At 56.2% G+C, this 57,671-nt stretch carries 52 protein-coding genes, 1 other RNA gene, 1 pseudogene and 1 riboswitch (1 of these 55 running past the window's edge); of the genes and pseudogenes, 20 read left to right on the top strand and 34 right to left on the bottom strand.

Features of this window, described 5'->3' with window-relative positions:
- From murC to AB4Y96_RS10005, 16 genes are all read right to left on the bottom strand, one after another.
- Window positions 1-1,269 carry the 5' portion of a UDP-N-acetylmuramate--L-alanine ligase gene (gene murC / locus AB4Y96_RS10080; RefSeq protein ID WP_441917079.1) on the bottom strand. The gene continues 132 nt to the left of window position 1, outside the view, so the window shows 1,269 of its 1,401 coding nt (coding positions 1-1,269); the start codon lies at window positions 1,267-1,269; the stop codon falls past the left edge of the window.
- Entirely contained in the window at window positions 1,266-2,393 is a 1,128-nt protein-coding gene (gene murG / locus AB4Y96_RS10075) for an undecaprenyldiphospho-muramoylpentapeptide beta-N-acetylglucosaminyltransferase (RefSeq protein ID WP_441917078.1), read from the bottom strand. The genes murC and murG overlap by 4 nt, the downstream gene beginning before the upstream one ends.
- Window positions 2,394-2,400: 7 nt before the next feature.
- Entirely contained in the window at window positions 2,401-3,558 is a 1,158-nt protein-coding gene (gene ftsW / locus AB4Y96_RS10070; protein WP_441917076.1) for a putative lipid II flippase FtsW, read from the bottom strand.
- Window positions 3,558-4,958: a UDP-N-acetylmuramoyl-L-alanine--D-glutamate ligase gene (murD, locus tag AB4Y96_RS10065; RefSeq protein WP_441917074.1), complete on the bottom strand. Its 1,401-nt coding sequence runs from the start codon at window positions 4,956-4,958 to the stop codon at window positions 3,558-3,560. Before murD ends, ftsW begins: the two co-directional genes overlap by 1 nt.
- A gap of 10 nt (window positions 4,959-4,968) precedes the next feature.
- Window positions 4,969-6,051 (bottom strand): phospho-N-acetylmuramoyl-pentapeptide-transferase, encoded by a 1,083-nt coding sequence (mraY, locus tag AB4Y96_RS10060; RefSeq protein ID WP_091877845.1) that lies wholly within the window; start codon window positions 6,049-6,051, stop codon window positions 4,969-4,971.
- A gap of 25 nt (window positions 6,052-6,076) precedes the next feature.
- Window positions 6,077-7,510, bottom strand: a complete 1,434-nt coding sequence (locus tag AB4Y96_RS10055) for a UDP-N-acetylmuramoylalanyl-D-glutamyl-2,6-diaminopimelate--D-alanyl-D-alanine ligase (protein WP_441917072.1) — start codon at window positions 7,508-7,510, stop codon at window positions 6,077-6,079.
- Window positions 7,507-8,976 (bottom strand): UDP-N-acetylmuramoyl-L-alanyl-D-glutamate--2,6-diaminopimelate ligase, encoded by a 1,470-nt coding sequence (locus AB4Y96_RS10050; protein ID WP_441917070.1) that lies wholly within the window; start codon window positions 8,974-8,976, stop codon window positions 7,507-7,509. Before AB4Y96_RS10050 ends, AB4Y96_RS10055 begins: the two co-directional genes overlap by 4 nt.
- Before the next feature lie 13 nt (window positions 8,977-8,989).
- Complete coding sequence (locus AB4Y96_RS10045; RefSeq protein ID WP_441917068.1) at window positions 8,990-10,714, bottom strand: peptidoglycan D,D-transpeptidase FtsI family protein; 1,725 nt, start codon at window positions 10,712-10,714, stop codon at window positions 8,990-8,992.
- A 1-nt stretch (window position 10,715) separates the two neighbouring features.
- On the bottom strand, window positions 10,716-11,153 hold the full coding sequence (ftsL, locus tag AB4Y96_RS10040; protein WP_091877849.1) for a cell division protein FtsL: 438 nt from the start codon (window positions 11,151-11,153) through the stop codon (window positions 10,716-10,718).
- A 3-nt stretch (window positions 11,154-11,156) separates the two neighbouring features.
- The gene (gene rsmH, locus AB4Y96_RS10035) at window positions 11,157-12,164 is read right to left on the bottom strand and encodes a 16S rRNA (cytosine(1402)-N(4))-methyltransferase RsmH (protein WP_441917066.1); all 1,008 of its coding nucleotides are present in this window, start codon (window positions 12,162-12,164) and stop codon (window positions 11,157-11,159) included.
- The gene (gene mraZ, locus AB4Y96_RS10030; RefSeq protein WP_091877851.1) at window positions 12,164-12,619 is read right to left on the bottom strand and encodes a division/cell wall cluster transcriptional repressor MraZ; all 456 of its coding nucleotides are present in this window, start codon (window positions 12,617-12,619) and stop codon (window positions 12,164-12,166) included. The genes rsmH and mraZ overlap by 1 nt, the downstream gene beginning before the upstream one ends.
- Before the next feature lie 795 nt (window positions 12,620-13,414).
- Window positions 13,415-13,846: RNase P RNA component class A (rnpB, locus tag AB4Y96_RS10025), an RNA gene on the bottom strand.
- 104 nt (window positions 13,847-13,950) lie between these two features.
- Entirely contained in the window at window positions 13,951-14,682 is a 732-nt protein-coding gene (locus tag AB4Y96_RS10020) for a lytic transglycosylase domain-containing protein (RefSeq protein ID WP_091877852.1), read from the bottom strand.
- A 212-nt stretch (window positions 14,683-14,894) separates the two neighbouring features.
- Window positions 14,895-15,659, bottom strand: a complete 765-nt coding sequence (locus AB4Y96_RS10015) for an N-acetylmuramoyl-L-alanine amidase (RefSeq protein WP_441917064.1) — start codon at window positions 15,657-15,659, stop codon at window positions 14,895-14,897.
- Window positions 15,646-16,365: a J domain-containing protein gene (locus AB4Y96_RS10010; protein WP_091877854.1), complete on the bottom strand. Its 720-nt coding sequence runs from the start codon at window positions 16,363-16,365 to the stop codon at window positions 15,646-15,648. Before AB4Y96_RS10010 ends, AB4Y96_RS10015 begins: the two co-directional genes overlap by 14 nt.
- A gap of 131 nt (window positions 16,366-16,496) precedes the next feature.
- On the bottom strand, window positions 16,497-16,871 hold the full coding sequence (locus tag AB4Y96_RS10005) for a hypothetical protein (RefSeq protein WP_175540510.1): 375 nt from the start codon (window positions 16,869-16,871) through the stop codon (window positions 16,497-16,499).
- A gap of 211 nt (window positions 16,872-17,082) precedes the next feature.
- Between AB4Y96_RS10005 and AB4Y96_RS10000 the strand changes: the two genes are divergently transcribed.
- The 6 genes from AB4Y96_RS10000 (at window position 17,083) to AB4Y96_RS09975 (ending at window position 23,158) form a co-directional block, all read left to right on the top strand.
- Window positions 17,083-17,589: a GNAT family N-acetyltransferase gene (locus AB4Y96_RS10000; protein ID WP_441917062.1), complete on the top strand. Its 507-nt coding sequence runs from the start codon at window positions 17,083-17,085 to the stop codon at window positions 17,587-17,589.
- A gap of 99 nt (window positions 17,590-17,688) precedes the next feature.
- On the top strand, window positions 17,689-18,138 hold the full coding sequence (locus AB4Y96_RS09995; RefSeq protein WP_441917060.1) for a MarR family winged helix-turn-helix transcriptional regulator: 450 nt from the start codon (window positions 17,689-17,691) through the stop codon (window positions 18,136-18,138).
- Window positions 18,139-18,245: 107 nt separating this feature from the next.
- Window positions 18,246-19,829: an MFS transporter gene (locus AB4Y96_RS09990; RefSeq protein WP_441917196.1), complete on the top strand. Its 1,584-nt coding sequence runs from the start codon at window positions 18,246-18,248 to the stop codon at window positions 19,827-19,829.
- Window positions 19,830-19,832: 3 nt separating this feature from the next.
- On the top strand, window positions 19,833-20,870 hold the full coding sequence (locus AB4Y96_RS09985) for an HlyD family secretion protein (protein ID WP_091877858.1): 1,038 nt from the start codon (window positions 19,833-19,835) through the stop codon (window positions 20,868-20,870).
- A gap of 372 nt (window positions 20,871-21,242) precedes the next feature.
- Entirely contained in the window at window positions 21,243-22,496 is a 1,254-nt protein-coding gene (locus AB4Y96_RS09980; RefSeq protein ID WP_091877859.1) for a DUF3419 family protein, read from the top strand.
- Window positions 22,497-22,501: 5 nt separating this feature from the next.
- Window positions 22,502-23,158, top strand: coding sequence for a class I SAM-dependent methyltransferase (locus tag AB4Y96_RS09975; RefSeq protein ID WP_441917058.1), 657 nt, complete (start codon window positions 22,502-22,504; stop codon window positions 23,156-23,158).
- Window positions 23,159-23,201: 43 nt separating this feature from the next.
- On the opposite strand, the gene AB4Y96_RS09970 is transcribed toward AB4Y96_RS09975, so the two are convergent.
- From AB4Y96_RS09970 to AB4Y96_RS09960, 3 genes are all read right to left on the bottom strand, one after another.
- Window positions 23,202-23,642, bottom strand: coding sequence for a type II toxin-antitoxin system VapC family toxin (locus AB4Y96_RS09970; protein WP_441917194.1), 441 nt, complete (start codon window positions 23,640-23,642; stop codon window positions 23,202-23,204).
- Window positions 23,639-23,887, bottom strand: coding sequence for a type II toxin-antitoxin system Phd/YefM family antitoxin (locus AB4Y96_RS09965; protein WP_091877862.1), 249 nt, complete (start codon window positions 23,885-23,887; stop codon window positions 23,639-23,641). The genes AB4Y96_RS09970 and AB4Y96_RS09965 overlap by 4 nt, the downstream gene beginning before the upstream one ends.
- 115 nt (window positions 23,888-24,002) lie before the next feature.
- Window positions 24,003-25,025, bottom strand: coding sequence for a hypothetical protein (locus AB4Y96_RS09960; RefSeq protein WP_441917056.1), 1,023 nt, complete (start codon window positions 25,023-25,025; stop codon window positions 24,003-24,005).
- Between the two features lie 245 nt (window positions 25,026-25,270).
- Between AB4Y96_RS09960 and AB4Y96_RS09955 the strand changes: the two genes are divergently transcribed.
- On the top strand, window positions 25,271-26,098 hold the full coding sequence (locus tag AB4Y96_RS09955; RefSeq protein ID WP_441917055.1) for a glycoside hydrolase family 25 protein: 828 nt from the start codon (window positions 25,271-25,273) through the stop codon (window positions 26,096-26,098).
- 119 nt (window positions 26,099-26,217) lie between these two features.
- Entirely contained in the window at window positions 26,218-27,432 is a 1,215-nt protein-coding gene (locus tag AB4Y96_RS09950; RefSeq protein WP_441917053.1) for a lytic murein transglycosylase, read from the top strand.
- 17 nt (window positions 27,433-27,449) lie between these two features.
- Here the strand turns inward: AB4Y96_RS09950 and AB4Y96_RS09945 are convergent, their stop codons facing one another.
- The gene (locus AB4Y96_RS09945) at window positions 27,450-28,685 is read right to left on the bottom strand and encodes an alanine racemase (protein WP_441917193.1); all 1,236 of its coding nucleotides are present in this window, start codon (window positions 28,683-28,685) and stop codon (window positions 27,450-27,452) included.
- 690 nt (window positions 28,686-29,375) lie between these two features.
- On the opposite strand from AB4Y96_RS09945, the gene AB4Y96_RS09940 reads away from it, so the two are divergent.
- Complete coding sequence (locus AB4Y96_RS09940; protein ID WP_441917051.1) at window positions 29,376-30,326, top strand: DMT family transporter; 951 nt, start codon at window positions 29,376-29,378, stop codon at window positions 30,324-30,326.
- Window positions 30,327-30,814: 488 nt separating this feature from the next.
- Here the strand turns inward: AB4Y96_RS09940 and metF are convergent, their stop codons facing one another.
- Window positions 30,815-31,738 (bottom strand): methylenetetrahydrofolate reductase [NAD(P)H], encoded by a 924-nt coding sequence (gene metF / locus AB4Y96_RS09935; RefSeq protein ID WP_091877867.1) that lies wholly within the window; start codon window positions 31,736-31,738, stop codon window positions 30,815-30,817.
- Window positions 31,738-32,745, bottom strand: a complete 1,008-nt coding sequence (locus AB4Y96_RS09930) for an ArsR/SmtB family transcription factor (RefSeq protein ID WP_091877868.1) — start codon at window positions 32,743-32,745, stop codon at window positions 31,738-31,740. The genes metF and AB4Y96_RS09930 overlap by 1 nt, the downstream gene beginning before the upstream one ends.
- Window positions 32,746-32,883: 138 nt before the next feature.
- On the opposite strand from AB4Y96_RS09930, the gene AB4Y96_RS09925 reads away from it, so the two are divergent.
- The gene (locus tag AB4Y96_RS09925; RefSeq protein ID WP_091877869.1) at window positions 32,884-33,201 is read left to right on the top strand and encodes a DUF2293 domain-containing protein; all 318 of its coding nucleotides are present in this window, start codon (window positions 32,884-32,886) and stop codon (window positions 33,199-33,201) included.
- On the opposite strand, the gene bluB is transcribed toward AB4Y96_RS09925, so the two are convergent.
- From bluB to ettA, 3 genes are all read right to left on the bottom strand, one after another.
- Complete coding sequence (gene bluB, locus AB4Y96_RS09920; RefSeq protein WP_441917048.1) at window positions 33,134-33,874, bottom strand: 5,6-dimethylbenzimidazole synthase; 741 nt, start codon at window positions 33,872-33,874, stop codon at window positions 33,134-33,136. The two genes, AB4Y96_RS09925 and bluB, sit on opposite strands and share 68 nt — an antisense overlap.
- Window positions 33,875-33,935: 61 nt before the next feature.
- A riboswitch (cobalamin riboswitch) is annotated at window positions 33,936-34,112 on the bottom strand.
- Between the two features lie 25 nt (window positions 34,113-34,137).
- Entirely contained in the window at window positions 34,138-34,746 is a 609-nt protein-coding gene (locus AB4Y96_RS09915) for an MOSC domain-containing protein (protein ID WP_441917046.1), read from the bottom strand.
- Between the two features lie 139 nt (window positions 34,747-34,885).
- Window positions 34,886-36,535 carry an energy-dependent translational throttle protein EttA gene (gene ettA / locus AB4Y96_RS09910; protein ID WP_091877871.1) on the bottom strand — a complete coding sequence of 550 codons (1,650 nt, stop codon included), beginning with the start codon at window positions 36,533-36,535 and terminating at the stop codon, window positions 34,886-34,888.
- An 808-nt stretch (window positions 36,536-37,343) separates the two neighbouring features.
- Between ettA and AB4Y96_RS09905 the strand changes: the two genes are divergently transcribed.
- The 6 genes from AB4Y96_RS09905 to AB4Y96_RS09880 all read left to right on the top strand — a co-directional run bounded on the left by AB4Y96_RS09905 (window position 37,344) and on the right by AB4Y96_RS09880 (window position 43,971).
- Window positions 37,344-38,300, top strand: coding sequence for an alpha/beta hydrolase (locus tag AB4Y96_RS09905; protein WP_441917043.1), 957 nt, complete (start codon window positions 37,344-37,346; stop codon window positions 38,298-38,300).
- A 5-nt stretch (window positions 38,301-38,305) separates the two neighbouring features.
- Window positions 38,306-39,493 (top strand): CaiB/BaiF CoA transferase family protein, encoded by a 1,188-nt coding sequence (locus AB4Y96_RS09900; RefSeq protein WP_441917041.1) that lies wholly within the window; start codon window positions 38,306-38,308, stop codon window positions 39,491-39,493.
- Window positions 39,477-41,126, top strand: coding sequence for a thiamine pyrophosphate-binding protein (locus AB4Y96_RS09895; RefSeq protein WP_441917039.1), 1,650 nt, complete (start codon window positions 39,477-39,479; stop codon window positions 41,124-41,126). Before AB4Y96_RS09900 ends, AB4Y96_RS09895 begins: the two co-directional genes overlap by 17 nt.
- Window positions 41,127-41,215: 89 nt before the next feature.
- The gene (locus tag AB4Y96_RS09890) at window positions 41,216-41,947 is read left to right on the top strand and encodes a glycosyltransferase family 2 protein (protein WP_441917037.1); all 732 of its coding nucleotides are present in this window, start codon (window positions 41,216-41,218) and stop codon (window positions 41,945-41,947) included.
- Window positions 41,940-42,260 carry a lipid-A-disaccharide synthase N-terminal domain-containing protein gene (locus tag AB4Y96_RS09885; protein ID WP_091877876.1) on the top strand — a complete coding sequence of 107 codons (321 nt, stop codon included), beginning with the start codon at window positions 41,940-41,942 and terminating at the stop codon, window positions 42,258-42,260. Before AB4Y96_RS09890 ends, AB4Y96_RS09885 begins: the two co-directional genes overlap by 8 nt.
- Before the next feature lie 25 nt (window positions 42,261-42,285).
- On the top strand, window positions 42,286-43,971 hold the full coding sequence (locus AB4Y96_RS09880) for an ArnT family glycosyltransferase (RefSeq protein ID WP_441917036.1): 1,686 nt from the start codon (window positions 42,286-42,288) through the stop codon (window positions 43,969-43,971).
- A gap of 309 nt (window positions 43,972-44,280) precedes the next feature.
- On the opposite strand, the gene AB4Y96_RS09875 is transcribed toward AB4Y96_RS09880, so the two are convergent.
- The 8 genes from AB4Y96_RS09875 to AB4Y96_RS09840 all read right to left on the bottom strand — a co-directional run bounded on the left by AB4Y96_RS09875 (window position 44,281) and on the right by AB4Y96_RS09840 (window position 53,219).
- Complete coding sequence (locus AB4Y96_RS09875) at window positions 44,281-45,600, bottom strand: UDP-glucose dehydrogenase family protein (RefSeq protein WP_441917034.1); 1,320 nt, start codon at window positions 45,598-45,600, stop codon at window positions 44,281-44,283.
- Window positions 45,601-45,742: 142 nt separating this feature from the next.
- Window positions 45,743-46,804, bottom strand: coding sequence for an L-glyceraldehyde 3-phosphate reductase (gene mgrA, locus AB4Y96_RS09870; protein WP_441917033.1), 1,062 nt, complete (start codon window positions 46,802-46,804; stop codon window positions 45,743-45,745).
- Window positions 46,805-46,944: 140 nt separating this feature from the next.
- Window positions 46,945-47,946 carry an ABC transporter ATP-binding protein gene (locus AB4Y96_RS09865; protein ID WP_441917031.1) on the bottom strand — a complete coding sequence of 334 codons (1,002 nt, stop codon included), beginning with the start codon at window positions 47,944-47,946 and terminating at the stop codon, window positions 46,945-46,947.
- 28 nt (window positions 47,947-47,974) lie between these two features.
- Window positions 47,975-49,042: a Gfo/Idh/MocA family protein gene (locus AB4Y96_RS09860; protein ID WP_441917030.1), complete on the bottom strand. Its 1,068-nt coding sequence runs from the start codon at window positions 49,040-49,042 to the stop codon at window positions 47,975-47,977.
- Window positions 49,039-49,878 carry a carbohydrate ABC transporter permease gene (locus tag AB4Y96_RS09855; protein WP_441917028.1) on the bottom strand — a complete coding sequence of 280 codons (840 nt, stop codon included), beginning with the start codon at window positions 49,876-49,878 and terminating at the stop codon, window positions 49,039-49,041. Before AB4Y96_RS09855 ends, AB4Y96_RS09860 begins: the two co-directional genes overlap by 4 nt.
- A 12-nt stretch (window positions 49,879-49,890) precedes the next feature.
- Complete coding sequence (locus tag AB4Y96_RS09850) at window positions 49,891-50,841, bottom strand: carbohydrate ABC transporter permease (RefSeq protein ID WP_091877886.1); 951 nt, start codon at window positions 50,839-50,841, stop codon at window positions 49,891-49,893.
- A gap of 171 nt (window positions 50,842-51,012) precedes the next feature.
- Complete coding sequence (locus AB4Y96_RS09845; protein ID WP_091877887.1) at window positions 51,013-52,272, bottom strand: ABC transporter substrate-binding protein; 1,260 nt, start codon at window positions 52,270-52,272, stop codon at window positions 51,013-51,015.
- Window positions 52,273-52,307: 35 nt separating this feature from the next.
- Window positions 52,308-53,219 carry an N-acetylmuramic acid 6-phosphate etherase gene (locus tag AB4Y96_RS09840; protein ID WP_441917026.1) on the bottom strand — a complete coding sequence of 304 codons (912 nt, stop codon included), beginning with the start codon at window positions 53,217-53,219 and terminating at the stop codon, window positions 52,308-52,310.
- Between the two features lie 198 nt (window positions 53,220-53,417).
- Here AB4Y96_RS09840 and AB4Y96_RS09835 point away from each other — a divergent pair, with 198 nt between their 5' ends.
- The 4 genes from AB4Y96_RS09835 to nagA are packed head-to-tail and all read left to right on the top strand — an operon-like array spanning window position 53,418 to window position 57,271.
- Entirely contained in the window at window positions 53,418-54,305 is an 888-nt protein-coding gene (locus AB4Y96_RS09835; RefSeq protein WP_441917024.1) for a BadF/BadG/BcrA/BcrD ATPase family protein, read from the top strand.
- The gene (locus tag AB4Y96_RS09830) at window positions 54,298-55,086 is read left to right on the top strand and encodes a GntR family transcriptional regulator (protein WP_441917022.1); all 789 of its coding nucleotides are present in this window, start codon (window positions 54,298-54,300) and stop codon (window positions 55,084-55,086) included. Before AB4Y96_RS09835 ends, AB4Y96_RS09830 begins: the two co-directional genes overlap by 8 nt.
- A 14-nt stretch (window positions 55,087-55,100) precedes the next feature.
- Complete coding sequence (locus tag AB4Y96_RS09825; RefSeq protein ID WP_112529138.1) at window positions 55,101-56,111, top strand: SIS domain-containing protein; 1,011 nt, start codon at window positions 55,101-55,103, stop codon at window positions 56,109-56,111.
- Window positions 56,108-57,271, top strand: coding sequence for an N-acetylglucosamine-6-phosphate deacetylase (nagA, locus tag AB4Y96_RS09820; RefSeq protein ID WP_441917020.1), 1,164 nt, complete (start codon window positions 56,108-56,110; stop codon window positions 57,269-57,271). The genes AB4Y96_RS09825 and nagA overlap by 4 nt, the downstream gene beginning before the upstream one ends.
- Before the next feature lie 196 nt (window positions 57,272-57,467).
- Here the strand turns inward: nagA and AB4Y96_RS09815 are convergent.
- Window positions 57,468-57,671: pseudogene (locus tag AB4Y96_RS09815) on the bottom strand (IS110 family transposase); the annotation flags it as partial.

The raw sequence follows: 57,671 nt of genomic DNA, 5'->3' as shown, positions 1-57,671 counted from the left end.
GTAACGCGCGTCGCGATGCGCTGCCGTCTTGATGCGGGAAACCAGCGCTTCCGACGTAACGCCCTCAATGGGGTCCTCACCTGCCGTATAGACAGGAGCAACGACAACCGTATCGGCATCATTGAAACATGCGGCGAACTCATCGAACAGGCTGGCAAGGCGGGTAAAACGATGTGGCTGCACGACAGCGATCACCCTGCCCTTGGCAGAATCGCGTGCAGCTTTCAGCACGGCCTTGATCTCAACCGGATGGTGTCCGTAATCATCGAACACCTCGACACCCTTCCACGATCCCGTGTGGGTGAAGCGCCGCTTCACGCCACCAAAGGATGACAGACCTTTTTTGATATCATCAGCCGAAATACCGAGTTCATGCGCAACGGCAATCGCCGCCGTCGCATTGGACACATTGTGCTTGCCAGGCATTGGCAGGCGCAAGCCCTTGATTTCAGTGGTCTCGCCGGTTTTGCGCTTTGATATCTGCACATCGAACAGCGACGATGGGCCATCGACAACGAGATTGACGAAGCGCACATCCGCCTGCGGATTTTCGCCATAGGTGATGACACGGCGGTCCTCGATGCGTGACACCAGCGATTGCACTTCCGGATGGTCAAGACACATCACGCCAAAGCCATAGAACGGTACGTTCTCGACAAATTGGCGGAAGGCTTCGCGCACCCGGTCAAACGTGCCGTAATGATCGAGATGCTCAGGATCGATATTGGTGACAACTGCGACATCGGCAGGCAGCTTCAAAAATGTGCCATCGCTCTCATCAGCTTCCACCACCATCCATTCACCGGCACCCATGCGGGCATTGGTGCCATAGGCATTAATGATACCGCCATTGATAACGGTCGGGTCGAGATTGCCCGCATCGAGCAGGGTGGCGACCATGGATGTGGTTGTGGTCTTGCCATGGGTGCCGCCAATGGCAACGGCCTGACGGAAGCGCATAAGCTCGGCCAGCATTTCGGCACGGCGGACAATCGGCAGCAGTTTTTCGCGCGCCGCAACAATTTCCGGATTGGTTTTCCTGATCGCAGTTGACACCACGACAACCTCGGCATCGCCAAGATTATCAGCATTGTGCCCGACAAAAACCTCGATGCCCTTCTCGCGCAGACGCTGCACATTGGCGCTGTCTGCCTGATCGGAACCCTGAACCTTGTAGCCGAGATTATGCAGGACTTCGGCAATGCCGCTCATGCCGATACCGCCGATACCGATAAAATGAACAAGGCCGATGTTGAGCGGCATCTTCATGGACGCACTCCTTTTTTAATTGCAGTCATGGATTGGCCAGTTGCAATAGCCTCTGTGACATCAGCAAGCAACCGTGCAGCATCAGGCTTGCCGGTCGAGCGGGCTTTATCCGCAATAAATGCCAATCGGGTCGGTTCATGCATGGCACTGGTCAGGATCGTGGCGATCCTTTCAGGCGAAAGCTCTGACTGCTTGATCACATCGGCGCCGCCTGCGGCCTGTAGCGCAGCAGCGTTGGCCGCCTGATCATGATCAAGCGCATGGGGGAAAGGCACCAGAATGGCCGGACGGCCAATGGCAGCGATTTCCGAGACGGTCGATGCGCCGGAGCGCGACATGACGAAATGCGCGTCTGCCATGCGGCGCGGCATATCCTTGAAGAATGGTGCAACATCCGCCTTCACGCCCATGGCCTGATAGGCGGCACGCACCTGCACTTCATCCTCGGCGCGGGCCTGCTGGGTGAGGACAAGACGGGCGCGATTGTCCGGCGATAAAAGCTTAATCGCTGCGGGAATGGCCTCGGAAAAATACGAAGCGCCCTGACTGCCGCCAAACACCAGAAAATGAAACGGTTGATGCGCCTGCGAAGCTTTGTACGGCTTGCCGACTTCCGCCAAAACGGACGGGCGCACCGGATTGCCTGTCACCACGATCTTGCCCGCATAGGGGCCTTCGCCCTGCGGCAGGAATCCGCCAGCAATGGCACTGACACGGCCAGCCAGCGCCTTGTTGGCACGGCCCATCACAGCGTTCTGTTCGTGGATGAGTGTCGGAATTTTCAGGGCCGTTGCCGCATAGAGCGGCGGCAGGGTCGGATAACCGCCAAAGCCCGCAACGAGCTTGGGTTTCAGCCTCCGGAACAGTTTGCGCGAATCGAGATTGCCCTGCCATAGCGTCCAGAAGGTGCGGGCCAGCGAAATCGGGTTGCGCCCGCCAATGGTTGCCGAGCGCACCACATGGATTTCCTTGGCCGGGAAAGCACCCGCAAAACGTTCCGCACGATCATCCGTCACCAGATGGATGTCCCAGCCACGTTCAATCAGTTCATGTGCCAGCGCTTCCGCCGGAAACAGATGACCACCTGTGCCCCCGGCACATAGAACAATAATTCCTTTGGACATCGGCAACTCAGACTGCGTTGGCCAGTGACGGCGTTTTCGAATTCGCCAGTGTTGCCGAGCGTCTTCCTTCCGGTCTTCTTCGTGTCAGGGCCAAGAGCAACCCTGTCGAGATCGCTACTGATATCAGTGACGAACCGCCGTAGGAAATGAACGGCAGGGTCATGCCTTTCGCGGGCATCAGATGCAAATTAACCGACATATTGATGATCGACTGGAAGCCGAACAGGATAACAAGGCCGGATACGGCAAGGCGGGTGAAATCATCCCGCTCTTTCAGCGCGATCGACAGGCCGCGGACCACAATGAACGCGAAGATCAGAACGATCAGCAGACAGAGCGCAATGCCATATTCCTCGGCGGTCACCGAGAAGATAAAGTCCGTATGGCTATCGGGGATGATGCGCTTGATGGTGCCTTCGCCCGGACCCTGACCCAGCCAGCCGCCACGAATAATCGCTTCGCGTCCGGCATCCACCTGAAACGTATCGCCTTCGCCCGTCATGAAGCGGTCAATACGGCCCGCAACGTGCGGGAACACCGTATAGGCGCCGAAGAAACCCGCGACGCCAAGACCGCCGAGACTGACGATCCACAACCACGGCACGCCAGCCATGAAGAACATCGCACCCCATGTAATGGCTGTCAGAATGGTTTGACCAAGGTCTGGCTGGGCCACCAGCAAAGCCGCGACCACACCAAACAGCACCATGGCAAAGAAATTGCCGGGAATATCCTTGCGCCGCTCATTCTCGGAAAAGAGCCAGGCGCAGACGATCACAAAGGCGGGCTTCATGAACTCGGATGGCTGAATGGAGATACCGGCCAGCGATACCCAGCGCCGCGCGCCCTTTACCTCAATACCGAAGAACAGCGCACCAACCATCGCGACCATCGAGATGCCAAGCAGAATAATGGCAAAGCGCCTGATGGTGCGCGGTGCCATGAACGACACCGCAAACATGACGACCACCGCAGGCACCATGAACATTGACTGGTGCTTGACGAAATAGAAGCTCTCAAGACCGATGCGCTCGGCAACGGCAGGGCTTGCGGCGAATGAAAGGAGGATGCCCAATCCCATCAGAGTGAGACAGGCGGCCAGCAGGAAACGGTCTATCGTCCACCACCAGTCAGCGACGGGTCCACGGTCAATGCGGCTTACCATTAGTTTGCCCCTTCAATCGGTGATGCGCCCGCAAGCGCCAGCACGGCGGAGCGGAATGCCTCGCCGCGTTTCTCGAAATTCTGAAACTGGTCAAAACTGGCACAGGCGGGCGACAGCAGAACTACAGCTTCCTGCGCCCCGTCACCGGCTGCGTCCCGCGCGGCGTGTTCTACCGCAGCGTTGATTGTGCCTGAAATCTCGTAGGGTGCCGCCTCGCCCAGTGTTGCGGCAAATTGCGGCGCAGCTTCGCCAATCAGATAGGCCTTGGCGATGCGTGGGAAAAAGCCTGACAGCGAGGAAATGCCGCCCTCCTTGGGTAGGCCACCGGCAATCCAGTAGATACGCGGGAAAGAGGACAGCGCAGGGGCCGCCGCTTCCGCATTGGTCGCCTTGGAATCATTGACAAACAGCGTTTTGCCCTGCCGTGCCACCTGCTCCATGCGGTGCGCGAGGCCGGGAAAGGTTTTGAGGCCCGCATTGATCTCATCAACAGACAGACCGACGCAGCGGCAGGCGGCAAAGGCGGCCAGCGCGTTCTGGGCATTGTGTTCCCCGCGCAGCGAGCCGATGCCCTGCAGCGAGGCGACAGCGGTCCGCGTGCCATTCTCGGCCAGATAAAGCGTGGAACCTTCGGCGAAATAACCGTTCTGAATGGGCAGGCGCTTGGAGATGCGGATCACCCGCTTGCCCGCGCGTTCCAGCCGGTCGGCGATAGCCACACAGAAACTGTCATCGACACCGACAATGGCGGTATCGCTTCCGGCGACCAGACGTTCCTTGATCTCGGCATAGTGCTGCATGGTGCCGTGACGGTCGAGATGATCCGGTGTCAGGTTCAACAGGATACCGGCAGTGGGATTGATCGAAGGTGCAAGGTCGATCTGGTAGGATGAACATTCGACCACGTAATGGCGGCCATCGACAGGTGGCTCCAGCGTCATCACAGCCGTGCCGATATTGCCGCCAAGCTGCATATCACGGCCCGACGCCTTGATGATATGGGCGATCAGCGCAGTTGTTGTCGATTTGCCGTTGGTGCCGGTTATCGCAATGAAGGGGCTATTTTTACCGGCCAGATTACGCTCACGCACAAAAAGCTCGACATCCCCGATGATTTCCACTCCAGCGGCACGGGCCAGATCCACCGTCCAGTGCGGACGCGGGTGGGTGAGTGGCACGCCCGGGGACAAGACAAAGGACGAGAACAGTTTCCAGTCAACGAGCCGCAGGTCGGCGGTTTCGATACCAGCGCCCTGAGCCCGTGCAACGCTATCCGGATTATCGTCCCAGGCGATGACTTTCGCACCACCAGCGGCAATCGCCTTGGCCGTCGCAATGCCCGAACCGCCGAGCCCGAAGAGCGCGACGGTTTTATCCTTCATGGAGTGGGCGGCGATCATGCAACTGGCCTTATCTGAGCTTGAGAGTGGAAAGGCCGATCAGCGCGAGAATGACGGCGATGATCCAGAAACGGATAACCACCTGGCTCTCGGTCCAGCCCTTCTTTTCGAAATGGTGATGGATTGGCGCCATCAGGAACACGCGCTTGCCTGTGAGCTTGAATGATGTGACCTGAATGATCACTGACATGGCTTCCATAACAAAGACGCCGCCGATGATGGCAAGAACGATTTCATGCTTTGTCGCAACAGCAACAGCGCCGATGAGACCACCCAGCGCCAGCGAACCTGTGTCGCCCATGAAAATGGCGGCGGGCGGCGCGTTGAACCAGAGAAAGCCAAGACCAGCACCGATAACGGCACCCAGCACAACGGCAAGTTCACCCGTACCGGGCGTGAAGTGGATTTGCAGGTAATCGGCAAAGATCGCGTTACCGGCAAGATAGGCGATAACACCGAATGAAGCTGCCGCGATCATCACCGGAACCGTGGCAAGGCCATCGAGACCATCGGTGAAATTGACCGCATTGCCAGCGCCAACCATGACGAAGGCGGCGAAGGGAATGAAGAAAATACCGAGATTGAGGATCAACTGCTTGGCGAAGGGGAAGGTCAGCGAGGAGGAGAAAGGTTCCTGCCCTACCTGCATGATGGCAAATCCGGCAAGACCAGCGATCAGAAACTCAATGCCGAGGCGTCCGCGTGCGGAAAAGCCCTTGAACGACTGTTTGCTGACCTTGAGATAATCATCATAAAAGCCGATGGCACCAAAGCAAACCGCAACCAGAAGAACGATCCAGACATAAGGATTTGACCAGTTGGCCCAGAGCAATGATGAGACCAGAATGCCTGACATGATCATCAGGCCGCCCATGGTCGGCGTGCCGGCTTTCTTGAAATGGGTTTGCGGACCATCGGCACGAATTGGCTGGCCCCGGCCCTGACGCACGCGAAGCGAGTCGATGATGCGCGGGCCAAACAGGAACACAATGAGCGCCGAAGTGATCAGCGCGCCGCCGGTCCTGAACGTGATGTAGCGAAACACGTTCAGAAATTGGATATGTTCCGCCAGACCGGCCAGATAATAAAGCATGTACTATGTCCCCATCCCCGTAGGCTTACTCGGCAGGGCCGACGGGCTCCACGGTGTTGTACTTCTGTAGAATTGCCTTCACGATCCTGGCGAACCCGGTTCCCTTCGATGATTTGATCATGATCACATCACCGGCCCTGATCGTGCTCAGCAGATTTGACTGCAATTCGTCGACGCTCTGCCTGTATTCGGCATGGATTTCAACCGGCAAGGCCGCTTTTAACGCCGCCATATCGGGTCCACCGAGAAAAACCATGTTGATATGATTGGCCGCAACAACCGGCGCCAGTTCCGCGTGGAGTTTTGGTGCCTGCTTGCCGAGTTCCAGCATGTCGCCAAGAACCGCGATACGGCGGCCCCTGCCCGTTGGCACAGCAGCGGCAAGAAGTTCAATGGCCGCGTGCATCGATGCAGGATTGGCATTGTAGCTCTCGTCGATCAGCGTGAATGTACCCCGGCCGATCTCAAGCGTGTGGCGGGCTCCGCGGCCACTATCAGGTTTCAGCGATGCCAGTGCCAGCGTGACTTTTGTCATGTCAGCACCGGTCAGATGCGCAGCGCCCAGCACCGCCAGAACATTCTGCACGATGTRCCTGCCCGGAGCGCCGACCTTGACCACAACCTCGGAACCGGCAAGGCGCGCCGTCATGCAGGAGCATTCGCCATGCAGTTTCAGCGCGCGCAGCCGATAATCGGCACGGGCATTTTCGCCAAAGGTCTTGATATGCTCAACGCCCGCATCCACCGCCAGCTTCTCCAGAAGCTTATAGTGCTTGTCGTCACGGTTGAGCAGGGCATAGCCACCAGGCACAAGTCCTTCAAAAATCTCGGCTTTTGCCGTTGCAATTTCCTGCAAATTCTTGAAATGGCCAAGATGCGCCGGGGCGATCAGCGTGATGATCGCCACATGCGGGCGCACCATTTTTACCAGCGGCCTGATCTCGTCCGCATGGTTCATACCGATTTCAAAGACGCCGTAATCTGTCTCCTCGGGCATGCGCGCAAGGGTCAGCGGCACGCCCCAATGATTGTTGAACGAGGCAACCGACGCATGCACATTGCCCGCATTGGCAAGCACATGCCGCAATGCTTCCTTGGTGGTTGTCTTGCCAACGGAACCGGTCACCGCAATGATCTGCGCATGGGAACGCTCGCGCGCTGCCAGCCCAAGCCGTGTCATGGCTGCCAGTACGTCATCCACCACGATCATCGGGGTTTTCAGCTTGCCCAGCGCTGGAAGCTTCACTTCTGCAACCACCAGAAGCGCGGCACCAGCAGCAACCGCAGCGGTTGCATAATCATGCCCATCAAGCGCATCGCCCTTGATGGCAAAGAACGCCTCGCCCTTGCGCAGGGTTCGCGTATCGATGGAAATCCCGGTAATGCCTTCGGGCAGCGTACCAACCGGCCTGCCGTTCATGGCCTCGATCATCGCTTCCGAGGTCCAGAGCAAACTCATGAGTTATGCTCCCCGGCAAGACGATCCTTGAGGGCCTGCGCGACTTCCGTGTGATCGGAGAATGGCAGCACGACATCGCCGACGGTCTGACCTTCTTCATGGCCTTTGCCCGCAACGATCAGGGTATCGCCTGACTTCATCATGCCGACAGCGGCGCGAATGGCTTCGCGCCGGTCGCCGATTTCCTGCGCCCCGGGAGCCGCAGCCAGAATTTCAGCGCGGATTGTTGCCGCAACTTCCGAACGGGGATTGTCATCGGTCACGATGACAACATCAGCAAGACGGGTGGCGATTTCGCCCATCATCGGCCGCTTGCCCTTGTCACGATCACCGCCGCAACCGAACACCACGATCACCCGACCCGTTGTGAACGGACGCACCGACGTCAGCACGTTTTCCATGGCATCAGGCTTGTGCGCATAATCAACGTAGGCAGGCGCGCCCTCTTCCGTCGCACCGACAAGATCAAGCCGTCCGGGCGCACCTTTCAGCCGTTCAAGACCACGCATGGCAGCAGCGGCTGGAACGCCTGTTGCAATAGCGAGACCCGCAGCAACAAGGCCATTGGCCACCTGAAAATCCCCCGCAAGCGGCAAAGTGATCTCGAAAATCTCACCGGCAATCTGCACTTCCACATGCTGGCGGAAACGCTCATGCTCGACGCGTTTCAACGTGATGAACTCGCCCTTGCGGCCAACGGTCAGGACCTTGCAACCCGCTTCAGTGGCAGCCGCAATGGTTGGCTTGGAAAACGGATCGTCGGCAAAAATAACAGCTGACGCGCCCTTGGGCAGAAGGTCAGTGAACAGCCGCAGCTTGGCGGCGTGATATTCTTCGACCGTCGGGTGGTAATCCATATGGTCGCGGCCAAGATTGGTGAAAGCACCCGCTGTCAGCTTCACACCGTCAAGACGGCGCTGGTCGAGACCATGGGATGAGGCTTCCATAGCAGCGTGGGTTACGCCCTCTTCAACCAGTTCGCTCAAAAGCTTGTGCAATTCAACCGGATCGGGCGTCGTCAACGAGCCATAATCATTGCGCGTCGGTGAAACCACGCCGGTTGTGCCGATACTAGCCGAAGCGAAACCGGCATTGGCCCAAATCTGGCGCGTAAAGGAAGCAACCGACGTCTTGCCGCTGGTGCCTGTTATGGCAACCATCACATCGGGTTGGGTACCATAAAAGCTCGCGGCTGCCAAAGCGAGCGCACGGCGCGGATCGTCCACATAGATAATCGGTGCAGAAACATTGCTCAGCTTGGACCCGCTGGCAGCCACAATGATCGCCGCGCCGCGCTTTGCTGCGTCGGCGGCATAAACACTGCCATCAGCTTTCGATCCCTTCAACGCCGCAAACAGGAAACCCGGCTTGATTTGCCGGGAATCCGAAGTCAGGCCAGTAATCTCCGTATCCCCGAATTCGGAGATCGCCAGGGCAGGTATGCCGTTCAAATCTTTCAGTTTCATGACCGAATCTGCTTTACTCATCACTGTCGTAGGAAACCTGCAATGGCGTTACTTGTTGGCCGAAATCGGGCTTTACCCCCAGAAATGACGCTGATCTGCGGATAATTTCAGCCACCATGGGAGCGGCATTGTAGGCCGCGATACCGCTGCTCTGCCCCTCGGCAGGCTTTGGTTCATCGATAATCGTCAGGACAACATATTCAGGTTTTTCAATCGGGAACGCTGCCACAAAGGCATTGAACCGCAAATCCTTGGCGTAGCGGCCATTGACAACCTTATCGGCTGTACCCGTCTTGCCGCCGACGCGATAACCTTTGACGTTGGCGTTACGGCCTGAACCTGTATCGCCATTGAGCTTGTACAGATAGCGCATATCATCGCTGGTTTTCGGCTTGATGACCTGTTCGGCCATCGACTGCGCCTGTTCAAGTGTGCGGGGCAGGAATGTCGGCTCGATCAACTTGCCGCCATTGACCAGCGCTGCAGCACCCACAGCCGTTTGCAGCGGCGTTGTCGCCATGCCGTGCCCGAAGGAGATCGTGATCGAATTCACTTTCTTCCACACTTTTGGCGAGTATGGCCGGGCGACTTCAGGCAGTTCCGTCTTCATCGGATCAAGCAGACCAAGGCGCGTCAGGAAGGCCCGGTGGTTTTCAATGCCAACAGCATCGGCTTCACGGGCCGAACCAATATTCGATGAGAATACAAAGACTTCAGGCAGGGTCAGCACACGCGCCTTGCCGTGGAAATCGTGGATCGTCTGGCGGCCAATAGTGATCGGGCGCGTCGCATCATAGGTGGTGTTGAGCGTCGCGCCATGATCGAGCGACATGGCCGTGGTGAAACTCTTGATTGTCGAGCCCATTTCATAAAGACCCGCCGACATGCGGTTCAGATGGTCCTTGTCGAGCGCGTTGAACGGGTTGTTCGGATCAAAATCCGGCGCCGAGGCCATGGCCATGACTTCGCCGGTGTTGACGTTGAGAACAACAGCACCCGCCGCAATAGCACGGTATTTCTGCATCGCGGTGACGACGACATCGCGCACCACGTGCTGCACACGCAGATCGATCGACAGGCGCACGGGTTCCAGCGAACGGCCATCGGCAAGTCCGACATCGCGCAGATCAGTCAGGCCCTGCCCATCGATATATTTCTCCATACCGGCAATGCCCTGATTGTCGATATTGACGAGGCCAAGAATGTGCGAGGCCGTTGGACCACCCGGATAAAAGCGCGACTTTTCCGTGCGGAAGCCAATGCCGGGAATGCCGAGTGCCATGATCTGGCTTTTCTGCTGCGGTGTCAGACCGCGCTTGAGCCACGCAAAACCGGCTCCACTTTTCAGGCGGGCATAGGTTTGTTCGAAGTTAAGATCGGGCAGAACCGTCGAGAGCAGTTCATAGGCTTCGTCAGGATCAATGATCTTGCGCGGTTCAGCATAGAGCGATGCGGTCTTGATATCGGTTGCCAGCACTTCGCCATTGCGGTCAAGAATATCCGGGCGCGAGGCAAGGACGGTGCCGGTCGGGCCGTTATAACCCGTCGTGTCTTCCTGCATGCCGTAGAAAATCAGCCGTCCGCCGATGACACCATAAATGCCGACAAAGCACATCATAGCCATCATCACACGGTTGCGCGCGCGATTGCCCGACTTTTTCTTCTTTGCATCCAGTTCGAATGCCGGAACTGTTCCGCTTTCCAACTGTGCAGTTTTACGTTTGATCCAGATCGCCATGTTAATGCGCAGCTCCCTTTGGCTTTGCACCAGGGACACCAGCCGCAGGCTTGCTCACGCTGCCTGTCTTGATCGCATCGGTCTTTTTGATTGCATGTCCCGCATCTGCCTCGGTGATGAGGTTGGCAACATCATCGATCTTTTCAGCCGCTGGCTTGGCTCTGGGGATTTCATTGAGGTTGGCGATCTGCTGCGCTTCAACCGGCTGCAAATTCAGCTGGCCCTGAAAGGAGGCGACAAGCTTCTGCAAACGGCTTGGCTGGGTGAGCAGGCTCCAATCGGCTTTCAAAAGATCAATCGTATCTTTCTCATCGGCGATCATACGCTCGATCTTGTGCACTTCCGTCATCTGCTTTTCAGCATCATGCTTGATTTTATACGTTATGCCCGCAGCTGCGATCATCAGCCCGATTAATATGATGTCGAAGGTGCGCAGCATGGATCAGCTCCTCGCCGTTTCATGAAAATGCGGAAGATTGGGCAGGCCATAGATCGAATGATCTTCAGCAAGCGGCGGATTTTCGGTGCGGATAGCAGCGCGCAGCTTGGCCGAGCGCGCCCGCGGATTGCTTTCGGTCTCGGCATCGCCGGGTGCGACAACGCCTTTGCCAATGAGCGCGAAGCTCGCCAGCCGCACATGTGCCTGCGGCAGGTGGCGCGAGCCGCCGCTTGAACCGGCGCGATCATTGAAGAAACGCTTGACGATACGGTCTTCCAGCGAATGAAAGGTCACGACAACCAGACGACCGCCCGGCTTCAGTGCCCGTTCGGCAGCGTGCAGGGCACGGACAAGTTCGCCAAGCTCGTCATTGACGAAAATACGCAGCGCCTGAAACACCCGTGTTGCCGGATGGATCGGTATTTTCGGATTGCGTCCGACCAATGCTTCGATGGCATTGGCAAGGTCACGGGTGCGATGGAAAGGCTCAGTGGCGCGGCGCTTGTCGATCATGCGCGCGATACGGCCCGCATGGCGCTCTTCGCCAAGGAAATTAAAAATGCGGGCAAGATCACCGGTTTTCAGGCGATTGACCACATCGGCAGCACTTGGACCAGAACTCGACATGCGCATATCGAGCGGACCGTCCTTCTGGAAGGAAAAGCCGCGCTCCGCCTCATCGATCTGCATGGAAGACACGCCGATATCGAGCACGATTCCATCAGGAGCACCAAGCAGTGCGACCTGATCGAGCGTCGAGAATGTCCCTTGTACCAGCGTGAGACGTCCCGCATGGGCTTTTTCCAAAGCCCGCCCGGCTTCAATGGCTGACGGGTCGCGGTCGATTGCCGTAACCGACGCACCGGTTTCGAGAATACGCGTTGTATAGCCGCCAGCGCCGAATGTACCATCAATGATCAACTGACCCGGGCCGGGTTTCAGCGCAGCAATGACTTCATCGAGCAGGACCGGTATGTGGCGCGTATTATCCTGACCGCCTGCACCTGCCATTATCCGTTTCCTGTCTGATTTTCCTGAAGACGCCGTTGCATCAGGCGTTGACGAACCTTTGCCCGATGCGCTTCGAACTGATCCGGCTGCCACATCTGAAAATGCGTGTTCGCCCCCGCAAAGGTCACATCCCCGGTAATGCCCGTATGCTCGCGCAGAAAGTCCGTCACCGTGATACGGCCATCCGCGTCCAGTTTCAGAAAACCGCCATCCGCGTGCAGATAAAAAGACATATCGTCCGCCATCTCGGCGAAGGGGTCCTCGTTCTCCAGCCGCTTGTCGAAGCGTGTCAGCAGATCCGGCCCGCCCGCATCGAGGGCAGGAAGGTGCAGGGAACGCAGGGCGTAAAGTTCCGTATGGCCGGCCTGCTGGATGATCGAACGAAAGTGCGCCGGCACGGATACCCGCCCCTTCGCATCGATCTTGTTCGTCACATGTCCAAGGAACCGGTTCAAAACGCAACACCGCCGTTTCCGCCGCGAGGGCCTGTTTCATTTCTACCCCTGCTCCACCCCTTGGAGCCCCATCAATAGCCATGGAAGCATTGGCCAAACCGGCCGATTGCAAGCCCTGGCATGCCAAATCCAATGTCGGGAAACACCGTGTCGACTGAACGCTACTGATGAAACCAATCGATATCATGGGGCACTATGGGCGTCAATGGGATTAGAGAACACAAGTGGGAGCAAGCCTGCAACCAGGCACACTTCCGGCGATTCTGAATTTATCGCTCATTAAGCTTAATGAACGGTTAGGAAAGAGAGTGATGGGGTGATTGATGGGTTGCATCATTGTGCGTGGTTCGTGGTTCGTGGTTCGACAAGCTCACCATGAGGGAGAGTGGGGATGAAGGGAGTTAAGTTCTGCAACCTTTGTGATCTGCAATGCTGATGATTATCGTTGCATCACCGCTCTCCCTCATGGTGAGCTTGTCGAACCACGAACCACGAACCACGATCCAGCGGCGCTCACCCCCCTCTGCCCTGTCGGACTACCGGGGCGAGCCACGGGTCTCGCCCGTCCTTCGGACCCCCCGCAAGGGGGGAGATCAGCCTTCAATGCTATCTTGCACAATCTGCGACGTTTCCGATTGTGCAAAGGCGTTGATGTCAATGTGATCCCCCCCCCTTGTGGGGGGTCCGAAGGACGGGCGAGACCCGTGGCTCGCCCCGGTAGTCCGACAGGGCAGAGGGGGGGGAACCCCGGCACACCACACACAAAAGCGTGCAATCGCCAAAAACAAACGATGAAGTGTCAGCTGGCCTGTAAGCCGGGTTCTGTATGGCCGGACTTTCGTCCGACGCGGCAGCCATTCATCTTGGACGGATGTTACCATCCGCCTCCTGCAACCTACCCGGACGACTGACCGGAAACCAATCGTCAGACTTTCGCCTGACACGCCGTCCCTATTCGGTTTTGCTCCCGGTGGGGTTTACCTTGCCGTTCCTGTTACCAGTAACGCGGTGGGCTCTTACCCCACCCTTTCACCCTTACCCCGTCATTCCTTGTGTCCAATCGGTAACGATCCGACACAACGAAAGACGGGGCGGTTTCCTTTCTGTGGCACTTTCCCTGGGGTCGCCCCCGCCGGACGTTATCCGGCACCGTGTTTCCCTGGAGCCCGGACTTTCCTCACATGCCGCCTTTCGGCTTTTGACATGCGCGGCTGCCCGGCCAGCTGACGAAGCGTATAAAAGGGTTTCGGCGGCAAAACGCAAATGAAAAAGGCCGGATTGGTTATCCGGCCCTTGTCTATGAACAGTTCTCAATGAAATCAGCAACCCGTTTAGTTGGAAGCCATTTCCATCTTCACCTTGGCACAATAGTTGGCCGAAACAGGATTCATGCGCGTTGCGCCATGTCCGGCATTGTATCTGAGAATTGTACCGCAGGTCGTGCCATTGCCCAGCTTATGCGCTCCGGCAAGGTATTTCATGCCCCAGCGAATATTGGTTTCCGGGTTGTAGAGCGCCTGCCGCGAACCGGTGTAGCCGAGGCCACGCGCCGTTTCGAGCTTGATCTGCATGAGGCCGATTTCTCCGGCACTTCCCGTCATATCAGCGCGGTAATTGCTTTCCACCCGCACCACCGCATTGGCGAGCGAAACCGGCACGCCGTAAGAGGCGGCATAGGAACTGATAATCGTCGAATATTTCGTTGACCCTATCGATCCCACGGAAGATGGGATGCTGGCCGTGGTCATTGTATCGACATTGGCAAGGTTTCTGTTGCGGATCGTCACCTTGATGCGAGCCTTGGTTTCAACGATTGGGCGCTTGGCCGATGCCAGAACCTTTTTGCTGGTCCGCTGCTTCACGGCAACCTTTTTGCCCTTGCCGCCTGTCTGTCCAGCCTTGGCGGATTTCCCGCTTGCCTTTTCCTTTTCAGCGGCATCCCGTTTGGCCTTGAGGTAGTCCATCAGGTTTGTTGGCTCTTTCGGGCTACTATACGCTGCGCTTGAGCCAAAGAAGGCCGTCGCCCCGAGAAGGGCGATAATCATACCAATTTTTTTTGTCATCGTTTTCCGTCTAAATCGCTTGGGCGATGCGAGCGCACCACCAGATCCGTTCCACGCCAAAAATCAAAAAGGGCACCACCGGAACAATGGCTAAGGATGTGACGGTCCAATGCAGCCGAATATGGGTCGGCCAAATAACAAAGTATAACACATTGAAATATATAGGTTGCACTGCACAAAAAACAGAAGAGAAAGCGTTTTTTTACAAATAGTTATACTATGAGCGCGGGGAGTGCAGAAAGTACCCTGTGCAGGGTTTCGATGGTTGACATGTCGGCTACTCCATCGACTTTTTCTGGGCGAAAATGGCGCTGGAACGCTAAAATGCCTAATTCTGTCGACCTTCCGAACACACCATCTATGGGTACATCATAGCCATAAAGGGCCAGCATGCCCTGCAAAGCTTCAACCGGCTGGCCCTGATCACCAAGCGAAAAGAACCGGCCGCCACGGATCGGCGATGGCGCTACCCAGTGCCCTACCCCGGAATTGTAAAGAACCGGCCACGGGAATTTTTCACCCGGATCAATCTTGCGCGCGGGCGCAATATCCGAATGGGCGAGCACATTCTCGGGGCGCATCTTGTGGCGCGAGACAATGCCCTTGCACAGGTCAATGACCGCATCGATCTGCACATCGCCAAAATCGGGAAAATCCAGCAGCGGGCCGCCATTGACGATTTCAATGCCGATGGATGAGGAATTGATATCCACCTCGCCCTTCCACGAACTCTGGCCCGCATGCCATGCGCGTTCGCTCTCGGGCACGAGCTGCACAACGCGACCATCCTCATGCACAACATAATGAGCCGAAACTTCGCTCTCCGGGTTGGTCAGCCAGCTTTCCGCAGCCTCACCCGTTGCCATGCCCGTATAATGCAGGATCAGAATGGAAGGGTGCTTGCCATCCTTGCGCGGGCCAAAATTCGGAGAGGGATGCACTTCCGCGCGTAAATGATCAGGTTTAAACGCGCTCATATGCCTTCAGATCTTTTTCGACTTTTTCCCACGCTGCATTGATAGCAGCGATGCGCTGATTGGCAATTGCAACAAATTCTTCCGGCACACCGCGCGCAATCAGCATATCCGGATGGTTTTCCCGCACCAGCGCCCGGTAGCGCTTGCGCGCCTCTTCAAAGCTGACACCGCGTGTGAGGCCAAGCACGACGAACGGGTCCGCCTGCCCGCGCCCGACATGCCGCGCGAGAATGCTGTCGAACTGGTCTTCATCCAATGCAAAAATCTCGGCAACTGTTCCCAGAAAGATCAGCTCTTTATCGTGCAGCGCACCATCTGATTTGGCAATGTGGAACAGGCCGTCAAGAATGTCTTCCAGCATTTTGCAGTTCGGCTGGCCGGAACCGCAGAGCGAAGCAAGCTGCGCCGCATAGGTCTCGTAACCCGCCACATCCTGCTTGGCGAGATTATAGAGCCGCGTGACTTGATCCTGATAGCGCGGCGGAACGTGGAAAATCTCGTGGAATGCCTTGACCTCGACTTCGGTTACAACACCATCAGCTTTGGCCATCTTGGCAGAGAGCGCAATCATGGCAATCGAGAATGCAACGCGCCTGCGGGTTTCGGGATCACCTTCAAACGCAGTGCGCACGGCCTCGATAATGCTGGAGAAAGCATCGATTGCAGTGGTGGTAATGAAGTCGCTGATACGGCGCCAAATCGACATATGACTGTTTTATTCAAATTCTTTCGCAATTGCGAGAGCGATATGACGTAAGTTGAGCAGACGGGTTGACGCACCTGTCAAAATAAAATGGCCAGCACGAGGCTGGCCATTTTCATCAGGGATAGCGGCTCTTACTGAACGCCGAGCGCATCCTTGATAACTTTTTCTGCGGCATCCGCAGCGGCCTTGATCTGGTCAGCAGTCTGACCAGCAGCCTTGGCAGCATCTTCAGCAGCCTTACGGGCAGTTGCAACAGCGGCCTGCTTCTGCTCGGCTGTCATCGTGGCAGCCTGTTCCTTCAGCTTCTTCAGCGTATCCGCCGCATTCATCGGCGTTGCTGGAGCAGCCGGTGTCTGTGTCGTGGAAGGTGTTGCAGGGGCAGGAGCAGGTGTTGCTGCAGGCTGTTCAGTTGTCGCTGGTGCCTTCTTTTCTTCTTCCTTTTTACCGCACGCTGTCAGTGCGAGAAGCGAAACCAAACCAAGCGAAATAAGAAGTTTGCTGTTCATAAGTATACCCTCTCCGTTTCAAACAAATACGTCCCTCATCTTTTATCTTACCTGAAATAAGGCAAAGTTGGGTCTTGTTTTAAAGTTGGGTTAACTTTTCATCGAACATTCACAAAACCTCAAGCAATCCGGGCCCTTTGCTTGATTGCTTCTGGCACATTGTTCTGCAAAATTGCCGCTCCACAGCCGAAATACCGAAGAGATCACTCCCATGCCCCTATCCCCGCTGATTCGTGTCCTGACTTCCCAGGATGCACCGACCTTCCAGCAGTTGCGTCTCCATGCCCTCCAAACAGCACCGGAAGGGTTCGGCTCAAGCTATGAGGATGAAGTTGGCCGGGAACGATCAGACATTGAAAGGATGCTTGGGGCCAGACCCAACGCAGTGTTCGGCGCTTTTACCGGAACTGAACTGGTGGGCATGGCCGGTTTTGCCACCACGCCCAAGGTCAAACAGAAGCACAAGGGTTTGCTATGGGGTGTTTTCGTTCACCCCGATTGGCGCGGCCACAACCTTGGCAAACGGTTGACATTGGCGGTTATCGATCACGCCCGCGATCACGTCGATACGTTGCATGCCACCGTCATGGCGGCAAACCTGCCAGCACGCACACTCTATCTCGGACTTGGTTTCACGGTCTTCGGCTTTGAAAAGGATGCCCTGCGCATCAATGGCCAATCCTATGATGATGAGTTGCTGCGGCTCGATCTGCGCTGAAATCTACTCCAGAAAATCGCAGCGCCATCTTGAAAATAGCGCGGGTTGGGTTTATACCAACCGAAATGATTAGCTCACTACTTATTACATGGCTACCATATGTCTAAAATGACGCCTCGTGACATCTATATCGACGAGCTGGCGAAAGTCAGCCGCAAGATTCGCACATTGTTCGACGCGCGGGTCAAACAACGCGGCCTGACCTTTGCGCGCGCCCGCACGATGATGCTGCTCGACCGCATGGAAATACTCAGCCAGAAAGATCTGGCCGAAGAGCTGGAGATCGAAACACCGACCATGGTGCGGCTTCTGGACGGTCTGGAAAAGCAGGGCTTTATTGAACGACGCTCGGTGGAGGGTGATCGCCGTGCCAAACAGATTGTCATGACGCCTCTCGGCGCGGAGCTTGCCAGCGAGGTCAATCAATTGGCACAGGAATTGCGGGCGGAATTTTTGCAAGGCATCGACGACAAGGCGCTTGTCGCCACGCTGGAGGTCATCCGCGCTATCAATCGCAACATTGGCGAAATGGACAAGGATCAGGCCTGATGATCCCGGAGGCGGAATTTGTCGGGTATGACCCGTTAAAATTACAGCCGGCGCCCGCCGAGGAACAGGCTTTGCCCGCAGCGACCCAGCCTGCTCCACCGCTAGCCATGAGTCCCTATTGGTCGGCCATCTATATTGCTGCATCCACCCTGCTCTCCCTGACACAGGGGCTCGGCATGAACCTTATCGCCACCAATGTGTCACAGATTCAAGGCTATCTCGGCGCGACGAGTACCGAAACGACATGGCTGATCGCTGCCTATATGGCGCCAAATGTCAGTCTTTCGGTCGCCTTGATCAAGATCCGTGCCCAATATGGCCTGCGCAATTTTGCCCAATTGAGCATTGCCGGATTTGTCCTTGTCTCGCTGATGCATCTGTTTGTGACCGATCTGCAATCGGCCATCATCATCCGTTTTTTCAGCGGCATGGCGGCCTCTCCCATGTCGACCCTCGCCTTTCTCTATATGCTCGAAGCATTTCCGCCCGCGCGCAAATTGACAGTCGCGGTCTGTCTCGTGCTGACCAACATTTCTCTGGCATCGCCGTTGGCGCGGTTTCTGTCACCCGCACTGCTCGACTTCGGTCAATGGCGCGGACTTTATATGTTCGAGGTTTCGCTGGCCTTCATTGCCTTTACGGTCATTTATCTCCTGCCACTGACACCGCCACCACGCGCCAAGGTCATCGAGAAACTTGATATTCTGGCCTATCTGCTGATTGCCATCGGTTTCGGCTGTACTGCTGTCGTCCTTGTAACCGGGCGGCTTTACTGGTGGACGGAAGTGTCATGGCTCGGCATTCTTCTTGCCATCGCCGTTGTCACGTTGACGCTGGCTGCCATCATCGACCTCAATCGAACGAAGCCGCTGCTTGATATCCGCTGGATCGTGAGCAAGGAAGTGTTGCATCTGGCCGGAACCATTCTCCTGTTCCGGTTGATCGTTTCCGAGCAAGCCACCGTTGCGACCAACTTCTTCCAGAATCTGGGCCTGCTCAACGAGCAGATTGCCACGCTCTACGCGGTGATGATGGTATCAATGGTCGTGGCAGGTCTGTGCTGCGCCGCCGTAATGACGCCGGAACGCGGGCCTGCCATCCATGTGATCGCCCTGATCTTCCTGATTATCGGCTCCTATATGGACAGCCAGGCAACGAACCTGACGCGCCCTGAGAACATGTATGTCAGTCAGGCGCTGATCGCAGCGGCAACGGTGATTTTCCTGCCGCCTGCCATGTCTGCAGGCCTGATGTCTGCGCTGAAACGTGGGCCGGTCTATATCCTCAATTTCTTCATTGTGTTTCTGGCAACGCAAAGTCTTGGCGGTCTGCTCGGAACGGCGGTTTTCGGCAGCTTCATCACCATCCGCGAGAAATTCCACTCCAACGTCCTTGCCGAACATATCGTCATGTCCGACCCGCTCGTGGCCCAGCGCGTTGCCCAACTGGCAAGCGGCTATGGACGCGTCATCACCGACAAGGTGCTCCTCAATGCGGAAGGTATCGCGCTCCTGTCGCAGCAGGCCACCCGTGAAGCCAACATCCTTGCTTATAATGATGCATTCTTCCTGATAGCGGGCATCTCATTCTTTGCCCTTGTCGCCCTCCTCATCCATGTCAGCTTTCGCTATGGCATCAGGAAGTTCATACTTCCGGCTATCACAGGCGAAATTGCTCAACCAAGTTCGTAAGATATGACCATATTGCTTCGCAACACCGCCACCCTGATTGCAATTTTCCTCGGCCTGCTCGGCCTTGTGCTGGTGCTCTATGCATGGAGGCTGCCGCCGTTTAACAGCGACGTCGAGATCACCGAGAATGCCTATGTCAAAGGGTATGTGACGCTCATCAGCCCGCAGCTCAGTGGCTACATCGTTGAAGTGCCGGTGCAGGACTATCAGCAGGTCAAGGAAGGCCAGTTGCTGGTGCGGATTGATGACCGCATCTATGCGCAGAAGCTTGAACAGGCGAAAGCGACGCTGGCAAGCCAGCAGGCCGCACTCAACAATTCGACGCAGCAGGAACGCGCCGCTCAGGCCCGCATCGGTTCCAGTCAGGCGCAGCTCGACAGTGCCAATTCCGGTCTGCGGCGCACGCAGGCCAATTGGGCCCGCATCGAACCGCTGACCATCAAAGGGGTCATGACAAAAAGCGATTCCGATCAGGCTGAAACCGCATTGGAGCAATCTCAGTCTTCGGTCACACAGGCGCAGGCAGCGCTGGAGGTTTCACGCCAGGATCTTGAGACCATCAGGGTCAGCCGCGGATCGCTCGAAGCAGCTGTCGCAGGCGCGGTTGCCGCCGTCAATCTCGCCGAGATTGACATGACCAACACGAAAATTCTCGCGCCGCGCGATGGGACGGTTGGCGAAGTGGGCGCAAAACTTGGACAATACGTGACCGCAGGAACACAGCTCATGGCAGTGGTCCCGCCAGATGTGTGGGTTATTGCCAATTTCAAGGAAACCCAGCTCAGCAATATCAAGATCGGCCAGCCTGTAACATTCACGGTGGATGCCCTCAACCGCAGGCGTCTGAACGGTCATGTCGAGCGGTTTTCGCCGGCTGCCGGATCAGAATTCAGTGTACTCAAACCCGATAATGCGACCGGTAATTTCACCAAGGTTGCACAGCGCATTTCCGTGCGCATCTCTGTTGATCCGGGTCAGGACCTTGCCCAGTATCTGGCACCGGGCATGTCGGTTGTGGTGCGTACAGAGCTGGAAAAATGAGTCGCCACGGAATCACGAAAACGCGGTTGAACCGACATAAGTGACACTGACAACACCGCTTATGCACCGGTTTGTTGCCTGAAACTGGCTTCCCCGATACGCCATTTGCGGGGCAAGAAATCACCATCATCGCGAATTTAGGGGAAAATGATTTCACTCATTTGCAATGAGAGAGAAATTAACAAAATCAAAGGATTGGGAGAAAAACATCAATTGGAATGCCGCTGCACGCCTACCCCATAGTCGTGAAAATGCAAGGGTTTGGCCGCACAACCGGAATCAATCTGGCAAGGACTTGATTCAAAATCGTCACGGCTCTGTTACATCGAAATGTTAGGCGGAGAGGAATTTCCAACAAGGGGATTCAATCCGATGCCGTTTGCCAAACAGCCCGATAGCGCCTCCGCGCCGCGGCATGAAAAAGTTCAGAACGCCGTTCGCCAGAACAAGCTTCTGTCAAAGGCTGGTCTATCAGAACGGCTCTTCGCCCATGTCTTCAAAGGCCTTGTCTATCCGCAGATTTGGGAAGACCCTGAAGTGGACATGGAGGCGCTGCAAATCCGCTCCGGCCACCGCATTGTCACCATCGCCTCGGGCGGCTGCAACGCCATGTCCTACCTCACCGCTGATCCTGCCAGCGTCGAGGCTGTCGATCTCAACACGGCGCACGTGGCTTTCAATCGACTGAAGCTTGCGGCGGTCTCGCGCCTGCCGAATTACGATGCTTTCTACCGCTTCTACGGAACGGCTGACGACAAGGCGAACCTTGCAGCCTATGAGCGTTTCATCCAGCCACATCTCGACACCACCAGCCGCGCCTATTGGGAAAAGCGGATGCTGTCTGGCCGCCGCCGCATCACCATCTTTTCGCGTGATCTTTATCGGCATGGCCTGCTTGGCCTGTTCATCGGCATGGGCCACCGCGTCGCCAAACTTTATGGCATCGATCCCCGCGATATTCTGAAAGCTGAAACGATTGAGGAACAGCGCGCCTATTTTGATCGCGCCCTCGCCCCGCTCTTTGACAAGCGCATGGTGCGTTGGGCAACGAAGCGCAAATCCTCGCTGTTTGGCCTCGGCATTCCACCCCAGCAATATGATGCGCTGGCAACGGCAGGCGACGGTAATATGGCGCTGGTATTGCGCCGCCGTCTGGAGAAACTCGCCTGCGGTTTTCCTCTCTCTGAAAACTATTTCGCGTGGCAGGCCTTCGGGCGTGGCTACAGCGACAATGCCGAAACCGGCCCGCTGCCTCCTTACCTTTCGCGCAACAATTTCGAGAACGTCCGCGACCGTGCCGAACGCATGAGCGTCGTCAATGCCTCGCTGACGGAGTTCCTTGCGGCCAAGCCTGCCGGATCGGTAGACCGCTTCATCCTTTTGGATGCGCAGGACTGGATGAATGACAAGCAGTTGAATGATCTCTGGCACGAGATCACCCGCACCGCTGCATCAGGCGCACGCGTTATCTTCCGCACCGCTGCCGAGCCCACCATTCTRCCCGGCCGTATTGATGACAGCGTGCTTGAGCGCTGGGACTACAGGCAAGAGCAATCTCTTGACCTGCATAACCGCGACCGGTCGTCGATCTATGGCGGCTTCCATCTTTACGCGCTCAAGGATTGATATTGATGTTGACCAAGATCGAGCATGGACCGCTGATGGATCGCGTCTACCGGCATCAGCGCCATTTTTACGATGCCACGCGCAAATATTACCTGCTGGGCCGCGACCCGATGATTGCGGGCCTGACACCACCAGCCAATGGCAGTATTCTGGAGATCGGCTGCGGTACGGGGCGTAATCTCGTCATGGCCGGCGAAGCTTACCCCACGACCAAACTCTTCGGTGTCGACATTTCCAACGAAATGCTCAGCACCGCACGCAAGAAGGTCATGGCTGCAGGACTTGGCGAGCGCACGCAGCTTGCCTATGCGGATGCGGCAAAGTTCGACCCCTCATCTCTCTTCGGTCTCGCACAGTTTGACCGGATTTTCATCTCCTATGCCGTATCGATGATCCCGCAATGGGAAAATGTCATGCGCGAGGCGGTCAATCACCTCGCGGTTGGCGGCCAATTGCACATTGTCGATTTCGGCGATTTGAAGGATTTGCCCGGCGCAGCAAGGGCGGCCCTTTATAAATGGCTGGAATGGTACCACGTCACACCGCGCAACGATCTCTTTGAGATCGCCGAAACTATTGCAGTTGGCGCCGGGGCCCATGCCGAAGCGCAACGGCTCTATCGCGGCTTTGCCTGGATTTCGATCATTCGCCGCACTGCTTAAGAGCTTTGCACTCGTATGCATGATATACGAAAGGTTGTTTTGATTACCTTTCGGTTTGCCGGGGAATCTCCCATGGATCAAGCAGCGGGACGCCGGTAGGCAGGAAATCAATGATGTTTCGCGTGACGATCGTCATGCCATGAACGAAGCCCGTCGCCGCAATCAGGGCATCGCGCTCTGAGCGCCGATCCGGCACATGAAGCCGGGCGCATCTTTGGGCAACAGCAGTGTCTATGGACAATGTGCGTCCAGCAAACTCCGGAAGAACCTTTTGATCAAGCCATGCGCGAAGGATACTGCCTTGTCCCGGATCTCTCCGCTCCATTTGCAAAACGCCCGTCTCAAGCTCGAGCACAGTAATTGCGGAGATGTAAAGCTGTCCGGATTCAGCAGCGTTGGCCCAACTTGCGAATTGCGGGTCTGCCTTTCCAGCGCGAACCTTGCGTAATTCCGATACAACATTGGTGTCGAGGATAAACATCAGGAGAGATCGGTCGAGCGGCTGTTGATGACTGCTGCCGGGGCTTCAAAATCAATGTCTTCGGCTCCAGCCAAAGCATCCACAATTTTCTGCGTCCCTCCGCTCAGTTGCATATATTCTTTCATAGTCAAAAGGACGTGCGCGGGCCTGCCCCGATCCGTGATGAACACCGGGCCGTCATTGGCCGCCTTCTTTGCGCGGCTGGTGTCCTGATTGAATTCGCGACTCGATAGGGTGGTAATCGTCATGATACCTCCGACGCTCAAATTATGTAGATATGTTACTACATTATTCGCTGAATGCAATGGAAAACCCGGCAAACTCTGTATATGTCGTTGCCTCGAAAGATTGAGCACTAACCGCTTATTTACACAGATCGCCCTTGGCGACGACGGAGCTTGGGGCGGCCTGACAATAAAGTTTGGAAATGTTTTCCGCCGTGCGTCCGCTCTGCGGATTGGATTCCAGCTCGTCGCCGCTCTCACTTTGCAAGAGTTCACAATCACTGCGCAGCAGGCAGATAACCGGGATGCGGGCCATTGCCGTTGCGGTCTTGAACATGCCGCGCTTGCCGTCCATCGGCCCGGCATTGCGGACACGATACCATTGGTGCACACGGGTGATGCGGAAGAACGAGCGGGGATTGGGCAAAATAGCAATCCGCGACAGGAGATCATTGTCAGCGAAAAGATCGACGACCTGTCCGTCATAGGGTTCCGTCAGCCGGAAATTGTTCGAAATGAACGTGGAATTGAAAGCGATAGCCGCCGTGCATGGAAATGCTGCGGCCATGTGGCGGGCAAGTCCGCCACCCAATTCATGACCGACGACAATGTAATCAACAGGTAAGCCATCCGAATTTTTCTGGGCTTCGGCTCTGACCTTGGCGAATTCCTTGCGGGCCGTGCGATACTGATCCCATGGATTGATAATCTGGGTGAAATAGCTGAGCTCACTGATCAACCCCGAAATGCTGGCCAAACCATCGCTGCCGCGAAACACGATCATATAGGACATACGGTCTGAACTGCGGCGGCGATAGACTTCCGCATAAAATCCGCCTGCCTTGGCGATAGGCTCGCCGAAAGGCTCCCAGCCGAAATATTCGGACTTCAGATCAAAATGATGCCGGGCAATCGGCTTGTAGATATTCGACGCATAGGCAGCGTAAACGCCGAAATAGTCGGCGATAAGCTCGTTATTGTAGCTGGGAAAGCCGCGATAATTTCTCCAGAAGCTCGGGACCGTCGGACGCACGCAATTTTCCGTATGGCTATTGCCGATACCAAGCTCCGGCCGGTCGATGGTAATCCACGCGGCCAGCGTCACATTGGCAAGGCCAATGACGCAGATAACAAGTACAACCCAGCCAATTTTCCTGAACATCGTCTTCCCCGGATGGGTCAAATCTGTGTGCTGACAACATTTTTGCCGTCTATCATGTCAAACACGATGATGTGACCTACCATGCCCCAACAGTCACTTACAGATATCACATTGAAAAATAGTGACAAAGTCGCGGCACTGATTATCACTAGTCATCTCTGCCGGTCATGATCTGTTAAGCATAATATCGCATGACTGAAAACCAACAGAATGCCCAATCACGATTCGAGTACGGACCGTCTTTCATGAAGCGACTTGCCGCTGGTTTACTGATACTTCTTCTCGCCGGCTGCACGACGGTCGATTATGATTTTTCCGATACGAAAAAGCGGTCTGCATCCGCTCCGTTGCAGCAGATCGCCGCGCCGTCGGGTCCTGTCAACGCGCCGCGTTTCAATGATCGCGATCCGCATGACTGGACGGGAAAGACGCCATGGCATTATCCTGTTCACGGAACTGATGTTTCAAAATACCAATCGACAATCGACTGGGCGACAGTTCGTGCCAGCCGCATTTCCTTTGTCTTTATCAAGGGCACGGAAGGCGCAGACCGGGTCGATGACCGTCTGGCGGAAAACTGGCAGGCGGCGCGGGCCGCGGGCATTCCGCGCGGTGCCTATCACTTCTATTATTTCTGCCGCACCGCCAGGGAACAGGCACAGTGGTTCATCCGCAATGTGCCGAATGATCCCGGCGCGCTGCCGCCCGTGCTTGATATGGAATGGAATGCGTCGTCCCCAACCTGCAAGCTGCGCCCCAATGCGGCCGTGGTGCGCAGCGAAATGCGCATCTTCGCCGATATGCTGGAGCGCCACTATGGCAAGCGGCCGATCATTTACACCACAGTCGACTTCTTCGACGACAATGATCTGAGGCAATTGGCCGGATATCCATTCTGGCTACGCTCGGTGGCCGGACACCCGGACGAGAAATACGGCACCCACCCCTGGACGTTCTGGCAGTACACGGGAACAGGCTCCATCCCCGGTATTCGCGGCGATGCGGACATCAATGTCTTTGCTGGCAATGAGGCGGCGTGGAAACAGTGGCTGGCCCGCAACAAGGTGCGATAAAGTCACATTCCGGGTTTTCTCGCAATTCTGTGACTTCACGCCACGGACATAATCGTGCATTAGCAGGGAAACGCGCGCGCCGATGGGCGCGCCCCCGAGTTACTGACGAGATTTCCTGAATGAACAAACTATCGATAGCCCTTGCCGCCGCGCTTCTTTCTGCGACAGGTTCCGCCTATGCACTGGATCAGGTCGATCCGCTGCAACCAGCGGCTGCAAAGCCTGCCTGCGGCGGTGAACTCGAGCCATGGTTCAACGGCCTCATTGCCGAGGCAAAGGCAGCGGGCGTGGGCGAAAAGGGCCTGAACGAACTTCTCAAGGCGTCCATGGATGACAAGGTTCTGCAGCGCGACCGCGCGCAGGGCGTGTTCAACCAGACATTCCTGACCTTCTCCTCACGCATGGTATCTGATTATCGTCTCAAACAGGGCGCTGCCAACCTCAAGAAATATGCCGATACTTTTGCCAGGGCCGAAGCCGAATATGGTGTGCAGGGTCCTGTTATTGCCGCCTTCTGGGGGCTGGAGACAGATTATGGCGCGGTTCAGGGCGATTTCGATACGCTGAATTCCCTTCTCACTTTGTCGTTTGACTGCCGCCGTCCGGAACTGTTCCGCCCACAGTTGATTGCCCTTCTCAAGCTCTTCGATAAGGGCGTGGTCGATTCAAAGACAACAGGCGCGTGGGCGGGTGAAATCGGTCAGACACAATTGCTGCCGACGGTTTATCTTGAACGCGGTGTCGATGGCGACGGCGATGGCAAGGTGGACCTGAAGAACAGCGCGCCGGATGTTATTATGACAACTGCACGCTTCCTGCATGATCTGGGCTGGCGCAAGAGCGAGCCCTGGCTTGAGGAAGTCAAGCTGACCAAGGAACTGCCTTGGGAAAACGCTCTGCGCACCAACCGTCTTCCACATTCCAAATGGTCTGAATGGGGTGTGACCGGCATGAAGGGGCCGCTTGGCCCTGACGACGGCGATGCATCATTGCTATTGCCCATGGGCCGCAAGGGTCCGGCATTCCTGTCCTATGCGAATTTCGACATTTTCGTCGAGTGGAACAAATCCATCATTTACGCCACAACGGCCGCCTATTTCGCCACGCGTCTGGCCGGTGCAGGTCCGCTTGAACCTACAACCCCAGAAACTGGCCTCACTCCGGATCAGATGAAGGAATTGCAGACCAAGCTTGCCGCCCGTGGCCATGATATGGGCCCGAAGATCGACGGCGTGTTCGGTATCTTGACCCGCGATGCGGTTCGCGAAGAACAGATGCGCCTTGGCCTGCCTGCCGATTCCTGGCCTACACCGGAACTGCTCGGAAAGCTCTAAGGGGCCAATCGTAAGGCTTACTCTCTGTGCTCGGCCGGGGCCATTGTTTCCAGTGAAGCAAAGCCTTCCGGCTGGCCACCCTCGTCAAACGTTGTTTCCACCTCAACAAACGTATCAGGGTAAAACCCGTTGAAGCGGGTGCGCAGCGACAGGGAATAGGCGCCGATATTGCCGATTTCGATCCAGTCACCGGTTGCCACCGTTTCCGGCAGCCAGAATGGCCGTGACAGGATATCGACGGAATCGCAGGTGGCACCGCAGACGCGGAACGGTACGATTTCCTTGACGTTGCCATTGCGATGTTTGATTGCCGGGTCCGGTATGAACCGTGCGGGAAGTGTGATCTTGCCGGTCCACGAATCCGACAGCGAAGCCCAGATACCATCATTGATATAAAGCCGCCGCCCCTTGCGCAGGAGCACGCGCACGATCAGCGAGAAAGCCCGTGCCACAATCACGCGGCCGGGTTCTGCCACCAAAGGCAGATCGCCAAAGCCCCATTCCTTGATGTCGCCGCGCAGACGCGACATCAACTGCCCGAGCGAGGGCATTTCCACATGCTTGCGCTTGGGATCATGGCCATATTCAGCTGGAAAACCGCCACCGACATCAAGACCCGCAAGCGGCACACCGGCGCGATTGCGCACCCAGTCAGCTGACCGCAGCGCCCGCTCATAGGTATCAGGATCTTCGATCTGGCTACCCACATGGAAACAGATGCCGACCTTGTAGCCGATCTTGTGCAGCCGTTGCAAAAGCTCGACCGCATGGGCTGGCGTTGCCCCGAATTTCTTGGAAAGCTCATAGGCCGCATGACCCTTGGTCTGCAGCCGCACATAGAGCGTGACGCTGCCCGGATCGATATCAAGCGCCCGCACAATACGCGTTACCTTGGCAATCTCATCCTCATGATCCACCGCAAGGATGCGAATGCCATAGGTCTCAAGCGCAAGACGAATATCCGACTGCGCCTTGATCGGATGCATATAGAGCATGTGTGCATTGGGAGCGACCTTGCGCACCGCTTCAAATTCACCCGGCGAGGCCACATCGAATGTGTTGATGCCGTTGCGCGCCAATGTTTCCAGCACAAGGTTTTCACCGTTGGTCTTGACCGCATAGGCGGTCTCGCCGGGAAACATTTTCATGAACTGGTGCGCATCTTCGACCAGTACATTTGGCCGAAAGCAATAGACAGGTTGATCGGGCCGCAGGGTAAGGGCTGCATCGCGGGCCGAGGCGAATCGTTGCATCGTGATGTTCTGCGTCATGCAGAAGTCTTAGCAAGAGCAGATGACGGACGAAAGTCAGTTCTATCGCGATCCCCTGGTCCCGTTTTCACCGTTCTCTAGCACCTCCACGCGCTTTTCCATCTGATGTCGACTTTCCATCTGATGTCGACCACGCCTATTCCCCAATGCTCCCCAATGTCGTTATTCAACAATATCGTTATTCAACTGGTATCCTCGCATTTCCGTTGTGTCTTCGTACCACTCAGGAAATCAAACCCTCGCACCGGTCGAGAACAGATGTTATCGCTCTCTTTAACCTATGTAAAATTATATAAGCTTCTGAAATCATTATCAATTATACTATAGTCTAATTTAAATTCCTTGGTCTTGATGATATCCTTCAATAGTTCGATTTGTGGGTAATCGGGTAATCTTGTTTGGTAGAAGCGCGTAAAACAAAAGCAGCAACGATAGAGCAGCAAAAACGGTAGAACGTGGAGGTGTGCACAAGTGTAGTGCCAAGAGTCTCGCAGTGTTTGGTGTCCAGAGGGTTTGTTTCAGTTATTCATTCTGGCGAGCTGTCGTGAAAGCTATCTCCTCACACGACTATCTTTCCGCGCGAACTATCTTCTCGCACGAATCAGGTGGCAATTTCCCGGTGCGCGCTTAGGAATAGGCGTCTCAGACAGGACCGGGGGACTTCCAGTGACAATGAACCAGACGACGACACCCAATCCGCTTGCTATGACCGGCATTGTCTGGCTGCAATTGCTGCTGCTTGGCGCCATATGGGGTGGTTCATTCTTTTTTGCCAAAATCGCCGTATCGGTAATTCCGCCGCTGACCCTCGTGCTTTTTCGGGTGGTCATCGCCGCCCTCGCCCTGCACATCTATCTGCTTGGCCGTGGCATCAGGTTCTGGGATTACCGTCAGCACGCGCTGGGTTTTGCCGGGCTGGGGCTTCTGAACAATGTCATCCCCTTCTCCCTGCTGTTTATCGGCCAGACGGCGCTTGGCGCGGGAATTGAGTCGATCCTCAATGCGACGACACCGATCTGGACCGTGATCATCGCCAGCTTCCTGACCATTGATGAAAAAATCTCCACCAACAAGATCGCAGGTATTCTGCTCGGCATCTTCGGCACCGTGGTTATGGTCGGGCCCGGCTTGCTCTCCGGCCTTGGCGGACCGCTTTGGGCCGAAATCGCCGTGCTGAGTGCCACCCTCTCCTATGCCTTTGCCAGTATTCTCGCCAAGCGGTTCAAGGGCATTCCGCCTGCGGTCACTGCAACCGGCCAGATGACTGCCTCGACCCTGATCATGATCCCCGTGGTGCTGTTGTCGGATGGTATTCCAAATTTGGCTGCACCGGATGGCGGCGTCTGGGTCGCAGTCTTCAGCCTTGCGCTTCTATCCACCGCCTTTGCCTATATCCTGTTCTTTTCGATTGTCCGGGCTGGCGGTGCCACCAATGCCTCGCTTGTCACGCTGGTTGTTCCCGTGAGTGCAATCCTGCTTGGAACAATTTTTCTCGGCGAACAGCTCGGCTTAAAGGATTTTGCCGGCATGGCGCTGATCGCCCTCGGCCTTCTGACCATTGACGGCAGGCTGCTTGCCGCACTTAAAAACCGCAAAAAAGATAGAGTTTTCAACAAATCCTAGCGGACTGCGCATGAAACGCGGTGGTGGAATTGCGGCGCAATTGTGTCACAAATCCGTGAGAAACCGCGCATTTTGAGTTTTGGTGCGTTGCAAAAATAAACCAAATCTTCGGTAATTTAATCGTGAATACACGATTTTTTATTCCGTTAAATGCGTTTCATTTCAGAAACTTACGATTGGTGAGCAAAAAATTTCTACTGATGATGTCATCAGACCGTAATATTTCCGCTTTTTCTGTGGCAATTTTCCGTTATGCTAAGGCGGTTAACTGCAGGAGACAAACTATGGGACTTACTCGTTCGATGAACGTCCTCATGATCTGTGCAGCGTTCGCATTTATCGGTGCAATGGTCGTAGGACTCATACCCTGATTGAGAAGAAGAGCGCCGTAGAGATGGTCTCTGACCGTTAAGAAGGTGACATACAAATTGGAATGGCCCGGTTATAGCAACCGGGCCATTTCCATTTCAAATGCACCTTATCCGCGATCAGGCAGCGCCTGCTAATGCGGGTTCCAGCGTGCCGCTGGCTGGACGAATCCCGATGAGGTGGCAGATCGCAAAGGCAAGATCCGCACGGTTCATGGTGTAGAAATGAAAATCCTGCGCACCGCGCTCGACCAGATCCAGGACCTGCTCCGCCGCAACAGCTGACGAGACCAGTGCATGGGTCTGCGGATCATTGTCGAGCCCCTCGAACCGCTCAGCCAGCCATGCCGGAATATGCGTTCCGGCCTTCGAACAGAAATTGGTCACCTGCGTGAAATTATGGATCGGCAGAATGCCCGGCAGGATGGGAATGTAAATGCCTGCCCGGCGCACCTTCTCCACATAACGCTCATAGAGATCGTTTTCGAAGAAGAACTGCGTGATCGCACGCGTTGCACCATTATCGACCTTGCGCTTGAGCATATCGATATCAGTGGCAAAGTCCGGGCTTTCCGGATGCTTTTCCGGATAGGCGGAAACGGAAATGTCGAAATCGGCAAAGGCTTTCAGACCTGCAACCAGATCGGCACCATTCTCATAGCCACCCGGTGTCGGCTTATAATGGGCACCAACGCCGCCAGCCGGATCACCGCGCAGTGCAACGAAGCGCTTCACGCCCATGGCTGCGAATTCACGCACGACGGTGTCGACTTCTTCCTTCGTCGCATCGACGCAGGTCAGGTGCGCTGCCGCATTGACGTCGGTTTCGGTCAGAATACGCTTGATCGTGCGGGCCGTGCGCTCGCGGGTGGAACCACCGGCTCCGTAAGTCACCGAGACAAATTCAGGATTGAGCGGCGCAAGGCGCGTCACAGTCTCCCAAAGGCGCTCTTCCATAACCTCGGTCTTAGGCGGAAAGAATTCGAACGAAACCTTGATATTGGTGCCAAGGTCTGCACGGCGGGATTGGCGGAAAAAGCTCATCAGACACTCTCCGATACGCGGGAGGTTAAAGCGGGATCAGCGATCAGCAAGCGTGGGTCGCGTGCCAGCCACAGTTTGACGGTCAGTTTGTCCTGGTCTTTTGGTTCAAGTTCAATGCTGTCTTCCAGTGCAAGCCCGGCTTCAGTCAGCCAGTCACGCATCTGGTTATCGGTAAAGCCAAGCCGCAAATGAGCATGGCTGTCCCGCAGGAATTCAAGATCGTGCGGGGCAAAATCGACGATCAGCATCCGGCCACCTGCCCGTAGCGCCCGTGCTGCCTCGCGAATTGCTTCGGCAGGGTTATCAAGGAAGTGCAGAACCTGATGAATAGTCACCAGATCAAAGGACTCCCGATCGACGGGTAGCGAATAGACATCACCCTGACGAACCTGCGCATTGGCAATACCCGAGCGGTCGAGATTGGACCGGGCGATGGTCAGCATGTCGCGATTGATATCGATGCCGACACCGCGAATGTAAAGCGGTGCAAACAGCTCAAGCAGTCTGCCAGTACCGGTGCCAACATCAAGCATGGCCTGAAAGGGTGTACGTCCGACGATCTTGGTCAGCGCAGCTTCCACGGCACCATCAGGCACATGCAACGAACGGATAACATCCCAGCTTGTTGCATTTGCGCTGAAATAGGCTGCTGCCCGCTCGCGGCGCTGCAGCTTGACCGAGCCAAGCCGCTCAATATCGCGTTCCAGCAGCGGATCGGATATATCAAGGCGGTCGAGCAATATGCGGGCAATGTCGCCAACGATCAGCGATTCTGCCAGGCGGAAATAGGCCCAGGAGCCTTCCTGATAGCGATTGATCAGATTGGCTTCGAAGAGCAGCTTGAGATGGCGGGAGACACGCGGCTGCGATTGTCCGAGAATGGAGGTCAGATCGGAAACCGTCAAATCACCGCGGGACAACAGCGCCAGAATGCGCAGGCGGCTTGGCTCCGCCGCTGCTTTCAGCGTATCGACCATCAGGTCAAGGTTGAGATCACGTTTGTCCATCGAGCTTTCCTCAAAAGATATAAAGATATGTTTATGTGAGAAATGCGGATTTGGCAAGTTTGTTTTTTGTTGACGGCAAATTTTGTCGCGTCTGAAATAGGCGAGCCAATCGACAGGCGAATCTGTGAGAGTGATGTTATGAGTTCAGGAACCAACCGTCAGCGGGCTATCGGCAAGCAGCTCACATTGCTTCTGCCTGCTGTGCCCTATTCGGATTCCGAACCCATACGCGCCGCCGCCACCGCACCGCATATGAAAACCCTGCCGCCGCCCATCGCCGTCTGGCTTGCGACAGTCGCCCATGTCCGCCACCAGCACACGGATTACGATGCCCTGCGCGATGATGGCTACGATAAGGAATCGGCACGGTTTTTTGTGCTTGAAGCCATCAACCGGAAACTGACGGAATGGCGCGCAACCCGGCTTCTCGACCCCGACGAGGAAGATCCGAGCTGACTGGCCATTGATCTTCAAAAATGAGTTCGCTGAGCGGCAGGCGTTTGCGCCAACCACGTTTTTCCAGTTCCGGGCTCTCATAAAGCTGATCGACATAGCCGATGCACAGATAAGCGATAATCTCGATATGGTCAGGGATACCAAGAATGCGGCGCATATCCTGATCGTGATAGATGCTGACCCAGCCGACGCCAATACCTTCTGCCCGTGCCGCCAGCCACAGGTTCTGCACGGCGCACACGGTGCTGTAGATATCCATCTGCGGATTGTGCGTCCGCCCCAGCACCACGTCCCCGCCGCGCGTCCTATCGCAGGTAATGCAAAGATTAACCGGCGCCTTCACGATGCCTTCCAGTTTCAACGACGCATATAGCGCCTGACGCTCATCGGCAAACATCCCAGCTGCTTCCGCATTGGCACGGGTAAATGCCCTGTGCACCTCGGCCTTGCGCGCTTCATCGCGGATGAGAATGAAGTTCCACGGCTGCATGAAACCCACTGATGGCGCATGATGGGCAGCATCGAGGAGCCGCATCAGCACGTCATCTTCTATAGGTCGTGGCAAAAACTGATCGCGCACATCGCGGCGGGTATAGATGGCTTTGTAGACGGCATCGCGCTCATCACGGGAAAAATCAGCGGCGGTCACAGGACCATGGACAGAATCATGCATTGTTTGCTCCCAACAACGCGAGGGGCCAAAGCCCCGGACACCTCCTCCGCCGTCCATGCGGTTTTGGCTATCTGGTCCGGCCGGTCTTCTGACTGAGGTTCATCTGAACCGCGCGCCTTCCGGATATCTCCGTGGCATTCTGCGCGGCCCATCCCCTTTTACAGCGTTGGGCACGTGCCGGATTTTCACCGGCTTCCCGATTCTCCTGCAAGCAGGCACCGAACCGGCTTTCATTCGCCATAAATTCTGAAAAGACGCAAGTATCAGCCGGGATAAATCCATTGCTCCGGCAGACGCGCATCGACTTTTTCACCCGCATTGATGATACCCGGCACTTCAACCCAGGCGACAACCCCACGCAGGCGCTTCGATGCCTTGACGAAATCAAGTGCTGTGGTGGTGTGATCGCGCGTCTGCGCGCTTTCGGCGATGGAACGCCCGGCAACCTTGCAGGGTGCGTTCTGGCCATCCACCTTCAACGTCACCCCGCCTTCGAAGAACAGCAGCGTGCGCGGCGGCAGCATGGAAAGCGAGGCAATACCATCGACCAGCATATTGGCGCCGATCCATTCCGGCTTGATTTCCGCAAGGCCCATGGTCTTGGCAATCGTTTCAAGCTCGTCAGCTGCCAGAATGGAAATATGCCGCTCATTGCGCATTTCAGTGCCACGCGGATACCACGGCTCGCGTCCACCGGAGCGGCGGGTAAGGCCAGCATGATAATCGCCGCGTATACCCTCAAAGGTAAGATCAAGCATTTCGGACGCGGCAGTGACAAAACTGTCCTTGGGCGCCTGAAATACACCACTGACCCGGCCGGCAATCTTGCGGGCAGGAATAATGTGAGTTGTGGTTGCGAAAAGATCAGTCATGACAACGGCGCTCCATGCAATCTGCCGCATCTTAGGAAAATTGAATATTAAAACCAGCCAATATCACTGATGGAAATGTCAAAATCGGTGATGGGAGGGTGTTGCCACCCTCCCGATCTTTTTAGCGCGCCCGCTCTTTTTAACGAGTGAGGGGCTTATAGCTCGGACGCTTTGGATTGACGCTGTCTGGTCCCAGACGGCGAATCTTATCGTTCTCATAATCCTCGAAGTTGCCTTCGAACCATTCGACGTGGCTATCGCCTTCGAATGCCAGAATATGCGTTGCCAGCCGGTCGAGGAACATACGATCGTGGCTGATGATAACGGCGCAGCCAGCATATTTTTCCAGCGCATCCTCAAGAGCCGCCAGCGTTTCCGTGTCCAGATCATTGGTCGGTTCGTCGAGGAGCAGCACATTGCCGCCCGATTGCAGCATCTTGGCAAGGTGAACGCGGTTGCGCTGACCACCGGAGAGATTGCCAACCTTCTGCTGCTGATCGCCACCCTTGAAGTTGAACGCCGAAACATAGGCGCGCGAATTCATCTCGTTCTTGCCGATCTTGATGATTTCATTGCCGCCGGAAATTTCTTCCCAGACGTTCTTTTCGGCGACAAGATGATCGCGGCTCTGGTCGACATAACCAAGATGAACCGTTTCACCGACGCGGATCGAACCGGAATCCGGCTTTTCCTGTCCAGTGATCATCTTGAACAGCGTGGTCTTACCCGCACCGTTTGGCCCGATGATGCCAACAATGCCGCCCGGAGGCAGTTTGAAGGTCAGGTTTTCAATGAGAACGCGATCACCGAAAGACTTGGTGAGGTTTTCGGCTTCGATAACCACCTGTCCCAAGCGCTCGCCTGCGGGGATGATGATCTGTGCGTCGCCCGGACGCTGATCATTGGCGGCATCAACCAGCGCATCATAGGCCTTGATACGCGCCTTCGACTTGGCCTGACGGGCCTTCGGGCTGGCGGAAATCCATTCGCGCTCGCGCTCCAGAGCCTTCTGGCGCGAGTCGTCCTCGCGGCCTTCCTGCAGCATGCGCTTGGACTTGGCACCGAGATAGGCGGAATAGTTGCCTTCGTAAGGAATGCCACGACCACGGTCGAGTTCGAGAATCCAGCCCGTTACATTGTCAAGGAAGTAGCGATCATGCGTGATGAGCAGGACGGAGCCGGCATATTCACGCAGATGCTTTTCCAGCCATGCGGTGGTTTCGGCGTCAAGGTGGTTGGTCGGTTCGTCAAGCAGCAGAAGATCGGGCTGCGACAACAGCAGACGGCACAGTGCGACACGKCGGCGCTCACCACCCGACAGCTTTTCCACACCGGAATCACCGGGCGGGCAGCGCAACGCTTCCATGGCCATCTCGACCTGTGATTCCAGATCCCAGAGGTTCTTGGCGTCGATGATGTCCTGCAACTTCGCGCCTTCATCGGCGGTCTCGTCGGAATAGTTCATCATCAATTCGTTGTAGCGATCAAGGATAGCTTTCTTGTCCGCAACACCGTCCATGACGTTGCCCATCACGTCCTTGTTGGGATCAAGCACCGGTTCCTGAGCGAGATAGCCGACGGTGGCACCATCGGCCAGCCAGGCTTCGCCTGTGTATTCCTTGTCCATGCCGGCCATGATCTTGAGGATCGTCGACTTACCCGCACCGTTCGGTCCGAGAATACCGATCTTGGCATCGGGGTAAAAGGAAAGGTGAATGTTTTCGAGAACCTTCTTGGTTCCATATGCCTTGTTCAGGCCGGCCATATGATAAATGAATTGGCGTGCCATAACGCGCGTCACTCCGATGTTCGGGATTTTTGGGACATGAATTTGCGCCGTATGTAGGCGAAAGGTACGCGGGTGGCAATGCGCGCGGCGTTTATTTCGGGATATGGCTGATTTGTTTGACCGTTTTACAGCATCTATTGTGCTCAAACACCACCCCCCTATGTCCTGTCGGACTACCAGGGCGAGCCACGGGTCTCGCCCGTCCTTCGGACCCCCCACAAGGGGGGAGATCACATTGACATGAACGCTTTCCCACGACTGGAAGCGTAGCAGAGTGTGCGAAGGCAGTACTGACAGCTGATCTCCCCCTTTGTGGGGGAGATGCCCGACAGGGCAGAGGGGGGTGAATACATCACCCCCAAAACGAGCGAAACCGGGCGCGGATATTTCCGTCACCCGGTTTCCCCTCTGGCGCCGTATTTGGGGAGCGTCCTCTTCTCCCCTGAACGGCCATGTAACTGGCAAAGACCTGAATACTCTGGCTCAAACAATTATCCCTCAACGCAGCAATTCAGCGTTCTGTCAGCATCAAAGCCGGGAGACAATTGAGAGAAGACACGAGGTTCAATCTCTTTCTGAATGAAGTTTTGCGGCAAGTTTTTGTCGTTTGCAAGAGGTTTTGCAAAATAAAATTGCACAACCCAATCGATGATTATTTATTGTGCATAAATACGCCAACATAGCCAAATTTACGCAGAATTTATTGTGGATTGACTAATCACGCGCCACCCTTTCAAGTGTTCCGGAGCCTCCCTTACCCAAACAGAACCACTTCTATTTGGGCAAGGGAGGCCCGTGGGAGGCATGAATGAGTTTTGCAGACATTGAAACGATCCGGTCATCGACGGGCGCGGCGCTTGCCATGCGTTTTTCACCCGCTGACGGTTCCGGCAAAGCCATTGTCCAGATCAGCCACGGCCTTGCCGAACATTGCCTGCGATACCAGCGTTTTGCAGAGCACCTGAATGCCCAAGGCTTTCATGTTTATGCCCATGATCATCGCGGCCATGGATACACCAAAGCCGAGGGCGCGCCGCTTGGCCGCTTTGCCCAGAAGGATGGCATACGGCTGGTGCTGAAGGACATGGACGTCATCAATGCCATTGCCCGCGTTCGCCATCCGGGATTACCGCTCATTCTGTTTGGACATTCCATGGGCGGGTTGATCGGCCTCAATTATGTGCTTGAGTATCAGGAGAAGGTTCAGGCGGCGGCGATCTGGAATGCCAATTTTTCCGTCGGATTATCAGGACGGCTGGCACAGGGCATTTTGCGGGCCGAACGCATGTTCCTCGGCTCCGACGTACCGAGCATGCTTTTGCCCAAACTGACCTTTCAGACATGGGCGCGCGGTATCAAGAATGCCCGCACGCCGTTCGACTGGCTCTCCCGCGACCCCAAGGAAGTCGACGCCTATGTCAATGATCCTCTATGCGGCTGGGACGCCTCGGTCAGCATGTGGCGCGATGTTTTCGGCTTCACCTTTGCAGGCGCTGATAATACCGCACTTGCCAAGGTCAGGCGTGACCTGCCGTTCAATCTTGCTGGCGGTGGGCAAGACCCTGCGACGGCAAAAGGCAGTGCCATGCGTGATCTCGCAAACCGCATGCAAAAACTCGGCTTCTCCGATGTCACCAGCAAAGTTTACGAAGACACCCGCCATGAAGGGTTGAATGAAATCAACCGCGACGTGATTATGGCTGACTTCACCCAATGGGCGGTTCGAGTCGTTCAGAAACAAGCAGTAAATTTGGAGCGCACCTGACAATCATGACTGAAGCTCCCCTCAAAGGCGTGCGCGTCATCGAACTCGCCCGCGTCCTTGCCGGGCCATGGGCCGGACAAATCCTCGCCGATCTCGGCGCCGATGTGATCAAGGTGGAAAACCCTGCAGGTGGCGACGAAACCCGTGGCTGGGGCCCGCCCTTCATTACGAGCAAAGAGGGTGAGAACCTCTCCGCCGCTTATTTCCATTCCTGCAATCGCGGCAAGCGTTCCATTACGGTTGATTTCACCTCGCCGGAAGGTCAGGAAACGGTTCGGGCGCTGTGCCGGACAGCGGATATCGTACTGGAAAATTTCAAGGTTGGCGGCCTGAAAAAATACGGCCTCGACTATGAAACATTGAGCGCCGACAATCCCCGCCTCGTCTATTGCTCCATCACCGGCTTCGGCCAGACCGGCCCCTATGCCAGTCAGGCGGGCTATGACTTCATCATTCAGGGCATGTCCGGCCTGATGTCCGTCACTGGCGAGCCGGAGCGCGAACCGCAGAAGGTTGGCCTTGCCGTCGCCGATGTTTTTACCGGGCTTTACTCGGTCATCGCCATTCAGGCGGCGCTCGCCCATGCGCAAAAAACCGGTGAAGGCCAGCAGGTCGATATGGCGCTGTTCGACGTGCAATCTGCTGTTATGGCCAATCAGGCGATGAACTATCTCGCCACAGGCAACAGCCCCAACCGCATGGGCAATGCGCATCCGAATATTTCGCCCTATGAGGTTGTGCCCACGTCCGACGGCCACCTTATTCTTGCCGTCGGCAATGACGGGCAGTTTGCGCGGTTCTGCGCAATCATGGGGCTGGATGGCCTCAGTGCCGATCCGCGCTTTCTGACCAATCGATCCCGACTGGAAAACCGCACCGAACTGACCGCCCTGATCCGGGCGGAAACACAAAAGCGCACAAGGGCCGATCTGCTTGAAGCCTGCGCGCAAAATGCTGTTCCCGCCGGGCCGATCAACCGTATCGGTGAAATGTTCGATGACCCGCAGATCGTCTCGCGGCAATTGCGGCTCGATCTTGATGATGCCCATGGCAGCAGCATTCCCTCGGTGCGCACGCCGATCGTCATGTCGAAAACACCCCTTACCTATAACCGACCCTCGCCACGCCTTGGCGAACACAGCGCAGACATTCTCCAGGAATTAAAGGACGCATCCGATGAAAACCGGCGGTGAATTGATCGTAGAAGCACTCAAGGCCAATGGCGCGGAACAGCTGTTTTGCGTTCCCGGCGAAAGCTACCTCGCGGTGCTCGATGCGCTTGTGGATGCCGATGTGGGTGTAACAGTCTGCCGGGCCGAAGGTGGCGCGGCGATGATGGCCGAGGCTTGGGGTAAACTCACCGGCAAGCCCGGCATCTGCTTTGTCACCCGTGGTCCGGGAGCCACCAATGCCTCGCCGGGCATTCACATCGCCATGCAGGATTCAACGCCGCTGATTCTGTTCATCGGGCAGGTGCAGCGCGAGGCGCGGGAACGTGAAGCATTTCAGGAAGTGGAGTATCGCCGCTTCTTTGCTGATACTGCCAAATGGGTGGCCGAGATCGACGACGCCCGCCGCATCCCGGAATTCGTCACCCGCGCATTCTCCGTGGCGACATCAGGCCGTCCCGGCCCTGTCGTGCTTGCCCTGCCGGAAGATATGCTGACCGACAAGGTTGAAGCTGTCGCCGCGCAGGGTTGGCAGCCTGTTGCAACGGGCCCCTCATCCGCCAGTATCGAGAAACTTGCCGACCTTTTGCAGGGTGCCAAAAAGCCATTCATGATTCTGGGGGGGTCGCGCTGGGATGAAGCGGCGGTTCGCTCCATCACCCGTTTTGCCGAAAAATGGCACCTGCCGGTTGGTTGTTCCTTCCGCCGCCAGATGCTGTTCGATCATCTTCATCCAAATTACGCTGGCGATGTTGGTATTGGTATCAATCCGGCGCTTGGTACGCGGGTGAAGGAAGCCGATGTGCTTCTGCTTGTTGGTGGACGGTTCGGCGAAATGCCATCATCAGGCTATACGCTGATGGACAGTCCCTACCCCAAGCAGACACTGATCCATGTGCACCCTGATGCCAATGAACTCGGCCGCGTCTATCGCCCCGCACTTGCCATCAATGCCGCGCCGGATGCCTTCGCCGAAGCGGTCGAGCATTTAGCGCCGCCATCGCACATCAATTGGCCTGATGAAGCTGAGATTGCACACGCTGCCTATCTCAAATGGTCGACGCCACCACAAACAGGCCCCGGCAATGTCGCCATGGGCCCGATCATGACTTATCTTGAAAGCGTTCTGCCTGAAGATGCGATCATGACCAATGGTGCTGGCAACTACGCCACTTGGCTGCATCGTTTCCACCGCTTCCGCCGTTTCGGCACACAGGCGGCGCCGACCTCCGGTTCGATGGGTTATGGGCTCCCCGCTGCTGTCGCAGCAAAGCGACTTTATCCTGAACGAACAGTCGTCTGTTTTGCCGGAGATGGCTGCTTTCTGATGAATGGTCAGGATTTTGCGACGGCGGTCAAATATAACCTGCCAATCATCGTGCTTGTCATCAACAACAATATATATGGCACCATCCGCATGCATCAGGAGCGGGAATATCCCGGACGCGTCTCGGCAACCGACCTGACCAACCCGGATTTTGCCATGCTGGCCCGTGCCTATGGCGGCCATGGCGAGACGGTTGAAGCCACCGCAGATTTCGAAGGCGCATGGCAAAGGTCGGTCCAAAGCGGCAAACCATCGATCATCGAAATCCGGCTTGATCCGGAGGCGATCACCCCTGCCAAGACCTTGACGGATATTCGCAATAAGCGTTGATCATTCCCCGTTGAATGATTTGAGGATGGAAAGGCGGCTCTTTCAATGTTAAGGAGCGCGCCTGACCAGATAATACGAAAGTCTGCAACTTGAGCAATCCGGCAATCACAATTGTAATTCCATGCCGAAACGAGGCCGCCAATCTGGCCTTTCTTCTCGACGAAGTGGATGCAGCCATGGAAGGCCGCAACTACGAGGTGGTGGTCGTGGATGATGGCTCGACTGATGGAACCGGCGATGCCTTGGGCGAACGCATACGCGCGGGCAAGCCGCTGCGCCACGTCAGGCATGACAAATCAGCGGGCCAGAGTGCCGCTGTACGATCAGGCGTTTTTGCAGCCAAAGGCGCAATTGTCGTCACCATGGATGGCGACGGTCAAAATGATCCCGCTTATCTGCCAAAACTGGCCGATGCATTGATTGAAGCTGGCCCATCTGTCGGCATTGCCGCCGGTCAGCGCCTGAAGCGCACTGACACCAAGCTGAAACAAATCTCTTCCAAGCTTGCCAACAACCTGCGCGGCGCGATCCTCAAGGACAATACGCGCGATTCCGGTTGCGGCTTGAAGGCACTGCACACCCAGCTTTTCCGCGAACTGCCATTCTTCGACGGCTGGCACCGCTATCTGCCAGCCCTCGTGATCCGCGAAGGTTTTGGCGTCGTCCATGTGGATGTGGTGGACCGCGAACGCCGCCACGGCAAATCCAACTATGGTATTCTTGACCGCGGCCTGCGCGGTATTTTAGACCTCTATGGCGTGTGGTGGCTGAGAAAGCGCCGCAAGACCGTTCCAACAATTACGGAGATCAGCCATGGCTGACGCAATTAGCAATTGGCTTCACTCGGTCTTCGTTGCCCAGTTTGACGCCTGGATACTTCTCGGCTTCTTTGCCCAGGGCTGCTTTACCATGCGCTTTGTGGTGCAGTGGATCGCCTCGGAAAAGGCCAAGCGCAGTGTCGTTCCTGTTACCTTCTGGTTCTTCTCGCTGTTCGGCGGCGTCCTGCTGTTCATCTATGCCATCGTGCGCAAGGACCCGGTGTTCATTGCCGGACAGGGATTGGGCCTTTTCGTCTACATCCGCAATCTCTGGCTGATCGCCAATGAAAAGAAAGCAATGACGCAGGATACATGAGCCAAAGGCACAGCAAGGCGCGATCATGACCCATTCTGACCCTGCCTCTGCGGGCACTGCAAAACTCCGTTTCAGCCACTATCTGCTGCTTATTTTTATCTGCCTCGTGTCATTCGTGCCGGGAATAGCTTCGATCCCGCCGCTCGACCGCGATGAATCGCGCTATATTCAGGCCACGCACCAGATGGCGGAAACCGGCGATTACGTCGATATCCGCTTTCAGGATGCCTCGCGTTACAAAAAGCCCGTCGGGATTTACTGGCTCCAGAGCGCTGTCCTGAAAGTGACAGGCTATGACCATACGGCACCCGTCTGGACCTACCGGCTTGTGTCGGTGATCGGCGCTACCCTTGCTGTGCTGGCCACGGCGGCACTTGGCGCATTCCTGTTCGGCCAGAGTGCCGGTCTTCTCGCGGGCTTGGCGCTGGCAGCCATTGTCATGCTTGGATTTGAAGCGCGCGTGGCAAAGACCGATGCCACCCTGCTCGCCACCGTGATATTTGCGCAAGGTGCGCTCGCATCGATGTGGATGGCCAGCCGCAACAACGCTCCGGCCAAATGGGCACCTGCCCTCATCTTCTGGGTCGCAACAGCCGTGGGCGTCTTGATCAAAGGGCCGATCACGCCCTTTGTCAGCGTCCTCACCGCTGCCACGCTCTGCCTTTTCTATCGTGAGTGGCAATGGTTGAAACGCCTGAAACCCCTGACCGGCATCGTCATTCTTCTGGTCATTGTCCTGCCATGGCTGATCCTGATCACATTGAAAAGCGGTGGCGCATTCTTCAACGAATCCGTTGGTAATGATCTGCTTTCCAAAGTGGGCGACGGACAGGAAAGCCACGGCGCACCACCCGGCTATTTCGCACTGATTTTCGTGGTCTTCATCTGGCCATTTGGCGTCATGGCCATTCGCGGCGGCTTACAGGCTCTGAGCCGCTTTCGCACCGATCCCCGTCTGGCCTTTCTGACGGCATGGTACATTCCCTATTGGCTGGTGACGGAGATGATCCCGACCAAGCTGCCGCACTATATCCTGCCCGCCTACCCCGCACTTCTGCTGATGATGGCATGGGCCGTGGATACGGGTATCGCAAGCCAGCCCTATCGCGGACGCTGGCAAATCTGGCTGGAGCGCCTGACGCTTCTCGGACTGGCCATTGCAACACTTGGCCTGATGGGCGCAGCCACGGTTCTGCCATGGGTGATGGCTCATACGGTGACAATTCCGGGCATCATTGCCTTCTTCACAGCGGCGGCTGCAGGCATCTTTGCCAGCGGGCTCGTGCTGAAGGATGATCTGAAACGCGCCGTGCAGGCGGCGGCTGGCTTTGGCATCGTGACGCTGGCACTGCTCACATGGGGCGTTGTCCCCGCCATCACGCCGATCTGGATGAGCCCTGCCATCAACAATGCCTTCAATGCAGCAAAGCCATGCCCTGACAGCGTGCTGGCATCGGCCGGTTATGCCGAGCCGAGCCTTGTTTTTCTGGCTGGCACAAAAACTATTCTGACCGATGGTGCGGGAGCGGCAAAATATCTTCTCGATAACCCCGCCTGCGCGATTTCAGCTGTTGATGAGCGCAATCAGGCAGAGTTTTTGCAAAACCTGCCTCAGGGGGAAAAATCCGTTGTGGCAGTTGGTAGCGTTTCGGGGATTAACTACAGCAAAGGCCGCAAGACAATAATTACGCTTTATAAGGCTGTGCGGTAAGCTGGCTGTATCTTTGCGGTTGCAGATGCGGTGGTGCGTGGTTCGACATAACAACCATGAGGGAGAGTGGTGGGCTGCAACGATAGTCGCGACGTTGCAGAATTCAGCTCCCCTCACCACCCATCTCCGTCATCCTCGGGCTTGACCCGAGGACCCATAATTTAAAAGCGGTGAATATCCGGTTCGTTTGATTTCTTTGGTCGTGGGTCCTCGGGTCAAGCCCGAGGATGACGGAGAGAGGCGCGGTGTGGGAGCCAAGTACTGCAACATTGGCAACTATCATTGCATCCACACTCTCCCTCATGGTTGTTATGTCGAACCACCCAACCGTGGGCGGCCAAGCGAATGATATTCCAGCCCGGCACCATCAAGATCCTGTTCGCCGAAAACATTGCGCAGATCGAACAGCACATTACCCTTCATCAGATTGGCGACTTTTTTCAGATCAAGCGCGCGGTAGGCGTTCCATTCGGTCAGGAGCACGGTGATATCAGCGCCCTCAATGGCTTCATAGGCTGACTTGCACCAGATAACACCGGGCAGAACAGGCTCGGCTGCTGAGCGAGCTTCCGGGTCATGCGCGCGGACTGTCAGGCCGGCTTTTTGCAGGGCCGGAATGATATCGAGCGAGGGTGACTCGCGAATGTCATCGGTATTCGGCTTGAAGGCGATACCAAGCGCTGCAACCGTCTTGGCACCGCTTTTGGCAGCCGCTGCGATAACACGCTCGGCCATGGAACGCTTACGCTGCTCGTTGACGGTCACAACCTGCTCAATCAGCGTCTGCGGTGCATTCATCTTGCGCCCCGTTGCCGCATAGGCGCGCGTATCCTTCGGAAAACACGATCCGCCAAAGCCCGGACCCGCATGGAGGAATTTTGAGCCAATGCGATTATCCATGCCAATAGCGCGCGCCACATCCTGCACATTGCCACCGGTCTTTTCGCAAAGATCAGCCACTTCGTTGATGAAGGTGACCTTCATCGCCAGAAAGGCATTGGCGGCATATTTGATGATCTCCGCGTTTTCGAGCGTTGTCACAATCATCGGCGTTTCACGCAGGTAAAGCGGGCGATAGACCCGCTTCATGGCGTTGGCACCGCGCTCATCATGCACGCCGACGACAACGCGGTCGGGGCGTAGAAAATCCTCAACCGCCGAGCCTTCGCGCAAGAACTCCGGATTGGAAACCATGGAGAATGGAACATCGGGCCGCGCCTTGGCAATATGGGCGCGCACATCCGCATTGGTGCCGACGACAACCGTTGACTTGATAACGATCACCGCGCCGGGCTTCATGGCCGCCGCGATTTCATCAGCCGCCGCATAGATATATTGAAGGTCGGCCTCGCCGTCACCACGGCGCGAAGGCGTACCCACGGCGATAAAGATCACATCCGCATCGGCGACGGTTGACGCCAACTCGGTGGTAAAAATCAGGCGGCCGTCGCGGGCATTTCGGGACAGGAGTTCATCGAGACCGGGCTCGTAGATTGTCACTTCACCGGCCTGCAACCGCTCGATGATCGCAGGGTTTTTGTCGACACAGGTAACCTGAAAGCCAAACTCGGCAAAGCAAACACCCGAAACCAGACCGACATAGCCAGTCCCGATCATCGCAATCTTCATCGCACTATCCCATCCGTAACATCAATTTCGCGCAGACATGTCGCATATTCGCGCGGCGCTGCCAATTGCAGATCAAAACGCCAGCCACGAGGTCGCAGCTGGCGTTTTCGGTGTCTCTTATCTAGGCCATTTCACCGGTGGTTCAAGCCAGTTTTGGCGGCGTGCGGTCCGGTCCCCGGCGCTCGGCGGATGCTGCCCACAAATTGATGTTCGCATCGTTCGCATAGGTGTCGATTTCGGCAAGCTCGGCGTCGGTAAATTCAAGATTTTCCAACGACTTGACGCAATCGATAACCTGCTGCGGCTTGCTGGCACCAATCAGCGCCGTGGTGATCCTCCCGCGACGCAGCACCCAGGCAAGTGCCATCTGTGCCAATGTCTGGCCACGTTTCGACGCAATCGCGTTCAAAGCGCGGATATTGGCAAGGTTCTGCTCGCTGAGGAATGCCGGATTAAGCGATTTGCCCTGTGCAGCACGGCTCTCATCAGGCACGCCCTTGAGATATTTGTCAGTCAGCATGCCCTGCGACAGCGGTGAGAACACGATAGAGCCGATGCCGAGTTCTTCCAGCGTATCGACAAGACCGTCCTCTTCAATCCAGCGATTGATCATGGAATAGCTCGGCTGATGGATCAGGCATGGCGTGCCCAGTTCTTCCAGAATTGCCGCCGCTTCACGGGTGCGGTACGAATTGTAGGACGAAATGCCAACATATTGCGCCCGCCCGGAACGAACGATGTGGTCAAGCGCCATCATGGTTTCTTCCAGCGGTGTATCCGGATCAAAACGGTGCGAATAGAAAATATCGACATAATCGAGACCCAGCCGCTTCAGGCTCTGATCGCAGCTGGCAATCATATATTTGCGGCTGCCCCACTCGCCATAAGGTCCCGGCCACATGCCGTACCCGGCCTTCGAAGAGATAATCAGCTCATCACGATAGCCGTTGAAATCATTGCGCAGGATTTCGCCAAAAGCTTCCTCGGCGGAACCGGGCGGCGGGCCGTAATTATTGGCAAGATCGAAATGGGTAATGCCAAGATCAAACGCCTGACGGCAAATCGCCTGTTTGGTCTGGTGCGGCGTGTCATGACCGAAATTGTGCCACAACCCCAAAGAAATCGCCGGTAGTTTGAGGCCGCTCTTGCCACAGCGATTATACTTCATCGTGTCATAGCGTTTGGAGTCTGGAGTCCATTTCATGGCTTATTCTCTTCCCTGTCATCTGTCTCGCCGAGACGGACGATTCCCGTTTCAGCGCGCCGGACTATGAACGAAAGTCATAATGATGTCATGACAGGAAATGGCAAAGCCGCTTCGGTGGAAATGGCTTCACACTCTTCTCAAGCCTTGATGATCATGTCCTTGTCGTCGAAACGGTAGGTGCGCCCGGCATCCGGTGTCGCATAAAGCACCTGATCGACCTCATACTGATGCTCGCCGAAGAGCCGCACCGTCAGCGGGCCGAAATCGGTCTGCAGATAGATGATTGTATCGGCGCCGAGATGTTCCACATGGATAACCCCGCCCTTCCACGTGCCTGATGTGTTGCTGACCTGAATATGTTCAGGGCGAATGCCAACGGTCTTTGCCGTGGCGTCGCCGAGCTTTGCACCTTCGATCAGGTTCATCTGTGGCGAGCCGATAAAGCCAGCAACAAACAGGGTCTGCGGCGAATTGTAGAGTTCCATAGGCGAGCCGACCTGCTCGATCCTGCCCTTGTTCAAAACCACGATCTTGTCGGCCAGCGTCATCGCCTCCACCTGATCGTGGGTGACGTAAATCATCGTCGCTTTAAGTTGCCGGTGCAGGCGGGCGATCTCAAGCCGCGTGTTGACGCGCAGCGCCGCATCAAGGTTCGACAGGGGTTCGTCAAACAGGAACAGTTGCGGCTCGCGCACAATGGCACGCCCGATGGCCACGCGCTGGCGCTGACCACCGGAGAGTTCGGACGGACGACGCTCCAGATAATCATCGAGCGAGAGCATGCCTGACGCGACCTTGATGCGTTCCTTAATTTCCTCAGCGGGCTTGCCAGCCTGTTTCAGGCCAAGGCCCATATTGTCCCGGACAGAAAGATGCGGGTAAAGCGCGTAGGTCTGGAACACCATGGCGATGCCGCGCTTTGCCGGCGGTGTGTTGTTGACCTTCTTGCCATCGATCAGGATTTCGCCTGATGTTGCATCCTCCAGCCCGGCGATCACACGCAAAAGGGTTGATTTGCCACAGCCGGATGGTCCGACAAAAATCACGAATTCGCCATCCTTGACCTCAAGGTCAATGCCTTTCAGCACGTCCACGTGGCCAAAAGACTTGCGAATATTTTCAATCTTCAAAGAACCCAATGTCTTGTTCCCGTCTTCAAACTTTTAATTAAAGGTCTACAGGCTTGCCGGTGCGCACGCTTTCATCTGCCGCAAGACAGACACTCAGCGATCGCACGGCATCCTGCATGTGGCGGCCAAGGTCGATATCCTCGCGTATGGCTTTGAGCACAAAGGCCTGCTCCAGATCACAAAGATCCTGATGACCGGGTTCGCCCGCCATGTTGAGCAGTTCGTCCGGCTTGGCAAAACGCCCGTCAGCGCCCCTTTTGGCCGAATGCAACCGGATGGTCGATGTCTTGGTATGCGAGTCGATATCATCCGACTTGGCGTTCTGGTCCATGACAATGGACACACAGCCATTGGGCGAAATGACATCCTTTACGAAGAAAGCCGTTTCCGAAATCATCGGACCCCAGCCCGCCTCATACCAGCCGACGGAAGTGTCATCGAACAGCACCTGAAGATGCCCGTAATTGTACATCTTGGCGTCGATCTCATCAGAGAGTCGCACGCCCATGCCGCGTACCTGAACGGGCTTGGCATCGGTAATCTGCAACATCACATCAAGATAATGCACACCGCAATCGACGATGGGCGATGTGGTCTGCATCAGCGCCTTGTGGGTTTCCCATGTGGGTCCGCTCGACTGCTGATTGAGGTTCATGCGGAAAACATAGGGGCCGCCGAGCTTGCGGGCTTCACCGATCAGCCGCACCCATGAGGGATGATGGCGCAGGATATAGCCAATCACCAGCTTGCGGCCATATTGCTTGGCCGCAGCCACCACACGTTCCGCATCGGCAACGGTGGTTGCGAGCGGCTTTTCGACAAAAACATCGGCTCCGGCTGCCATGGCCGCAACCGCATAATCCGCGTGGCTGTCGGAATAAGTGTTGATCGAAACCAGTTCCGGTTTGAGTTCAGCCAGCGCCTGTTCGAACGATGGATGGATTGTATAGCCCTGCAATTCCTCGGCCAGCGGCACGACGGAGCGGTTCACCAGTCCGACAATCTCAAAACCGGGATTGTTGTGATAGGCGAGCGCGTGGCTTCGGCCCATATTGCCAAGCCCGGCAACCAGAACCCGCACGGGCTTTTGCGTATTCGCGCTCATTTGACGGCTCCGGATGTAATGCCGCGGATCAATTGCCGCGAGAACAGGAAGTAGAGGACGAGCACCGGCAGAATGGCGAGGGTGAGTGCCGCCAGAACCGCATTCCAGTTGGTGACGAACTGGCCGATGAACACCTGCGATCCCAAGGTAACGGTCTTGGTTGCGTCGCTCGGAGCAAGGATCAGCGGGAACCACAGATCGTTCCAGATCGGGATCATGGTGAACACGGCAACCGTGGCCATGGCTGGCCGCACCAGAGGCAGCACCAGCCGGAAGAAGATCGAATATTCAGACAGGCCATCGATACGCCCGGCATTTTTCAGATCGTCGGACACGGTGCGCATGAACTCGGTGAGAATAAACACAGCAAGTGGCAGGCCCTGCGCCGTATAAACGAGGATCAGCGCAGTCAGCGTATTGACGAGACCGGTTGCAACCATGCCTTGAAGGATGGCGACTGTACCAAGGCGGATCGGGATCATGATCCCAAGAGCAAGATAGAGACCCGTCAATGCATTCCCGCGGAAGCGGTATTCCGACAGCGCAAAGGCGGCCATGGCGCCAAACAGCAGCACGAAGAAAATCGACACGGATGTGACGATCAGGCTGTTCTGGAAGTACAGGGTGAAATCCCCCTGCTTCAGCACCGATTCATAACCGATCAGGCTGAAACTCTTTGCATCGGGCAGACCGAGCGGATTGCGGAAAATCGATGCCCGGTCCTTGAATGAGTTGATGACGGTCAGGAACACCGGGAACAGCGCAATCAGCGTGTAGATGATCAACGCCAGATGGACGAAACCGGAGCGAAGGGGCGACGTGCGGGCTTTTGCCATGATGAGACCCTCCTAGAACTGGTACCGGCGCATGCGCCGCTGGATGGCGAAGAGATAGATGCAGACACCGGTCAGGATGATAAGGAACATCACTGTCGCAATGGTTGCACCCATGGATTTGTCGCCAATCTGCAGCTGGAAGCCGAAGAAAGTGCGATAAAGCAGCGTACCCAGAATATCCGTCGATCCGTCAGGCCCCGCCAGCGCGCCCTGCACCGTATAAACAAGATCGAAAGCATTGAAATTGCCAACAAAGGTCAGGATCGAGATGATGCCGATGGATGGCAGGATCAGCGGCAGCTTGATTTTCCAGAACTGGCTCCAGCCGGTGATGCCATCGCATTCGGCAGCTTCCAGAACTTCTTCGGGAATGCTCAGCATCGAGGCGTAGATCAGCATCGTCGGGATGCCGACATTCTGCCAGACAGAGATCAGCGATACGGTGATCAGTGCCGTATCCGGCCTTCCCAGCCATGGCGCGAACAGCGATTTCAGGCCGACCAGATCAAGCAGATAGGGCGACACACCCCAGATCGGCGAGAGGATCAGCTTCCAGATGAAGCCGACAATCACGAAAGAAAGCAGCGTCGGCAGGAACAGCGCGGTCCGGTAGAATGCGCCGAACCGCAGCTTTGGTACGGAAAGCAGGGCGGCAAGGGCAACGCCGATCGGATTCTGCACCAGCATATGGATCAGGAAGAAGACAAAATTGTTGCGCAGGGCATTCCAGAAACTGGCCGACCACCGCGGCTCACCAAACAGGGTCTGGAAATTGCCGAAGCCGACAAACACGCTATGGCCGTCGACCTCGTTGAACAGGGACAGGCGCAATGTCTCGATCAGTGGCAGGATCATGATTGCCGTGTAGACGATCACCGCCGGCAGCAGGAACACAAGGATGTGCCAGCGCCGTGTGCGTTTGTCCTGACCCGTGTCAGACTGGGTATAGTCGGCCGTGCTCATTAAATCGCAAACCCCTGCTTCTTGATTTGTTGGTCATGGAAAACCGGTCCATGACTGCCGTTCGTCAAACGAATGGTCGACAATAATCGCAATATCCGGAGCGGCTCGACAAAACCTGCTCGCGATAAAGAAAATGCCGGGACGGCATGCACCATCCCGGCATTGAATTGCTTATTTCGCAGGCTTATACCAGCTATCGAGACCATCCTGCAGCTTCTTGGCTGCAACTTCTGGTGTATCAGTGCCGTTGATCACATTGGCCGATTCAACCCAGGTTTCGTTTTCGAGGTTCGGCTTGCCGCGCGACAGGATCTGATAGGTCGAGCGGATCGTTGGCTTGCACTTTTCGCGCCATGACACGAATTCCTGCGCCAGCGGGTCCTTCATCTTGACCGGTGTCGACGACAGGCTGAAGAAGCCCGGCAGCGCATTGGCATAGATGTCGGCGAACTCTGGCGAAGCGACCCATGACAGGAACTTCTTGGCGGCCTCAGGATTCTTGCTCTTTGCATTCATTGCTGCGCCAAGATCGGCATGATCCGAGATGTAGCAGGTATCGCCAGCCTTCTGGACCGGTGGCAGGAACGCGCCCATCTTGAACTGCGCCTGTGTGTTGAACAGCGAGATTTCCCACGAACCGGCAGGATAAATCGCAGCGCGGCCGAGTGTGAACAGGTTCTGGCTGTCTGGATAGGTCTGGGCTTCAAAACCGTCGCCGAGATAATCCTTCCACTTGGCGAGCGTCTTGTAAGGCGCAACCCAATCCGCATCGGTAAGCTTCTGCGTACCTTTGATCAGCGCAGTACGGCCTTCTTCGCCCTTCCAGTAGTTTGGACCAATGTTCTGGTAGCCCATGGTTGCGGCTTCCCAGAGATCCTTGGTGCCCATGGCGAGCGGAATGTAGGTGCCGTCCTTCTTGATCTTGTCGAGAGCAGCGAAGAATTCAGCTTCCGTCGTTGGAACAGCGATGCCGAGCTTGTCAAAAGCATCCTTGTTGTAGATGAAGCCGTGGATAACCGAGGCCATCGGCACGCAGAACGTGTCGGAACCATCGTCCGTGCTCCAGGCGGCCTTGGCAACCGGAGAGAAGTTCTCGATGCCCGGAAGGCTCTTCAGGCTCGACAGATTGCCGCGCTTGAACTGTTCAAGCGACTTGTCGAAGGGACGGCAGGTGATGATGTCACCGGCGCTGCCTGCATCGAAGCGGGCGCCAAGTGCGGCATCATATTCGGTTGGCGGTGTCGGTGCGAACTTGATCTTGATGCCGGGATTCTTCGCTTCGAAGGCCGGGATCAGCTTTTCCTGCCAGATCGCAAGATCGTCGGTACGCCAGCTTTCAATTGTCAGCGTGGTGTCGGCAGCGTGCGCGAAACCGGCCGAAGCCAGAATGCTGGTAGCCATAAGCAGTGTTTTTAAAGTCGTGCTTCCCATTTTAGTCTCCTGTTGCACCCTTTTGAGCAGTGCCGTTAACGAGAGCCGAGGCTCCCTTTGAGTTCCGAAAGCGCCGGGCGTAGCCTCTGTTGATTGCCTTCGAGAATGTGTGATGCCTGTTTTGCATTGGCGGCTCCGGCGGCCAGCAGGATCGCGGATTTCACCGAACCGCCAGATGAGGCCAGATGCTGCTTTGCATGCGCGATATCGCAGGCACCGATAGCCGAAACGATGATTGCTGCGCGCTCACGCAGCTTTTCATTGTCGGCAACGAGATTGACCATATAGCCGTCATGCACATGGCCGAGATGCACGGCCATCAGCGTCGACAAGAGGTTGAGCGCGATCTTCTGCGCAGTCCCTGCCCCCATCCGGGTTGAACCTGCGACGATTTCCGGCGGCGTTTCCAGCGTGATGGCAACATCAGCCTGCGCGAAAAGCGGAACATCAGGATTATTGGCAATGGCAATGATTTTCAGCCCGCGCCGTTTGGCTTCGTCGATCGCGCTGAGCGCATAGGGCGTGGTGCCGCTGGCGGAAATGGAAATCAGACAGTCGCCCTGCCCCAGTCCCGCACCGGCAATGTCTCTGGCGGCCTGCTCGACATCATCTTCATAGCTGCCTGCAAGGCGATTGAGGCTTTCAATACCGCCCGCCAGCAGAATAACAACGCGGTCAGGGGCAATGCCGTAGGTGCCAGGCAATTCAAGCGCGTCGGCAAGGGCCATCAAGCCAGAGCTGCCCGCAGCGGCATAGGCGATACGCCCGCCAGTGGCGAGAGTCTCGGCGGCCAGCAATGCGCCCTTGGCAATGGAATCCGTTGCGCGCGCCACCGAAGCCGCAGCCTCGATCTGCGCCTCGTGCAGCAAACGCAAAACATCTTCTGGCGATCGCTCGTCCAGTCCGGATGCCTTGTCGTTGCGTTGCTCGGTACGGGTTACCACCACTCGCCTCTCCTCATTGCGATAATTAATGCCAAAAAAATACCACTTGTCCAGCAGTTCTTAAAAAAATCCTGAATTGATTTTTGCATAAATTAAATTCAGCAACAAAAACAATAAGATAATTAAAAATGGAAAAAACATGGAATTAACGCTTGGCTATTGGTATTTTATTGGTATTCTATTTTTCGGAGGACGGTTGACGTGACATATCTTCTGGGAATTGATGGTGGCGGAACGGGTTGCAGAGCAGCTGTGACCGATAGGAATGGCCTCGTTCTGGGCATCGGCAAAAGCGGTTCGGCCAATATCATGACCGATATGGATGCCGCACGCCTGAACATTCTCGATGCCACGCGCGCAGCCTTTACCACTGCCGGCATTGATCATGCAGCGATTGCCTCCACGGACGCGGTTCTCGGACTTGCCGGGGCGCTGATCAGCGGCAACAGCAAAAAGTTGCAGGCAACACTGCCGTTTCGCCAGTCACTGGTCTTTTCGGATGGTGTCATTGCCCTTCAGGGTGCGCTTGGCGACAATGATGGAACGGTGGTCATCATTGGAACGGGGTCCTTCTTTCTGACACGCGACGGCAATGATATCCGTTTTGCCGGAGGCTGGGGCTTCAAGGTTGGTGATCTTGGCGGTGGCGCCAGAATTGGCCGCGACCTTCTGGAAGAAACACTACTTGCCTATGACCACTTTCATCCCTCCTCGCCTCTGACCGATAGCGTCATGGCACGCTTTGAGAACAATCCGCACCGCATTGTCGAATTTGCCCATTCGGCCCGTCCCGGCGATTTTGGCGGCCTTGCCCCCATGGTTTTCGAATATGCCGCGAAGAATGACCCGATAGCACTGGCAATGCTGCAGAAATCGGTAACGCAGATTGAAGAGGGTCTTGATGCGATCATGCCGTCAGCACAGGAACGTCTGTCATTGATCGGCGGCCTTGGTGCATTGTTTGAAGCGCGCCTTTCCCCCCGTTACAGAGCAAAGCTGCATAAGCCCCTGAACGATGCGCTCACCGGTGCCGTGCAACTCGCCGTGAAGAATTTTGCATCGGCGGGCAAGGAGGCGGTACATGGCTGATGGTCTGATCGATATCCTGCCGACGCTCAATGACAGCTCCGCCAGTGGTGGTCCGCTTTATGTCAAACTGCAACGGCTGATTGAAACGGCGGTGCGTGACGGCATGTTGCAACCGGGCGATGCATTACCACCGGAGCGGGAACTCGCCAACATCGCCGATATTTCGCGCGTTACCGTACGCAAAGCTGTTCAGGGGCTGGTGAATACCGGGCTGCTTGTCCAGCGGCATGGATCAGGCACATTCGTCGCGCCCCGCTCCGAGCGGGTCGAGCAATCGCTTTCGCATCTCACATCCTTCACCGAAGACATGGCGCGGCGCGGCATGATCGTCCGCTCCACCTGGCTTGATCGCGGCATCTATGCGCCATCGCCGGAGGAAATGGTCACACTCGGATTGTCATCAGGCGAGAAGGTCGCGCGTATCAGCCGTTTGCGCGTTGCCAATGACACACCCATGGCCATCGAACGCGCTGCCCTGTCCATTCATGTCCTGCCCAATCCGGAACTGGTAACGCTCTCGCTCTATGCGGTGTTGGCTGAGGGCGGCAACCGCCCGGCACGCGCCATTCAGCGCATTTCGGCGGCGATCCTGAAGGAGGCCGATGCCAAGTTGCTTGAGGTTCCCGCCGGTTCCGCCAGCCTCAACATCGAACGCATATCCTATCTCGAATCGGGAAAAGTGATCGAATTCACCCGCTCGATCTATCGGGCAGACGCCTATGAATTTGTCGCGGAGCTGAAGCTCGGCGACTCCTCGGAAATTTCAGGAGCAGTACTTTGACCAACGGAACACTCATGCGCGCGGAAATCCTGTCCATCCCGGATGTGACAGCACGGTTTCTCGATGCATCCCGCGATACGCTGGCCAATGCCGGGGCAAAACTGCGCGAGAAAAACCCGCCCTTCCTCGCATCCATTGCGCGCGGCTCGTCGGACCATGTTACGGCATACCTGAAATATGCAACTGAACTGACCGCAGGCATTCCGGTTGCCTCGCTCGGACCTTCGATTGCCTCGATTTACGGTGTGACGCTGAAGCTCGAAAGCGCCGCAACGCTTTCCATTTCTCAATCCGGTAAAAGCCCTGACATTGTCAGCATGACCAAGGCCGCGCGCGAAAGCGGTGCGCTGACGCTCGCTATCACCAATGAAATCAATTCTGATCTCGCCTATGCCAGCGATCTTGCTATCGATATTCTGGCCGGACAGGAACGCAGCGTCGCAGCCACCAAGACCTTTGTCAGTTCGGCGGTAGCTGGTCTCGCCCTGATCGGTCACTGGACCCAGAATGAAGAACTTCTGACAGCCATTGATGAGCTTCCCAAAGCGCTTGCGGCAGCCATCCGCTGCGACTGGTCGCCTTTTGGCGCTGCGATGAAGGGCGAAAACTCCCTGTTCGTGCTGGGTCGTGGACCCTCATTTGCCGTCTCTAACGAAGTCGCGCTAAAATTCAAGGAAACCAGCGCCATGCATGCGGAATCCTACTCCGCTGCGGAAGTCATGCACGGACCGAAGGCCATTGTCGGCAAGGACTTCCCTGTTCTGGTGCTGGCAACACGCGATGCAGCTGAGGATTCGCTCGTTGAGGCCGCTGACCGCCTGGCCGAACAGGAAGCCGCCGTGTTCCTCACGTCTGCCAAGCCATCAAAGGCGACCGCCTTGCCGTTCATCGCCACGTCGCATCCGCTCACTGACCCGCTGACCCTGCTGGTTTCGTTCTATGCTTTCGTTGAGGAATTTGCCCGCAGCCGCGGCCTTAATCCGGACGAGCCACCGCATTTGAGAAAAGTGACTGAAACAATATGAGCACTGCCTATACACTGACCGGCGCCGACATTTTCGACGGCGAAAACTGGCATACCGGTTCCGCCATTCTTGTTGACGAGGGCGTTATCTCCGGCATCGTAGCCGAAGCGGATATCCCCGCCGGTATCAGGCGCGTCGAAATGCACGGCGGCAAGCTTGTGCCCGGCTTTATCGATATTCAGGTCAATGGCGGGGGTGGCGTCCTCCTGAATGATGGGCCGACGGTTGAAGCGATAAGGACAATCTGCACGGCACATTTTGCATTCGGCACCACTGCTTTGCTGCCGACGCTGATTACCGATACGCCTGAGATCACCAACGCGGCGATTGCTGCAGGCAAGGCGGCAGCTCAGGAAAAGGTGGCGGGTTTTATCGGCCTGCACCTTGAAGGGCCACACCTGTCCGTATCACACAAGGGCACGCACGACCCGGCGCTTATCCGCCCTATGGAAGACAGCGATCTCGTGGCCATCATCGAAGCCGTGCAGGAACTGCCGGTTCTGCTAACCACCGTTGCGCCGGAAACCGTTCCCACGGACAAGATCAAGGCCATGGTCGATGCGGGCGTTATTGTCAGCATTGGCCATAGCGGTGCCTCCTATGACATTGCAATCGCGGCAAAGGAAGCCGGTGCTTCCATGGCAACGCACCTCTTCAACGCCATGAGCCAGCTTGGGCACCGGGCGCCGGGTGTTGTCGGGGCTGTTCTTGAATCGGGCGAATTGTCAGCAGGCTTGATCGCCGACGGGTTCCATGTGGACAAGGCTTCCATGGCAATTGCCCTGCGGGCGAAAAAAGGCCCGGCGAAAATCTTCCTTGTCACCGATGCCATGTCGACAATTGGCACTGACATCACCACCTTTACGCTGAATGGCCGGACAATCCGTCGCGAAGGCGGGCGCCTGACGCTTGAAGACGGCACATTGGCCGGTGCCGATCTTGATATGATTTCAGCCGTTCGTTTCGTGCATCGCGAGCTTGGGCTTGATCTCGATGAAGCCCTGCGCATGGCCTCGCTTTATCCGGCACAAAGCATCCGCATCGATCACCAGTATGGGCGGATTAGCGCTGGTTATGTCGCCAATATCGTTCACCTTGATGATGCGCTTGATGTTGATCATGTGTGGATTGATGGCGATGTGCATTACGCGCGGATGTAACAGATGATCCCATAAGGGGGTGCATATCTGTTATGTTTGGGTTGTTGTGCGTGGGTTCGTGGTTCGACAAGCTCACCATGAGGGAGAGGGATGATGCAACGCTAATCGCCGACGTCGCAGATCACAAAGGKTGCAGAACTTGACTCCCTTKCATCCYCACTCTCCCTCATGGTGAGCAACTGTGTTTGGGTGTTGATCAGATTTGGTGTTCTAATCTCCATGGTGTGTCGGTTTTGATGATGGCGTTGATGATGACGATGAGTTTTCGCATGATGGCCACAATTGCAACCTTGAAGGGTTTTCCAGCGGCTCTGAGTTTCTGGTAGAAGCGTGCCAGTGGCTGGCTCTTGGCCCTTATGATGGAAAGGCACGCCATGTAGAGGATGCGCCTGATATGAGG

Source organism: Phyllobacterium sp. TAF24 (assembly GCF_052113785.1).
Classification (GTDB): domain Bacteria; phylum Pseudomonadota; class Alphaproteobacteria; order Rhizobiales; family Rhizobiaceae; genus Phyllobacterium.
This window is presented reverse-complemented; position numbering and strand designations above follow the sequence as displayed.

What these genes read in the sequence shown, in the direction of transcription:
- AB4Y96_RS10015 (WP_441917064.1), bottom strand. Translation starts at nt 15,659, where the DNA reads ATGAGCGCGTTTAAACCTGATCATTTACGCGCGGAAGTGCATCCCTCT.
- AB4Y96_RS09985 (WP_091877858.1), top strand. Translation starts at nt 19,833, where the DNA reads ATGACCATATTGCTTCGCAACACCGCCACCCTGATTGCAATTTTCCTC.
- nagA (WP_441917020.1), top strand. Translation starts at nt 56,108, where the DNA reads ATGAGCACTGCCTATACACTGACCGGCGCCGACATTTTCGACGGCGAA.
- AB4Y96_RS09900 (WP_441917041.1), top strand. Translation starts at nt 38,306, where the DNA reads ATGACTGAAGCTCCCCTCAAAGGCGTGCGCGTCATCGAACTCGCCCGC.
- mraY (WP_091877845.1), bottom strand. Translation starts at nt 6,051, where the DNA reads ATGCTTTATTATCTGGCCGGTCTGGCGGAACATATCCAATTTCTGAAC.
- AB4Y96_RS10000 (WP_441917062.1), top strand. Translation starts at nt 17,083, where the DNA reads ATGCCCCTATCCCCGCTGATTCGTGTCCTGACTTCCCAGGATGCACCG.
- AB4Y96_RS09845 (WP_091877887.1), bottom strand. Translation starts at nt 52,272, where the DNA reads ATGGGAAGCACGACTTTAAAAACACTGCTTATGGCTACCAGCATTCTG.
- AB4Y96_RS09850 (WP_091877886.1), bottom strand. Translation starts at nt 50,841, where the DNA reads ATGAGCACGGCCGACTATACCCAGTCTGACACGGGTCAGGACAAACGC.
- AB4Y96_RS09925 (WP_091877869.1), top strand. Translation starts at nt 32,884, where the DNA reads ATGAGTTCAGGAACCAACCGTCAGCGGGCTATCGGCAAGCAGCTCACA.
- AB4Y96_RS09830 (WP_441917022.1), top strand. Translation starts at nt 54,298, where the DNA reads ATGGCTGATGGTCTGATCGATATCCTGCCGACGCTCAATGACAGCTCC.
- AB4Y96_RS09975 (WP_441917058.1), top strand. Translation starts at nt 22,502, where the DNA reads ATGTTGACCAAGATCGAGCATGGACCGCTGATGGATCGCGTCTACCGG.
- mgrA (WP_441917033.1), bottom strand. Translation starts at nt 46,804, where the DNA reads ATGAAATGGACTCCAGACTCCAAACGCTATGACACGATGAAGTATAAT.
- rsmH (WP_441917066.1), bottom strand. Translation starts at nt 12,164, where the DNA reads ATGGCAGGTGCAGGCGGTCAGGATAATACGCGCCACATACCGGTCCTG.
- AB4Y96_RS09885 (WP_091877876.1), top strand. Translation starts at nt 41,940, where the DNA reads ATGGCTGACGCAATTAGCAATTGGCTTCACTCGGTCTTCGTTGCCCAG.
- AB4Y96_RS09950 (WP_441917053.1), top strand. Translation starts at nt 26,218, where the DNA reads ATGAACAAACTATCGATAGCCCTTGCCGCCGCGCTTCTTTCTGCGACA.
- AB4Y96_RS09855 (WP_441917028.1), bottom strand. Translation starts at nt 49,878, where the DNA reads ATGGCAAAAGCCCGCACGTCGCCCCTTCGCTCCGGTTTCGTCCATCTG.
- AB4Y96_RS09825 (WP_112529138.1), top strand. Translation starts at nt 55,101, where the DNA reads ATGCGCGCGGAAATCCTGTCCATCCCGGATGTGACAGCACGGTTTCTC.
- AB4Y96_RS09945 (WP_441917193.1), bottom strand. Translation starts at nt 28,685, where the DNA reads ATGCAACGATTCGCCTCGGCCCGCGATGCAGCCCTTACCCTGCGGCCC.
- murG (WP_441917078.1), bottom strand. Translation starts at nt 2,393, where the DNA reads ATGTCCAAAGGAATTATTGTTCTATGTGCCGGGGGCACAGGTGGTCAT.
- AB4Y96_RS09995 (WP_441917060.1), top strand. Translation starts at nt 17,689, where the DNA reads ATGTCTAAAATGACGCCTCGTGACATCTATATCGACGAGCTGGCGAAA.
- AB4Y96_RS09930 (WP_091877868.1), bottom strand. Translation starts at nt 32,745, where the DNA reads ATGGACAAACGTGATCTCAACCTTGACCTGATGGTCGATACGCTGAAA.
- AB4Y96_RS10045 (WP_441917068.1), bottom strand. Translation starts at nt 10,714, where the DNA reads ATGGCGATCTGGATCAAACGTAAAACTGCACAGTTGGAAAGCGGAACA.
- AB4Y96_RS09875 (WP_441917034.1), bottom strand. Translation starts at nt 45,600, where the DNA reads ATGAAGATTGCGATGATCGGGACTGGCTATGTCGGTCTGGTTTCGGGT.
- AB4Y96_RS09940 (WP_441917051.1), top strand. Translation starts at nt 29,376, where the DNA reads ATGAACCAGACGACGACACCCAATCCGCTTGCTATGACCGGCATTGTC.
- AB4Y96_RS09990 (WP_441917196.1), top strand. Translation starts at nt 18,246, where the DNA reads ATGAGTCCCTATTGGTCGGCCATCTATATTGCTGCATCCACCCTGCTC.
- metF (WP_091877867.1), bottom strand. Translation starts at nt 31,738, where the DNA reads ATGAGCTTTTTCCGCCAATCCCGCCGTGCAGACCTTGGCACCAATATC.
- murD (WP_441917074.1), bottom strand. Translation starts at nt 4,958, where the DNA reads ATGATCGCCGCCCACTCCATGAAGGATAAAACCGTCGCGCTCTTCGGG.
- ftsW (WP_441917076.1), bottom strand. Translation starts at nt 3,558, where the DNA reads ATGGTAAGCCGCATTGACCGTGGACCCGTCGCTGACTGGTGGTGGACG.
- AB4Y96_RS09860 (WP_441917030.1), bottom strand. Translation starts at nt 49,042, where the DNA reads ATGAGCGCGAATACGCAAAAGCCCGTGCGGGTTCTGGTTGCCGGGCTT.
- AB4Y96_RS10050 (WP_441917070.1), bottom strand. Translation starts at nt 8,976, where the DNA reads ATGAAACTGAAAGATTTGAACGGCATACCTGCCCTGGCGATCTCCGAA.
- AB4Y96_RS09955 (WP_441917055.1), top strand. Translation starts at nt 25,271, where the DNA reads ATGAAGCGACTTGCCGCTGGTTTACTGATACTTCTTCTCGCCGGCTGC.
- AB4Y96_RS09915 (WP_441917046.1), bottom strand. Translation starts at nt 34,746, where the DNA reads ATGACTGATCTTTTCGCAACCACAACTCACATTATTCCTGCCCGCAAG.
- AB4Y96_RS09960 (WP_441917056.1), bottom strand. Translation starts at nt 25,025, where the DNA reads ATGTTCAGGAAAATTGGCTGGGTTGTACTTGTTATCTGCGTCATTGGC.
- bluB (WP_441917048.1), bottom strand. Translation starts at nt 33,874, where the DNA reads ATGCATGATTCTGTCCATGGTCCTGTGACCGCCGCTGATTTTTCCCGT.
- AB4Y96_RS09905 (WP_441917043.1), top strand. Translation starts at nt 37,344, where the DNA reads ATGAGTTTTGCAGACATTGAAACGATCCGGTCATCGACGGGCGCGGCG.
- AB4Y96_RS09895 (WP_441917039.1), top strand. Translation starts at nt 39,477, where the DNA reads ATGAAAACCGGCGGTGAATTGATCGTAGAAGCACTCAAGGCCAATGGC.
- AB4Y96_RS10005 (WP_175540510.1), bottom strand. Translation starts at nt 16,871, where the DNA reads ATGAACAGCAAACTTCTTATTTCGCTTGGTTTGGTTTCGCTTCTCGCA.
- AB4Y96_RS09965 (WP_091877862.1), bottom strand. Translation starts at nt 23,887, where the DNA reads ATGACGATTACCACCCTATCGAGTCGCGAATTCAATCAGGACACCAGC.
- AB4Y96_RS09880 (WP_441917036.1), top strand. Translation starts at nt 42,286, where the DNA reads ATGACCCATTCTGACCCTGCCTCTGCGGGCACTGCAAAACTCCGTTTC.
- AB4Y96_RS10010 (WP_091877854.1), bottom strand. Translation starts at nt 16,365, where the DNA reads ATGTCGATTTGGCGCCGTATCAGCGACTTCATTACCACCACTGCAATC.
- ftsL (WP_091877849.1), bottom strand. Translation starts at nt 11,153, where the DNA reads ATGCTGCGCACCTTCGACATCATATTAATCGGGCTGATGATCGCAGCT.
- AB4Y96_RS10020 (WP_091877852.1), bottom strand. Translation starts at nt 14,682, where the DNA reads ATGACAAAAAAAATTGGTATGATTATCGCCCTTCTCGGGGCGACGGCC.